37 protein-coding genes and 5 pseudogenes are annotated in these 40,953 nt (G+C 35.3%); 11 read left to right on the top strand and 31 right to left on the bottom strand.

Features of this window, described 5'->3' with window-relative positions:
* Window positions 1–338: 338 nt before the first annotated feature.
* Window positions 339–1,019 carry a TetR/AcrR family transcriptional regulator gene (locus NCCP28_RS22680; RefSeq protein ID WP_248563425.1) on the bottom strand — a complete coding sequence of 227 codons (681 nt, stop codon included), beginning with the start codon at window positions 1,017–1,019 and terminating at the stop codon, window positions 339–341.
* Between the two features lie 133 nt (window positions 1,020–1,152).
* Between NCCP28_RS22680 and NCCP28_RS22675 the strand changes: the two genes are divergently transcribed.
* The 3 genes from NCCP28_RS22675 (at window position 1,153) to NCCP28_RS22665 (ending at window position 3,555) form a co-directional block, all read left to right on the top strand.
* Window positions 1,153–2,505 (top strand): MATE family efflux transporter, encoded by a 1,353-nt coding sequence (locus NCCP28_RS22675; protein ID WP_248563424.1) that lies wholly within the window; start codon window positions 1,153–1,155, stop codon window positions 2,503–2,505.
* Window positions 2,506–2,840: 335 nt separating this feature from the next.
* Window positions 2,841–3,326: a DUF2975 domain-containing protein gene (locus tag NCCP28_RS22670; protein ID WP_248563423.1), complete on the top strand. Its 486-nt coding sequence runs from the start codon at window positions 2,841–2,843 to the stop codon at window positions 3,324–3,326.
* Window positions 3,327–3,336: 10 nt separating this feature from the next.
* Window positions 3,337–3,555, top strand: a complete 219-nt coding sequence (locus tag NCCP28_RS22665; protein ID WP_248563422.1) for a helix-turn-helix domain-containing protein — start codon at window positions 3,337–3,339, stop codon at window positions 3,553–3,555.
* 428 nt (window positions 3,556–3,983) lie between these two features.
* Here NCCP28_RS22665 and NCCP28_RS22660 read toward each other — a convergent pair whose 3' ends face one another.
* From NCCP28_RS22660 to NCCP28_RS22610, 11 genes and pseudogenes are all read right to left on the bottom strand, one after another.
* Entirely contained in the window at window positions 3,984–4,739 is a 756-nt protein-coding gene (locus NCCP28_RS22660) for an ABC transporter permease (RefSeq protein WP_248563421.1), read from the bottom strand.
* Entirely contained in the window at window positions 4,739–5,482 is a 744-nt protein-coding gene (locus NCCP28_RS22655; RefSeq protein WP_375709445.1) for an ABC transporter ATP-binding protein, read from the bottom strand. The genes NCCP28_RS22660 and NCCP28_RS22655 overlap by 1 nt, the downstream gene beginning before the upstream one ends.
* A 339-nt stretch (window positions 5,483–5,821) precedes the next feature.
* A complete protein-coding gene (locus NCCP28_RS22650; protein WP_248563420.1) occupies window positions 5,822–6,736 on the bottom strand; it encodes an iron-hydroxamate ABC transporter substrate-binding protein in 915 nt (304 codons plus the stop codon).
* Window positions 6,737–6,758: 22 nt separating this feature from the next.
* A complete protein-coding gene (locus NCCP28_RS22645; RefSeq protein WP_248563419.1) occupies window positions 6,759–7,775 on the bottom strand; it encodes a FecCD family ABC transporter permease in 1,017 nt (338 codons plus the stop codon).
* Window positions 7,776–8,717 (bottom strand): FecCD family ABC transporter permease, encoded by a 942-nt coding sequence (locus tag NCCP28_RS22640; protein ID WP_248563429.1) that lies wholly within the window; start codon window positions 8,715–8,717, stop codon window positions 7,776–7,778.
* A 365-nt stretch (window positions 8,718–9,082) separates the two neighbouring features.
* Window positions 9,083–10,714 (bottom strand): helix-turn-helix domain-containing protein, encoded by a 1,632-nt coding sequence (locus tag NCCP28_RS22635; RefSeq protein WP_248563418.1) that lies wholly within the window; start codon window positions 10,712–10,714, stop codon window positions 9,083–9,085.
* A gap of 111 nt (window positions 10,715–10,825) precedes the next feature.
* Window positions 10,826–11,080, bottom strand: a complete 255-nt coding sequence (locus NCCP28_RS22630; RefSeq protein ID WP_248563428.1) for a DUF4867 family protein — start codon at window positions 11,078–11,080, stop codon at window positions 10,826–10,828.
* Complete coding sequence (locus NCCP28_RS22625) at window positions 11,080–11,271, bottom strand: hypothetical protein (protein WP_248563417.1); 192 nt, start codon at window positions 11,269–11,271, stop codon at window positions 11,080–11,082. The genes NCCP28_RS22630 and NCCP28_RS22625 overlap by 1 nt, the downstream gene beginning before the upstream one ends.
* Window positions 11,272–11,501: 230 nt before the next feature.
* Entirely contained in the window at window positions 11,502–12,458 is a 957-nt protein-coding gene (locus NCCP28_RS22620) for a tRNA dihydrouridine synthase (RefSeq protein WP_248563416.1), read from the bottom strand.
* Between the two features lie 645 nt (window positions 12,459–13,103).
* Entirely contained in the window at window positions 13,104–14,402 is a 1,299-nt protein-coding gene (locus NCCP28_RS22615) for an MFS transporter (RefSeq protein ID WP_248563427.1), read from the bottom strand.
* A gap of 95 nt (window positions 14,403–14,497) precedes the next feature.
* Window positions 14,498–15,550: pseudogene (locus NCCP28_RS22610) on the bottom strand (aminotransferase-like domain-containing protein); the annotation flags it as partial.
* On the opposite strand from NCCP28_RS22610, the pseudogene NCCP28_RS22605 reads away from it, so the two are divergent.
* Window positions 15,543–15,734, top strand: a pseudogene (locus tag NCCP28_RS22605) (EamA family transporter); the annotation flags it as partial. The pseudogenes NCCP28_RS22610 and NCCP28_RS22605 overlap by 8 nt on opposite strands.
* 270 nt (window positions 15,735–16,004) lie before the next feature.
* Here the strand turns inward: NCCP28_RS22605 and NCCP28_RS22600 are convergent.
* On the bottom strand, window positions 16,005–16,925 hold the full coding sequence (locus NCCP28_RS22600; protein ID WP_248563415.1) for a LysR family transcriptional regulator: 921 nt from the start codon (window positions 16,923–16,925) through the stop codon (window positions 16,005–16,007).
* A 144-nt stretch (window positions 16,926–17,069) separates the two neighbouring features.
* Between NCCP28_RS22600 and NCCP28_RS22595 the strand changes: the two are divergent.
* Window positions 17,070–17,581 (top strand): annotated as a pseudogene (locus NCCP28_RS22595) (N-acetyltransferase family protein).
* Between the two features lie 10 nt (window positions 17,582–17,591).
* Window positions 17,592–18,392, top strand: coding sequence for an EamA family transporter RarD (gene rarD, locus NCCP28_RS22590; RefSeq protein ID WP_248563414.1), 801 nt, complete (start codon window positions 17,592–17,594; stop codon window positions 18,390–18,392).
* Window positions 18,393–18,690: 298 nt separating this feature from the next.
* Here the strand turns inward: rarD and NCCP28_RS22585 are convergent, their stop codons facing one another.
* From NCCP28_RS22585 to NCCP28_RS22555, 8 genes are all read right to left on the bottom strand, one after another.
* Window positions 18,691–20,148: a GMC oxidoreductase gene (locus NCCP28_RS22585; RefSeq protein WP_248563413.1), complete on the bottom strand. Its 1,458-nt coding sequence runs from the start codon at window positions 20,146–20,148 to the stop codon at window positions 18,691–18,693.
* 268 nt (window positions 20,149–20,416) lie between these two features.
* Complete coding sequence (locus NCCP28_RS23695; protein WP_282579602.1) at window positions 20,417–20,542, bottom strand: hypothetical protein; 126 nt, start codon at window positions 20,540–20,542, stop codon at window positions 20,417–20,419.
* Between the two features lie 37 nt (window positions 20,543–20,579).
* On the bottom strand, window positions 20,580–20,774 hold the full coding sequence (locus tag NCCP28_RS23935; protein ID WP_375709446.1) for an Abi family protein: 195 nt from the start codon (window positions 20,772–20,774) through the stop codon (window positions 20,580–20,582).
* A gap of 73 nt (window positions 20,775–20,847) precedes the next feature.
* A complete protein-coding gene (locus NCCP28_RS22580; RefSeq protein WP_248563412.1) occupies window positions 20,848–22,359 on the bottom strand; it encodes a DHA2 family efflux MFS transporter permease subunit in 1,512 nt (503 codons plus the stop codon).
* A 187-nt stretch (window positions 22,360–22,546) separates the two neighbouring features.
* Complete coding sequence (locus NCCP28_RS22575; protein ID WP_248563411.1) at window positions 22,547–23,170, bottom strand: TetR/AcrR family transcriptional regulator; 624 nt, start codon at window positions 23,168–23,170, stop codon at window positions 22,547–22,549.
* Between the two features lie 287 nt (window positions 23,171–23,457).
* Window positions 23,458–25,101, bottom strand: a complete 1,644-nt coding sequence (locus NCCP28_RS22570; protein WP_248563410.1) for an FAD-dependent oxidoreductase — start codon at window positions 25,099–25,101, stop codon at window positions 23,458–23,460.
* Window positions 25,102–25,161: 60 nt separating this feature from the next.
* A complete protein-coding gene (locus NCCP28_RS22565; protein WP_248563409.1) occupies window positions 25,162–26,460 on the bottom strand; it encodes an arsenic transporter in 1,299 nt (432 codons plus the stop codon).
* A 487-nt stretch (window positions 26,461–26,947) separates the two neighbouring features.
* Window positions 26,948–27,286 (bottom strand): ArsR/SmtB family transcription factor, encoded by a 339-nt coding sequence (locus NCCP28_RS22555; protein WP_248563408.1) that lies wholly within the window; start codon window positions 27,284–27,286, stop codon window positions 26,948–26,950.
* 104 nt (window positions 27,287–27,390) lie between these two features.
* Here NCCP28_RS22555 and NCCP28_RS22550 point away from each other — a divergent pair.
* A pseudogene (locus NCCP28_RS22550) lies at window positions 27,391–27,738 on the top strand (helix-turn-helix domain-containing protein); the annotation flags it as partial.
* A 435-nt stretch (window positions 27,739–28,173) separates the two neighbouring features.
* On the opposite strand, the gene paiA reads toward NCCP28_RS22550, so the two are convergent.
* Window positions 28,174–28,692, bottom strand: a complete 519-nt coding sequence (gene paiA / locus NCCP28_RS22545; protein ID WP_248563426.1) for a spermidine/spermine N(1)-acetyltransferase — start codon at window positions 28,690–28,692, stop codon at window positions 28,174–28,176.
* A gap of 20 nt (window positions 28,693–28,712) precedes the next feature.
* Window positions 28,713–29,101, bottom strand: a pseudogene (locus NCCP28_RS22540) (MarR family transcriptional regulator).
* A 131-nt stretch (window positions 29,102–29,232) separates the two neighbouring features.
* Between NCCP28_RS22540 and NCCP28_RS22535 the strand changes: the two are divergent.
* Window positions 29,233–29,877 carry a YczE/YyaS/YitT family protein gene (locus NCCP28_RS22535; protein ID WP_248563407.1) on the top strand — a complete coding sequence of 215 codons (645 nt, stop codon included), beginning with the start codon at window positions 29,233–29,235 and terminating at the stop codon, window positions 29,875–29,877.
* Between the two features lie 156 nt (window positions 29,878–30,033).
* Here the strand turns inward: NCCP28_RS22535 and NCCP28_RS22530 are convergent, their stop codons facing one another.
* Entirely contained in the window at window positions 30,034–31,419 is a 1,386-nt protein-coding gene (locus NCCP28_RS22530) for an aminotransferase-like domain-containing protein (RefSeq protein ID WP_248563406.1), read from the bottom strand.
* A gap of 112 nt (window positions 31,420–31,531) precedes the next feature.
* On the opposite strand from NCCP28_RS22530, the gene NCCP28_RS22525 reads away from it, so the two are divergent.
* Entirely contained in the window at window positions 31,532–32,320 is a 789-nt protein-coding gene (locus NCCP28_RS22525) for a PhzF family phenazine biosynthesis protein (RefSeq protein WP_248563405.1), read from the top strand.
* A gap of 425 nt (window positions 32,321–32,745) precedes the next feature.
* Here the strand turns inward: NCCP28_RS22525 and NCCP28_RS22520 are convergent, their stop codons facing one another.
* Genes NCCP28_RS22520 through NCCP28_RS22500 form a run of 5 tightly spaced genes read right to left on the bottom strand, consistent with a single transcriptional unit; the run spans window position 32,746 to window position 36,702 of the window.
* On the bottom strand, window positions 32,746–33,780 hold the full coding sequence (locus NCCP28_RS22520; protein WP_248563404.1) for a galactitol-1-phosphate 5-dehydrogenase: 1,035 nt from the start codon (window positions 33,778–33,780) through the stop codon (window positions 32,746–32,748).
* Window positions 33,755–35,137, bottom strand: coding sequence for a PTS galactitol transporter subunit IIC (locus NCCP28_RS22515; RefSeq protein ID WP_248563403.1), 1,383 nt, complete (start codon window positions 35,135–35,137; stop codon window positions 33,755–33,757). Before NCCP28_RS22515 ends, NCCP28_RS22520 begins: the two co-directional genes overlap by 26 nt.
* A 32-nt stretch (window positions 35,138–35,169) precedes the next feature.
* Window positions 35,170–35,445 (bottom strand): PTS galactitol transporter subunit IIB, encoded by a 276-nt coding sequence (gene gatB / locus NCCP28_RS22510; RefSeq protein WP_248563402.1) that lies wholly within the window; start codon window positions 35,443–35,445, stop codon window positions 35,170–35,172.
* Complete coding sequence (locus NCCP28_RS22505; RefSeq protein ID WP_248563401.1) at window positions 35,442–35,924, bottom strand: PTS sugar transporter subunit IIA; 483 nt, start codon at window positions 35,922–35,924, stop codon at window positions 35,442–35,444. Before NCCP28_RS22505 ends, gatB begins: the two co-directional genes overlap by 4 nt.
* A complete protein-coding gene (locus tag NCCP28_RS22500; RefSeq protein WP_248563400.1) occupies window positions 35,917–36,702 on the bottom strand; it encodes a DeoR/GlpR family DNA-binding transcription regulator in 786 nt (261 codons plus the stop codon). The genes NCCP28_RS22505 and NCCP28_RS22500 overlap by 8 nt, the downstream gene beginning before the upstream one ends.
* Window positions 36,703–36,879: 177 nt before the next feature.
* Between NCCP28_RS22500 and NCCP28_RS22495 the strand changes: the two genes are divergently transcribed.
* Together NCCP28_RS22495 and NCCP28_RS22490 are read left to right on the top strand one after the other, a co-directional pair.
* Window positions 36,880–37,842 carry a 1-phosphofructokinase family hexose kinase gene (locus NCCP28_RS22495; RefSeq protein ID WP_248563399.1) on the top strand — a complete coding sequence of 321 codons (963 nt, stop codon included), beginning with the start codon at window positions 36,880–36,882 and terminating at the stop codon, window positions 37,840–37,842.
* Window positions 37,823–38,815: a tagatose 1,6-diphosphate aldolase gene (locus NCCP28_RS22490; protein WP_248563398.1), complete on the top strand. Its 993-nt coding sequence runs from the start codon at window positions 37,823–37,825 to the stop codon at window positions 38,813–38,815. The genes NCCP28_RS22495 and NCCP28_RS22490 overlap by 20 nt, the downstream gene beginning before the upstream one ends.
* 99 nt (window positions 38,816–38,914) lie before the next feature.
* Here NCCP28_RS22490 and NCCP28_RS22485 read toward each other — a convergent pair whose 3' ends face one another.
* Window positions 38,915–39,697 carry a DeoR/GlpR family DNA-binding transcription regulator gene (locus tag NCCP28_RS22485; protein WP_248563397.1) on the bottom strand — a complete coding sequence of 261 codons (783 nt, stop codon included), beginning with the start codon at window positions 39,695–39,697 and terminating at the stop codon, window positions 38,915–38,917.
* Between the two features lie 610 nt (window positions 39,698–40,307).
* Window positions 40,308–40,508 carry a cold shock protein CspC gene (cspC, locus tag NCCP28_RS22480; protein ID WP_010331195.1) on the bottom strand — a complete coding sequence of 67 codons (201 nt, stop codon included), beginning with the start codon at window positions 40,506–40,508 and terminating at the stop codon, window positions 40,308–40,310.
* Window positions 40,509–40,953: the final 445 nt, after the last annotated feature.

Raw genomic sequence — 40,953 nt, 5'->3', positions numbered from 1 at the left:
AAAAAATCCAGAGATTAAATTTTCTCTGGATTTTTTATTTTTTGGCAACATTGCATTTAAAAAAACTGTGTTTAGTACTATTTGATAGTGTCAACATAGATGATTATACTTAAATTATGTCAAGGCAACAGGGTGATTAGATATGTTCATTTCAGCTAGAGAAAAACTGATTTTAGTTTAAGTGAATTAATTCACAATGCCCAACTTCTACATAAATGTATAAAGAGATTGGGCATTTTCATTAATTCCTTAAAGCGCTCGCTTGTTAACAATTTAGGGTAAATGTTAACCTCATTAAAACCTTCCATCCGATAACCGGATGAGTGGTTTTTTACATACTACTTTTCCTGCTCCTTTATTACCTGCTCAACCCCAAGCAGAATCAGTTTCAAGCCGAACTCAAACGCCCCGTCCGTCCCCATCAGCTCGAATAGCCCGTTCGTGAACATCCTCCGAAACAGTCCTGCATCCGTCTCGTTCATGGAGTCAAGAAGGCAAATCATCTCCTCACCCGGAGGCGCCCCCTGCTCCTTAAGGATAGCGGAGACATTGCGCTCATGCTGATAATCATCTAGAACGAAATAGAAGACATAGTTCACAAGCGTAGTAACCACTTGCATTTTCTGCTCTTGCTTAAGTGGTGTCGATTCCACGCAGAGCAGCATACGGTTCGTAAACCGGATAATGTCCGGTTCGTGGGGCAGCGTCATCATCATGAGCTGCGTGGAGCAGGGATATCGGCTGAGCACGCTCCGTACCGTTACCGCAAGCCCCGTCAGCTGCTCCTTCCAGTCCCCCTCGGAGTGGAAATCCGCCAGAATCATTTTTGATACCTGGTTGGCCAGACGCTGGTAGAGATTCTGTTTGCTCTTGAAGTACCAGTATAAAGAGGGAGCCTGAATCCCTAGCCTGTTGGCCAATCGTCTCATACTGAATTTTTCGATGCCCGCCTCTCCAAGAAGCTCCCACGAGGTTTCCAAAATTTTATCCTCTGAAATCTGAGGCTGCTGCTTTTTCATCGTTATCCGCCCCTAACAGTGTAAGTTTTTGCTTTACAGGTTTATAGATTCATGATATCATCTAACACTGTAAGACGCAACCTTACACCGTTAGTCTAAAAACCAAAATAAATGAAGAAAGTAGTGATCCATCATGGATGCAGAAAACCTCTATTACTTTGAAAAGGCACCAGTCTCAAAAGCCGTAGCTCACTTCGCTGTACCAATGATGCTAGGCACATCAATGAATGTCATATATTCCATCCTGAATGCCTATTTCCTTGGTACACTCCATAATACTGCCATGTTAACCGCACTCGCTCTAACCTTGCCGTTATTCGCATTCATCATGGCGCTCGGCAACTTGATTGGCATGGGTAGCGGTACATTTGTCTCCCGTTTGCTTGGAGAGAAAAAATATGATGATGTAAAGCATGTGTCTTCATTCGCCTTTTACAGCAGTTTAGTTATCGGTCTTATCGTGATGGCCGTGGGTCTCCCGTTGATCAATCCAATCGTTTATGGCCTGGGGGCAACGTCTGACTCCTTCGGATTCACGAAAGACTATGTCACGATTATGCTTATTGGTTCACCATTCGTCGTATTATTCTTTACTCTGGAGAATATTGTGCGCTCGGAGGGTGCAGCAATCACTTCGATGATCGGTATGATTCTCAGTGTTGTTGTAAATATTATTCTCGATACGTTAGTCATCTTCGTGTTCCATTGGGATGTAATCGGCGTTGCGTCTGCTACGGTCATTTCTAACTTGGTTGCGAGTGCATTCTACGCCTTCCATATGAGATATAAGAGCCAATTCTTAACTGTCTCCGTAAAATGGTTCAAGGCTACCAAGGATATTCTGAGCAATGTATTAAAAATCGGAGTTCCCGTCTTTATTATGAGTATCTTTTTAGGTGGAATGTCGCTCATCTTTAATCATTTTCTTGTCGAATATGGAGATCACGCCGTAGCGGCTTACGGAATTTCATCACGTTTATTGCAATTTCCTGAGTTTATTCTGATGGGCTTATGCGAGGGAGTCGTGCCGTTGATTGCCTTCTCTTTTACAGCGAATAAATTACGCATGAAGAATACCATTAGATTTACGATCAAAGCGATTGCGGCGTTAGCAGTCGTGTTCGGCATCATTGTCTATTTGATTTCCGACCACTTAATTGGTTTATTTACAAATGACCCGCAATTAATTGAAATGGGCAGCTACATTCTACATGTGACGTTCTTATCCTTGTTCATTACAGGAATGACCTCATTGTTTACTGGGATTTTCCAAGCAACGGCGCAAGGAACTGCCGCCTTTATTATGTCAATTATTCAAGGAATTACTCTAATTCCTTTGTTGTTTATCGCCAATCAAATGAACGGCTTCCACGGGGTGGTCTGGTCGCTAGTCATTGCGGATGCCGTCGCATTCCTTGTTGGTGCCATCATGCTTTTTATTTTGCGGAACAAATTGCAGCCAGAATTGGATAGTTTAGTACACTAGAAAACATATAACACCCAAGAAGGCAGGGTTTCGCACACCAATTCTCGAATAGAGAAATAATTATTGTACAGTGTGAATTTACCTGTCAATTATGAAAGCGAAACAAATATAGAGTTTTTAATCCCATGAAAACTCAAAATAGTGGAAATTCGCAGAAGAAACATTTGAAAGTTTTGTAGAACAAGTTGTAAATTTAACATGTTAAAGTAAGAGCATCTCTTTGTAATGAGAAATGCTTTTTATTTTTGGCAAAATTAGAAGGATATTTCAATAATAATAAAACAATAAACAATATGCTAAAATCACGTTGGCATTAAATAAGTGAGGTGTTTTAAATGAAGGTTAAACGAGGCTCAACCACTTTCTTAAAGGTAACTATTTTTCTGGCTGGAATTGCAGTACTTGCTTTATGTATATTTTTAGTGCCCCATATAGCGAATTTCGCAGCAAAAATGTATCCAAATATTTCCCCAATGAAATATCTCGTTTTCATCGTGATGTATGGAGCGGCTGTGCCTTTTTACTTTGCTCTCTATCAGGCTTTCAATCTTTTACTGTATATTGACAAGAACACAGCGTTCTCGGAATTATCTGTAAAGGCGTTAAAGAACATAAAGTACTGTGCGATTACAATCAGTGGTTTATATGTATTAAGTTTGCCACTCTTTCGTTTTATAGCGAAGAAAGTTGACCCTCCTATTGGATTAATAGGACTCATCATCATTTTTGCTTCGTTGGTTATCGCCGTTTTTGCTGCTATTCTCCAACGACTTCTACAAGAAGCGATTAACATAAAATCAGAAAATGATTTGACGGTCTGAGGTGGAGGATATGGCAATTATTATTAATATTGATGTGATGTTAGCAAAACGAAAAATGAGCGTAACGGAGCTTTCAGAGAGTGTCGGAATTACTATGGCAAATCTCTCCATTCTGAAAAATGGGAAAGCAAAAGCGGTTCGTTTTTCAACATTAGAAGCGATATGTAAGACTTTGGATTGTCAACCAGGTGATATTCTAGAGTACAAAAGGGACGAAGACACTCAATAAAAACAGACAACAAATTTATTTAATTAATGGGAGTCGTTAGAGAATTTAAGGGATAGCCATTAAGCTATCCCTTCTTTGCGTTTATTGATGTTATTTACTCAGAGAATTCCATTGAGAATTTCATTGATATTAGTGACAAAACATACGATGTGATTTGCAATGTTTGCGCCTCAAAAGGGAGCCCATTATTTAATTAGGCATCTCTTTTTTTATGCACTTAATAAATAAAGTGCATGACTCTGCATTTGTCCTTTGCAAAGCCCTGCACTTCTATTTCATTATTCTTCTATCGATTTCTCTATTTTAATGCTGAGTGAAATTAGGCTTTTTTTATTCTGGAATTTTCTTAACATGTAAATTTTCGTTTTGCTGGTAGTGTCCCCAGATAGAAAAAATAAAAATGGATAATATCCCCTTATCCATTCCCCTCATTCTATCCTCTCTTTTAACTGTTGATATTTCGTAAATAATAGGGGGTAAATTAAAGAACTAAGCATGATACAAGTCAATGTAGCGGATGTCATAGTGGTAAAAGCGATTAATAATTGAAAGCGCACAGCTTGCACAGGACTGGCTCCAGCGAGGATTTGCCCTGTCATCATTCCTGGAAGTTGTACAAGCCCAATGGTTTTTTGACTTTCTAATGTCGGAATCATACTTGCTTTCATACAAACTTTCAAGATCGAATGAACCGCTTGCTTTGGTATTCCTCCAAGAGACAGAATCAACAGAATCTCCTGTCTGTGTAGCTCCACTTCGGAGAATAACCGATTGAGAAATAAGCTAGCTAAAACCATTGAGTTTCCGATAATCATCCCACTAATTGGAATGATATACTTTGAAGTAGGAGGAATAACTTGTAGAACAAGCAAAAAACCTTGGGTTATTCCTTCTACAAGCAGCAGTGTAACAAATACTCGCCAGAATAGTCCCTTTTGCTTCTTCCTCCGTTTAACAATGTTCTGTGATGCAATCAGCAACATAAACAAAAGCATAAGAATGGTAAAAAAAGGAGAATTAAAATTAAAAATGAAAGTCAGTAAATAGCCAATAAAAAATAATTGGATACTTGCTCTTAGCGTAGCGATTATAATGTCTTTTTCAATCCCTACCTTAAATGATTTCGATAAAAATAAAGCAATAAAGACAAACAGGATAGTGAATAAGAGTGCTATAAAATCCATTATTCCCCTCCCATTAAGAACTGTTTAGTTATATCTTTTTGAGGAGATAAAAAAAAGTCTTGAACTGAAGCACTTTCTACTATACTTCCATTTTTAATAAGCCAAACCCAATCCGCAACCCTTTTAGCTTGTGCTAAGTCATGAGTCACCCAAACAATAGTTTTGTTTTCTTCTTTATTTAGTCGTAAGATTAATTCCTCAATTTCATGAGTTGAAATTGGGTCAAGGGCAGATGTAATCTCATCTAACAGAAGAATTGAACTATTGTTAGAGAGCGTCCTAGCTAATGATAATTTTTGCTTTTGCCCCCCAGATAAACTTCGAGCATGGTGTTGCAAGAGATCTTGAGAGAGTCCTGTAAGTGATGTAAGCTGTTCGGGGCTATAAGTATTTTGATTATGCATCTTATATGTAAGCAATAGATTATCCTGTACAGTTCCCTCTATGACAGGAGCAGTTTGAAAAGCAATTCCCACCTTCCTTCTCAATTCATTAACATTCCACTCTCGAACCTCTTTGCCTTCTATTATTATTTTGCCGGTATCAGAAGTGATAAGCATATTGCAAAGAGAAAGCAATGTACTTTTTCCGGACCCAGATGGTCCAACAAACACTACAATGGAGTTTCTCTCAATTTCACCAGTAATATCACGTAGTACGGGCTGAACCTTTCCATTTTGCACGAAACTTTTACTCACTGATCTAAACTCAATGACAGGTTGATTAACGAACTCCATACTCATCTAAACCTACCCCCTTCTATTCTTTTTAATTATTTTTATCTATTGTAAAGTACAAAATTTTATTCTATCAACCTTTAAAACTACTAATTCTATAGAATATTGCAAATAATGTTGCTTATTCCTACATATTCATATAGCAGTATGCTCACTAGATAAATACCTATTAAATAGTAAACAAGTGATAAATAAAGATTTGAACAGCTTTGATTAAAGATAACCTTATCCCCACATTTTGGTATGGATGATTTTTCACATAAACTAAATATGCCAATCCATAACAAAAACCACCCATTATGCATCAACCTATAAGGGTGGTCTTATGTATGTGTATCCTACAAATTATTTTGAAAATATTTCTTCTGCATTATCCATTGCCATTTTATTTCCTAATGCTGAATAGTCAAGCCACGGCTGATCAGGAATCACATAAACATGTTTTCCTTTAACAGCTTTCAACCCTTTCCAAATAGGTGTGCCTTCTAACTCCTTAAAAGCTGTTTGAGATTCATCATCTCTATTGACAATAACAAAGATAGCATCTGCATCAAAATCTGGAAGTACTTCTTGAGAAATGACCTCATAAGGTTGAGATTTATCAATATCTTCTACACCATTAGCAGGATTTAAGCCTAAATCTTGGAATAAAATTGGACCCATTGGGCGTTTCGTCCCAAATACTCGTAATTCTTTTGCTGCAACCCTTATGGCCATTACTTTACTGTCTTCGCCAATTTCATTTTTTATTAAACCTTGCACGCGCTTTGTTTGTTCTTCATAATCAGCGATAAACTTTTCTGCTTGCTTCTCTCGATCAACTAGTTTTCCAATGGTTTTTAAGTGGTCTCTCCACGTTCCATCGTCCAAATTAAATACATGAGTTGGTGCAATTTTTTCATATTTTGAAACATCTTTCCCTGAAAATTCCTCATCAAGATAAATCACAGAAGGATTCAAACTAAGTAATGCCTCCATATCTGGATCTTTTACAGGACCAAGTTTTTTTGTATCTTTTAATTGATCCTTCACATGAGGAAGAAAATCCTTTAAATCCCCTCCAATAACAGAACCTATAGGAGTAATGCCTAATGCAAGCAAATCATTTGTTAAATGAATAGACAAGGAGGCAATTTTAAGTTCATCCTTTTCCTTTTTCTCCTTATTTTTCGGATTATCACCATTTGAAGAAGTTTGTCCACATGCGGATAAAATCAGAATAAAAACGATACAAAATAACATAATAAGTTTCTTTTTCATATTAATCTCCTTAATAAATAATTTATTTTACCTTTAAAAGTAAATAAAGAAAATAGGGGGCCCCTATAGCAGCGACTACTATTCCTGCTGGAATAGAATTTGGTTGGAATAAGGAACGGCCAACTGTATCAGCAAGCAATAGAATAATTAACCCAATGAGTCCCGAAATAGGAAGAGAATGCTCATACTTTGGTCCCGCTAAGCGCCTTGCAAGATGCGGTGCCACTAATCCAATAAAACCAATTCCTCCAGTCATTGCTACACTTCCACAAGATAACCCGACAGCAACTGCCAACATTACTAAACGATTTTTTTGCACAGAGACACCAAGTCCGGCTGCTACCTCATCACCGAGTGATAAAATATTTAATGTATGAGATTTAAACCAAGCATAAGGAGCCAAAATGACAATCCATGGTAATAGTGTCCAAACATGAACCCAATCTCTTCCCCAAACATTCCCAACTAGCCACCTAGAAGCAAAAGTATACATCTCTTCATTTAGACGAAGAGATAAAAAAAGAGTAATAGCACTAAAGCCAGCTGAAACTGCAATCCCAACTAAAATAAGACGTATCGGGAGTGTGCCTTCATAGCGATCATACGCTAATAATATAATAAGTAATGCTGCTAGAATTCCGCCTGTAAACGTAAATAACGGAATAAAAATGGATGCCTGTTTATCCAATGAGTGAAAGTAAGTAACAAAAATAATAAGACCAAAGGCAGCTCCTGAATGTAACCCTAAAATTCCAGGGTCAGCTAAAGGATTTCGAGATAATCCTTGTAAAATCGCACCAGAAACACCCAGACCAACCCCTGCCAGCATCGTAATTAAAATTCTTGGCAGCCGGTAATCAAACAATACTGTAGAGCTGTTGAAGTCCCCGTAGCCAAAAAAAGTTTGAATTACCTTTACTGGAGAAAGCTGCATTGTCCCTGTATTTAAGCTTACAAAGATAGAAGCGACGCTTATTAAAATTAAAATACTAGTGACGATATAATTTTTGTTGCTATTTTTGTTAAGAGTATATTTCATCTATAAATCCCTCCCCTTGCGAGCAATATAGAGGAAAAAAGGAACCCCAATAAGCGCTACTATTATGCCGATAGCCAATTCTCGAGGCGGATTTATCGTTCTGGCACCTAAATCAGCCAAAACTAATAAAATCGCCCCCAATAATGCTGACATCGGAATAATGAGCTGATAATTTCTTCCCACAAGTTTTCTTGAGATATGAGGAATGACAAGACCAACAAATCCGATAGAGCCCACCGCAGAGACAGAAACACCTGCCAGAAGAACTGCTGCTGCTATTCCTATTAGTCTTACACGAGTTGTTCGTATTCCTAGATTAGCTGCAATCTCCTCTCCCAATGAAAGAATGGAAACAGAACGCCCTAACAGCATTGTCAATATAATCGTTATAAGAATAACTGGTACTAATACTTTCAAATGACTCCATTTTACCCCTGCCACTCCACCTGCATACCAAAATGCTAAGTCTTGACTCAAGTCGTAATAAATGGCTATCCCTGAACTAAGTGAATGTAAGAGAGCTGCCATCACAGCTCCTGAGATAGTTAACCTTATAGGCGTTAGCCCTCCTGGAGCAGCTGAACCAATCATAAAGATAAGTAATGTACTTAATACAGCTCCAATAAATGAAAAAACCATTAAAAGCGAATAGGGTATACTTGGGAAAAAGGCAAAACTTATTGTTACAACAAACATTGCTCCTGCATTAATTCCAAGAATTCCTGCGTCAGCTAAAGGATTTCGTGTTATTCCCTGCATTAAAGATCCTGCAACTGCAAAAGCCGCTCCAACTACTGCGGCTCCAATTACACGTGGAAATCGTAGTGTATGGATAATCTGTTGTTCAGTCAATTTAGAATTATAATGAAAGATTGCCTCCCATACCGTATTGATATTAATTTCTTTTGCTCCAAATGTTACAGCAAAAAATATAGATACCATTACCCCAAAAATCGTCAAAATAAAGAGACTTATAACTAGATAGATATTAAGACGATTTTTCAATTTTTTTTGCCGGGAGTTATGTAACATTGTAAAATTCATCCTTTATTCTTCCTAATAATAAATATTATTAATATTTGACTTATTATTTTATTAATCTACTTCGCCATGATCACCTAACTTTGCAATATATTACTATAAAAACAAACAAATAATTCTTCGTAAGTTAATATATATTTACTTCAGCTAATATTTTTTTATCAATATTTTGCTGAATATTATCATTTATTATAAATTGCCTTTTTACAAACGTACATGTCATTATTTAAGATTTTATATACTGGATTATTACCATATTAATAACTCTATAATTTGGAAAATAGAGAAACTGCTTGGTCTAATTGCCTATTGATAGAAATTGGAGCATAAACCATCCAATCTTCCCATTTTAAAAAATAGTATCTTTTTTGCTTAATGGCAGAGAATCTAAGTAGAGACGGATTGGTGTCAAACAATTCTCTGACCGCTCTTTCTTCATCTAGTGATTTAACGACAACAAAAAGAAAATCTGAATCGTACTGAATTAATTGATTAGTTGGTATCATCATCCAATTAAACGTTTTATTTACATTTTTTTTATCAATCTCCATTTGCAGGCGCTCTGAAGGAGAGAATTGTAAAGAACGGTAAAAGACATGACCTATATTCCGAGTTCCGTAAATACGAAATCCATTTTGAACAAATTGACAAACAGTTACAGTAGCCTCAGATATTCTACTTTTTATAGTTTTATAAGCGTCTTCTACTTTTTTTTCATGAAGATCAATCCAATTTTTTGCAGTAGAGTTTTTATCAACAATTTCAGCAATTTCTTTCAAATGTCCTATCATATCTTTATGTGTCCAACTAATTGGAATGATAGGAGCAATGTCTCCAATATTTTCTCTGGCTTGCTTAACTACATTTTCTTTACATAAAATTAAGTCAGGTTTTGATTCAACAAAAACCTGCCTTTTGATTCCCCATGGATCAGCACCATGATATGGCAAAGACAATGGATTTGGCATATTAGGCAATGAAGGATGAATTTGGCCAGCTACAGGCACAATATCTAACGCAAATAAGTGTTCAGTATATGGAAATGAAAGAGAAATAATATTTTGGACTTTTTTTCTTTTTTTATATAAAGTAGGTGCATATCCACTATTTTTTTTAAACCGACGGCTAAAATAAAATTCATCTTGATATCCAACCTGGTGAGCAATTTCACGTACTGTTTGATTTGAATTAATTAATAGCTCTTTTGCCTTATTCATTCTCACTTGATTTAAGAAATCTATAGGACTTTTATTCATTTTTGATTTAAAAAGCTGGGAAAAATATGTCGGATGTAATCCCGAAATTGCTGCTAGCTTTTCTAATTTAATATTGTTTTTATGAAAATTATTTTGTATATAACTACTGATAAACGAAAAAATATCTTCGGGGGTTCCTTGAACTGGCATGCTACATTCATAGAGCACATTTTCTAATAACTCACGGAGATAACTCTCGTACTGATACTTTTTCTTACTTTCATCTTTTTGATATTCCAAAATAAGAAGCTTAAATAAACGTTGCGAACGTTGATTAAAATAGTTAATAAGCCCACTAATAGGAAACGATAAATCTTTTTCAAATAATCGATGAGATAGAGACTGTTCTTTTATTCGAAAAATATTAAACTCGAGACAATAAATCTGCATTGGATAATTTGTTGAATTTTTGATATTGAACTTCATCCCTGGAGTTAACAAAAATATAGAAGTTCGAGTTAAATGAAAAGATTTTTCATTAATTATTACATCAGCTTTTCCCTTAGTAAAATAAAATAAAGTGTGGTTATTTACGATATGGGGATTAGGATAGTAGTTTATAGAATTTGAAAGTTCTTTTATTTCTAGTATTTCTAGTAGAGTATCTTTTAAAAAACATTCAAAGTTATCTGAGTTGTTCAATTAACGTGCCTCCTAATCAAGATAAATAAAGAGTAAACCATATATAATAGATGCCTTTTTATCTATATAATTTATATAATATCTATGGAACAATAATGATAATCATTATCATTATTGTTCCATAGATATTATATCGAGGCTTTTGTTAAATAACAATATGATTAATGATTTTTTATCTATTGACATCCTCGCTATATTAACCTTAATATTTTCTCCTTTTATACCTGGATGTGCACCTTTATTAATTAATTGCTCTCTTTCAGGATGAGCAATTAACCATTTATTCTTCATAAACAATAACGCATCTTCTTTAGTTCTTTTTTGAAGGTCAGATAATAGCGGTTTATTTGTTCCTTCAGGTAAAATTACAATTGTTTTAAATAATCTCGTTCTTCTTCTACACTGTTAAAATGAGTTTTCTTTCTCTTCATTGGATTAGGGATTCCTTTTCTGCCCCGACCATTCTTTCCTTTATTTGTTGAATAGACCGTGCCATTCTCTTTGTACCATTTCACCCAATTTTTACTCTTTAAACCATATTGTTTAGTTAGTGTCACATAACTTCCTTCTCCATCTAGATAACTTCGCACGGCTTGTAATGTTAACTCATCGGAATAACTATTATTTTTCTAGACATAATAAAACCCCCTATAAGTAGTAGTGTACCATCTACAATTTCCTGTAGCCTTTTTACACTGTCTACTTATAGGGGATAATATCAATATGATTCATTTTTTCTCTAACTTTTTAGGCGTTACCTTATTTCACTGCCCCGTTCCCATCAACATTATTTTCCAAAGTTATCAAGCAATGCACGCGCTTCATCTGTTGATTTCGTGTTCATTAATTGATTTCTTAATTCACCAGCTCCATGGAACCCTTTGACATAAATTTTGAAAAAGCGATGAAGCCCTGTGATTGAACGTGGCAGTGCTTCCGCATATTGATCTTGAAGATCAAGCTGCAGTCTTAAAAGATCAAGGTATTCTTTACTGCTATGCTCTTTTGGCTCTTTTTCAAAAGCAAAAGGATTTTTAAAAATGCCTCGCCCGATCATAACACCATCAATACCATATTGTTCAGCAAGCTGCAGCCCAGTTTGACGGTCAGGAATGTCTCCATTGATTGTTAGCAGCGTATTTGGTGCGATACGGTCACGTAATTTTTTGATTTCCGGAATTAGCTCCCAATGCGCATCGACTTGGCTCATTTCCTCTCTTGTACGTAAATGAATAGAAAGGTTCGCAATATCCTGTTTTAGAATATGCTTTAGCCACTCCTTCCACTCCTCAACCTCCTTATAGCCAAGTCGAGTTTTCACGCTGACAGGCAGTCCGCCCGCTTTTGCTGCTTGAATAAGTTTTGCCGCCACGTCTGGACGCAGAATAAGGCCACTACCTTTCCCTCTCGATGCCACATTTGGTACAGGGCAGCCCATATTAATATCGATGCCTTTAAATCCTAACTCTGCCATGCCAATACTCATTTGACGGAAATATTCAGGATTATCTCCCCAAATATGTGCCACCATTGGCTGTTCATCTTCTGTAAAAATCAAACGGCCACGCACACTTTTCATGCCCTCTGGATGACAATAGCTATCCGAGTTTGTAAACTCTGTAAAAAATACATCCGGTCGACCGGCTTCACTTACTACGTGACGAAAAACAACATCTGTTACATCTTCCATTGGGGCAAGTACAAAAAATGGTCGTGGTAAATCACGCCAAAAATTATCTATCATTTCAAACTCAAATCCTTTCACTATGGATACAACTTCAAACTTTCAGTCAAAAAATATAAAGCCAAATGTTCCACTTCTTTTACACTTAACTTATATCATGCTTAATAACTTATTATCAAACACAAGTACATTTGGACATTTATAATTTGTAAAAAACTATTATGACAATCTGCAATATTTATTTTAACGAAAATCAGTCCTAAATAGTACTTTTATAAACAAAAAAATAGATAGTTTAAATTGGATGCGTAAAATTAAAATATCCTTTCTTATTTTCTTAATCATTAAACCGCTTTTTTATAACAATATAATAAATGGTTAGTTCTCCAAGTAAATATTTCATATATTTTCAAGTTTCTAACCAATTATAAAAGAGTACAGATTTAATAGAAAATAACAAGCTATTGTTTTTTCATCATATTATTCTAAAGAAAGTTAAATTTCACCATTAATAGATTTATTTTAATAAAATGAAACCATAACGCTCTATAATGAAAGAAGAACTCCCCAAATTGGAACCAATAGATTTATTAGGGGAGAGAGACCTTTATATAGCTCCTTTATCACAGGAACGCTACCCCTATAGTAAAAAAACGGCTGCTTCTACTGAACAATCTTTATTCCAATAAAAGAAATACGAACTGTTTATTTTTTACCTCCACGAACCCATATCACCACAGGAATTAATAGTAAGGACATAATTCCTCCTACTAATGATAAAGTTGGATAACTAGAACCAGCTACAACCATTCCAGACAAGGCTCCGCCAGCAGCTCCTGACAGGGCAATTAGAACATCAACCGTACCTTGAGTTTTTGCCCGTGTGGAAGTTTCTGTTGAATCTACAATAAGGGCTGTCCCACTTATTAAACCAAAATTCCAGCCTAATCCAAGTAAACAAAGCGCAATTATTAGAAGAACCATCGAATCTCCTGGTGCAAAGGCTGATATTAAACCTGCTAAAAGCAATGTAATTCCAGAAGCAATTCCCATCACAGCGCGCCCTAATTTATCCACAAGGATACCTGTAAGGAGGGAGGGTAGATACATAGCGCCTATATGGAAACCGATAACTAGTCCCACAGCACCCAAGCCATGACCATGATGTCTCATGTGAACAGGTGTCATGGTCATAATGGCTACCATAACAATTTGAGTAAGTACCATGATGGTTGCTCCAACAATTACCCCTCTTTTATTTTCTCTATTTTCTGTTGTTGCTAATTCATGTTTATCTTTAGATTTTTGATTGGCAGCTTCGATGCTTCTTGCCATAACTAATGGATCTGGACGAAGCATTACGAAAAGGGCAGCACCTGCTAAAATATAGGCTGCTGCAGCTAAAATAAATGGACCTGCAAGGGAAGGTACACCAATTGAAACAGCGAAGTCACCCATCACATTTACTAAATTTGGTCCTGCAACTGCACCAAAAGTGGTAAAAACCATTGTAATACTAATTGCTTTCGCCCGCTGTTTATTATTTGCTAAGTCCGTTCCAGCATACCGGGCTTGTAGATTTGTTGCTGACCCCGCACCATAAATGAGTAGAGAGATAAATAATAAGACAATACTATTTATAATTGCTGATATGATAACCCCTATTGCTCCAAGTCCACCAATGATAAAACCAGCTGCCAAACCTGTACGACGTCCATAACGTTGGGAAAGTCTTCCTACAAATAAAGCTGCGCCTGCTGACCCTAACGTAAATAAAGCGGAAGGTAATCCTGCAAAAGCATCTGTACCAAGCATTTGCTGTGCAAGAAGCGCCCCCACAGTAACTCCTGCAGCTAGACCTGCACCACCAAAAATTTGTGAAATGCTTACAATAAATAAAGTGCGCTTGTATAATGCTTTTTGTTTTTCTGAAGAATTTATGTAGCTTTGTAAGCGATCTGATTGAACGTCTAACACGTTATCTAACCTGCCTTTCTTTAAAATGTTCCATGCTACCTAATAAATCGTCAACTAGATTTTAAGCCATCATAACACGCACAAAAAAACCATACAATAATATAATTGTATGGCGAACAATATTAAGTAAGGGTGTCTAGCAAATGTTTAAGGCTTATTAATCCCCTCTCTAGTTCTTCTAGTGTTTTCGGCGCACATACAGAAATTCTTACTGCTCTTTCTGGACAGCTATTTCCAACCACAAAACGTTCAGCAGCATACACTTGTACCCCCTGCTGTGCAGCTAACGTTTCAAATTCAGCACCTGTAATCTCGCCTGGTAATAGCAACCAACGAAAGATTCCCGTCTCATCACCTAAGCAAGTATAGCCTGACAAATATTTATCTGCGATTTGATTTCTTCGCATGTTTTGTTTCCGGTGACTCTCAATTAATTCTTCAAATTGATTAGAAAAAATCAATCGTGCTGTCAGTTCTGCCAATAGCGGAGAAACTGTTATATTTATATTATAAAGCGCCTTGAAAATTTGCTCCTTAAATTGGATCGGGACTGCGACATATGCTAGTCGCAGTCCTGGAGCTAATGATTTTGATAAACTCGCAATATAGATTACCTGCTCTGGTGCAAAGGATGCTACCGCTGGAAGTGACTTTTTGTTGAGTAGATGATATGATGCATCCTCAATAACGAACTGGTTATACTTTTTGGCGATTGCTGCAATCTTTTTTCGATTCTCAACAGACATAAATGAAGCCGTTGGATTATGATAATCCGGGATTAAGTAAATGCCTTTAATATTATCATTTTTACATGCATCTACAAAGGCTGTTGGGCTCATTTGATCGTTCTCTGATTTTATCGGTACTATTTGCACACTAAGCATTGATGCGACCGTTTTCAAGCCTGGATATGTATGATGATCTACACCTATGCGATCTCCAGGCTTACAAAGACTCGCCAATGTAGCGGCAATTGCATTTTGACCCCCATTTGCAAATAAGATGTGATCAACTGTTGTTTCTAACCCACCTCTTCTGATTAGCTTTATAGCAGCATCTTTTTGCCAAAGGCTCTCTCCTGCTCTACCATAACCAAACCATTTTTCGTAATCTGTTTCTTGCAGCATACTCTTAAGTTGGAGAAGCAGTGGTTCGAAAGAATTATTATCTGGTATGGAAAAATTAAAAGGTCAGAGCATAGCTATGTTGAGTTATGTTGACCCATTTGTAGCTATTTTAATCTCTGGGTTACTTTTACAAGAGCAATTCACATTATTACAAATCATAGGTGGAATTCTTTTATTAGGCTCTACCTTTGTTAGTGAAATGAGGTTCCGCAAAATACGTGGAAAGAAATAAAAAGGACTTTCTCTATTGTACTATTTAAGAGAAAGAAAAAGGATAATACCTTCATTTCGGTATTGTCCTTTTTCTTGTAGATTTTAAACTTATTATTATAACTATTTGTTCAAATAACCTACTGAAGTAGAACTTCCTTGTCATTCCTTCTTAAGTTAACCTACTATGTTTGTCACATAATGAATAAGTGCTTTTGTTAGCTAGATCAATAGATTATTTAACCTTGTTCTCCCTTATTATTTTGGACATAGAGGAAACAAGATTCTTTCTTTATTTTTCATTAGGTATAGATTTCCCTAACGATATTTGCAAAAAATCAACATATACTAGAAGCTCTTCTGGCAAAATCACATCATTCCGTTTCACCAAACCTACTTGAATCATATTGCCTCCTACCAACGGAATCGAGATGATATTGGAGTCCATGTAATTATTCACGATACAGCCTGTTCCTAAATTATAGCTATTTGTATTGGACAGGAGGTTATTCATGGCCCCTCTATCTTTGAGATAGACTACTTTTGCGATATTATCTACATTGAGGGCTTCCTCTGCAAAATGCAGCAACATATCGTCTTGCTGGTAGGTCAGATAAGGATAGTCCCTTAACTGCTCCAAGGTAATGCATTCAAGATGAGCCAATGGATGCTCTTTTCGTAGAAAGACATGCTGCTTTAATGAAGCAAGAGGAGCAAACGTTAGTAACTTTGAGGTGAAATAACGCTCAAAAAAATGTTTATTTAAATCAGTCAGAGATAAAATTCCAAGGATACTTCTGCTTGCATACACATCATCAATTACATCCATTGTCTTCCCTTCCCGAATAGCCAGCTCATATTTTCGCTCGGCAAAATGATCCATTACATTTGCAACAGCCTCTATAGCAAAGCCGTAATGTTGAGATGAAATAGAAAACTTTGTTATTTCTGTTGTTTTCTCTTTATTAAAATGATGGACAACAGACTCCATTTGTTCTAATAGCATTTTTGCGTAAAATAATAATTCCGTGCCATCTTTTGTGAAGACTACCCCTTTGTTCGTTCTATCTAGAATCGTAATTCCTAACTCAGCTTCCAGATCACGCACTGCTTTGCTTATACTAGGCTGTGTCACGTAAAGTGCAGCTGCAGCTTTACTGATAGAGTTATGCTTGGCAATTTCCACAATATATCGAAATTGTTGGAGCGTCATATCCGCACCATCCCTTATATTTACTTCTTGTTTTTTGCTATAACTTTAGTCTATAGCACAGGGATAAAAAGTTCAATTTCATGTTTTGTAGGAAGAGTTCTAAAATATAAAGGAATACAAATTTATTTTGAAAGGGAGAAAAACATGATAAGAGAAGCAACTCCAAAAGACTTAAAGGATATTTTAAAAATCTATAATGATGCCATTCTTTATACTACTGCTGTATATACTTATAAACCCCAGACCCTTGAAAGCAGACACATCTGGTATGAGCAAAAGATGAGTGAAGGTTACCCAATATTGGTTTGTGAACTAGATAATAAAGTAGTTGGATTCGCAACGTTCGGTCCTTTTAGAGCATGGCCAGCTTATAAATATTCCATTGAACATTCTGTTTATGTAGATAAGGAATACAGAAAAAAGGAATTGCGACTTCTTTAATGAAAAATTTAATCGCCATTGCCAAAGAAAGAGAGTATATGACTTTAATTGCTGGGATTGATGCTGCAAATGATAAAAGCATTGCCATGCATAAAAACTTTGGCTTTGTTCATGCAGGCACAATAAAAAAAGCAGGCTTTAAGTTCAATAGATGGCTTGATTTAGCTTTTTATCAACTAGAACTTGTCGGTCCTAAAAATCCAAAAGAAGAATAAAAGAAAGTATATGACTAAATGGAATCAAGAGAAAATAGGTTATCTCTATACTTCCTCTTCCTACTTACTTTGGGGATTTCTAACTTTATACTGGAACGCATTAAATACAGTCTCCTCCATGGAAATATTGGCACACCGCATTTTATGGGGATATATCTTTGTTTCTATTCTTATGTTTTGTCAAAGTAAAAAGCGACTTGCTTTCTTTTCGCTGTTAAATGAATTTAAAATAAATTTCTTACAAATTTTTTATATCTTTCTTGCCGCCCTTGCAATAAGTTTAAATTGGCTCCTATTTATATGGGCGGTTAACTTCCATCATATTATCGAGGCAAGTTTAGGTCTCTATATTACGCCTATCGTTAGTATGATACTGAGTGTCCTTGTGCTTAAAGAAAGTGTAAGGAAAGGTACTCTTATAGCAATGATAATGTCCTTTTTAGGAGTGCTGGTTATTACTTGTGACTACGGAAAAATACCTTGGATTGCTATTTCATTAGCTGTTACTTCCAGTATTTATGGATTGCTGAAAAAGTATATCAGAGTTGATGCACTAGTCGGAATGTGTATGGAAACATTGATGGTCGCACCTTTTGCATTCGTTTTTTTATTGTTTTTACAACGGAGTAACAAAATATATTTTGGTTCAGACATTCATGTTACATTATTATTGATTGGTTCAGGTATTCTTACTGTTTTACCTCTGCTCTGGTTCACAGAAGGTTCTAAAAGAATTTCTTTAACCATAAATAGGATTTTTTCAGTATATTACCCCAACCATCCTCTTTCTTCGTGGGATATTTATGTTTGAAAATACTATTAGCTGGATTAATTGGATCTCCTTTAGTTTCATTTGGATATCCATTATTATTTTTTCTTATTCAACATACAAAGCTAAAATAAATAATAACGAATTACACGAAATTATTCTCTCCAAGTAACTAAAGCAAAAAAGCGATCTATTTTTAAATAAAAGATTGCTTTTTTGCTTTAGTGTTTTAGTGTCTTTCAATAAAAAATATAATTATACTAATAAAATTTAATGGTGGGCATATAAATTGGCAACAACCACCACTCATCTCCTTTACCTTGTTAATTTTAGGATACCTTTATCCTAGTTGTTGAAGAATGTAATCAGCTGTACGAATAGCCAAGGAAATAGTAGTGAGAGTGGGATTGGCTGCGCCAATGGAAGGTAGTACGCTATTGTCAGCTACATATAGACCTGGAATGCCATGAATTTGACCAAAACGGTTGGTTGCAGAGGTTAAAGGATCATCTCCCATACGACAGGTTCCGGACTCGTGATAATCATTTCCAGGAGGCATTAAAGAGATTGGAGGACTGTCTCCCTGCGAAATCAAGGATAATTTCATAGCCAAGGCAGCTTGAACCTTCGCTTGTGCCATTTGCTGGATGATCATATTGTCTGTTTCACTGTAGGAAAAGTTGACTTGAATCTTTGGTATACCATATTCATCACGCTCTGAAAAGTCTAGGTAAACACTATTTTCAAACCTGGACTCTACTTTACCGAAAGTGTTTATTGCAATTCTCAGTTCCTCTAAAAATGGTTTTTCTTCGAATTGCTGATAAGCATAGTGTTTTTCCGGTCCAAATATTTGAATTTGAAAAGGGGAATGTTTTGTTTGCGGGATATTTATAACTAAATTCCCCAATACTTCCTCTGAAAAATTTTTACGGCTTATTTTCCCTGTAGCTCGAAGAAGAGAATGATTCGTCAAATAATGGCCAATCGCTGGTCCTTGAATTCCCGAGTAAAGCAGAATTCGAGGTGTTTCTAATGCACTTGCTGATAATACGACTGTCTTTCCCCTAATAAAACAGGACTTTTTATCTGGAGAAATCACGTGGACTCCGGCCGCTTTTCCTTTATCGATTACTACTTGAACGACACGAGAATTGACAGCTAAATCAAAAGGCCTCCAATTCAAGGCGTAAGCTAAAAAATGGATGGAGCTGAAAAAAGCGTCGGAATTAATTTGTCCATATTGTATTCCTTTAAGATTAACGGCCATTGGTAAGTCTATTGCTTCCAGAAATCCATTTTTCTTAAGACGCTCTAGCATAGTGTTTTGCATAGATGATCCTTGGGCGAAAAATGGAGTGACATTCATTATTTTTTCTGCAATATTATAATAGAAGTTCATCTCCTTTGCTGTCACAGGCCACTTTTTCATTTCAAAAACAGGTATTCGAGGAGATGCCGCACTCCAGAACAAGGTTCTGCCTCCAAGAGCAAAAACCAGTGTTGCGTCTGGATATTCGGGCAACCGCCTCCCGAGATGTGTGGAGACTTTAGGGAAATACTCATTTAGTAAGCGATCAACATTCATTGTTGAGAGGTTTTGCCCATGCGTAGGCAACATTAGGTCCCCGGCTTCCAGAAGACCAATTCGTTTATCATTATTTTTCCACTGTTCACATAATCTCCATAGAGCCGCCCCACCTCCTGCCCCGCTGCCAACAATCAAAACATCATATTCTTTATTAGTCATTTGCTCTAACGGTGTAATCGGAATCCATTCGTTCTGATGTGATTGCATGGTCTCACTTCCCTTAGAATTTTTACATACTTATACATTTATATTATCTCTATCTTTTATTTATCCAGTGTTAAACATTTTTTTCCATAATAACCTTGGCTCTCAGATAGTTAATACAATTTTTATTCTTACTGACCCGCCCATTTTATTACATAAAATAACAAACTGTCTAATGACAATTTATCAGAGTGTAGACAAACCTCTTTTTCAAAAAGATTTTTGTAGAAAAAGGAGTTTTCTCCCATCTCAAACACCAGATATTGATTAGTTAAGAAGAATAAAAAATGGCTATTTCATTTAGCCGCTTATTTTGATTATTTATTTTTATTAATAGTTTGCTCCAATTAGTTGGAGAACCAATATGAGTGAATTCTATGCTATCTTCATATTCCAAAATAAGAGCTTCTAAAGCTGTAATAAATCTATTTCCTTCAATATTGATTGATAATCTTTGAATAATATATATTACGAATATTAGATAATGTTTGTAACCAGCTTTCCAGGTAAAGATAAGGGGCGTTATAATGTGTCTTAGCTATCTGTTTTTTTACGTCCTTATTTAAATTTCTATAAAACTTAGATGGAAATTCAACGGAACAAAAACTATATTTTAATAAAAGAGACATGTACTTTTCCCGAATATAAAAAAAGGAATGAATCGGACCTCCTGCCGCCTTCATTCCTTTTTAGCATCATTTATTAATTTGTTGTAGGTTTTCTTTGTGCACTTCCCTGCTTTTCAAGCTGGGTTACAGCCTCTTTGCTTGTATCGACACGTTTCACAAAAAATGCAAGAACGAGTGCGATAATATTAATCGCAAGTGCAATATAAAAGGAATATTGAATTCCTGCAAGCAAAGCTTTCTGTGACAATAATGCGGCAGACGATTGTGTCATCGTTGCAGGATCCACACCAGCCATTAGGCTTTCTGCCTGTGATTTTGTTACGGAATTCATGATTGTAACAAGAATAGCTGTACCGATTGAACCAGACACCTGCTGAGCTGTATTATTGACAGCTGTGCCATGTGGATTTAAGCGGGTTGGCAATTGGTTTAAGCCATTTGTCATAATCGGCATCATAACCATTGACATCCCAAACATACGTAGCGTATATATAAGAATGATATACGTATGAGTAGAATCAAGTTGTAGATGTGCCAGCATGTATGTGGACACAGCTGTGATTGCAAGCCCAATAATGGCGAGAACACGTGGACCGAACTTATCAAACAGCCTGCCGGTAATCGGCGACATAATTCCCATGATGATGGCTCCAGGAAGCATCATCAAGCCTGAATCAAGGGGTGAGATGCCTCGTACGTTTTGCACATATGCAGGTGTCAAAATCATTCCAGAGAACATTGCCACTGCATTTACGATAGCTATGACAGAGCCTAATGCAAACATTGGATATTTGTAAACACGCAGATCCAACAATGGCTCATCCATTTTTAATTGGCGGATGATAAATGCTGCCAATGCGATAGTACCAGCAATCAATGTGGTCAAGACGATTGGATCAGTCCAGCCATCTGAGCTTGCAGAACTGAATCCATAGAGCAATCCACCAAAACCGATGGAAGATAACACGACAGAGAAATAATCAAGTGTTGCATTTTTATTTTGCTTCATCACATTCTCAAGCTTCCAAATAGCCAACAGCAAGCTGATGGCAGCCAGTGGCAAAATCATTTCGAAAAGCAAACGCCAGTCATAATACTCGACGATATAGCCAGATAATGTCGGGCCGATTGCAGGTGCCGTAATCATGACCAGCCCGAAAATCCCCATTGCTGCACCACGCTTTTCACGGGAAAAGCTTACTAGCATGATGTTCATTAATAAAGGTCCCATCACAGAAGATCCTGCAGCCTGTATCATACGTCCTGCAAGCAATACGCCAAAGTTAGGGGCAAATGCAGCTAAAGCAGTACCTATCGTAAAAATAGCCATAGATACAATAAATAAGTTTCGGTTGGAAAAACGAGTCAATAAAAAGGCTGAGGCAGGAATCAATATACCACTAACAAGCATATAGCCTGTAGACAGCCACTGTACGGTTGAATAATCGTCAATTTTCAAATCCACCATGATTGATGGCAATGCTACATTCAAAAGCGAGTTATTCAAAAAGGAGACAAATGCTCCGACAAATAAAATCACAATCATCAAATATGGCGGTTTATTTTGTTTTAATGCTGAATCCATCTATTTTTATCTCCTTATATAGCATTTAATCTTTTTATTCTTTTAAAGGGTTATTTGCACAATTTTTTCTAATTGTGTTTCAGCAACTGGGGTCGCGTGCATATTTTTGCATTTATGTTTTGTTCTTGAAGCCTTTCGACAATTTTTTTTAAATGGATATTTACCTGTTTAATGGGCTTGAATTTATTCATTGGATTTCTTCCTTATAAAATCCTCTTTTAAGGAGATCCATTTGTTCGAGATAGTTTTTTAACGCTTCTTCACAGGAGAGGTCCTTCACAAACATTTGCACGAGGTTTTGAAAGGTAACTGCCGTTATAATTTTGATCATGTGATGCACTTCACTATCATCTTTTAGATTCAAGTTGCTCCTGTTTATCAATTTGACTGCGTTTTGGTAGTTACTCTTTTGTTTTTCCTCGAATACATTGCTTCCTAATGTATTCTCTAATTTATAGTTCATATTTAAAAATGCGTTCTTAAAGAAACTTTCATGCTTTCGATCTTTATGAATTTTCACCATAAACTGAAAGGACTCAATGAATGTCTCGAATAAATCTCCTTCTTTCTCCTTCATTATGGAAATGAACCTTTCATTATTTTTTTTCGAAAGTTCACTCAACAAATAAAAATATAAGTCCTCTTTGTCCTCAAAGTATTGATAAAAGCTCCCCCTTGGTATGCCCGCACTCTTGATGATATTTGCAATGGATGCCTCATGCAGAGGAACTCTGGAAAACTCTTCTTTAGCAGCTAGTATTAGTGTGTCTTGCTTATCTTGGGTTAAGTGAAAAAAAGTTTGTTTTGGCATAATTACACTCCTATTTTTACAAATGACACTGTGTCATATTCAGTTACAAAACTAATTATAAATGACACCGTGTCATAAGTCAACATCAACAAATGACACATTGTCATCTTTTGTTTATATGGTGCTCCAATTATTTCACCATCTTTATAATACTTTCAAACTATTTGTAGTAAATGGGATCCAGACAGCATTTCGGCAAAATTGTACGTTAAGGATATAAATGTTGATATAACTTGTAAAAAACAAATACTAGCCTTTTCCCGTAAAGACTAGTATTTGTATCTATATTATTTTGATTTTAAATGGTTTTGGTAATTTTTATTTCCGCCTGAAAGATTATATATGTCGGAAAAGCTCAGATTACGTAATATATTTTGGGCTGCATTCCCCGTTACTCCACCATTACAATACGTAACAGTTGGCAGTTTAGGATTTAACTCTTTAGCCTTCGTTCTTATATCCCCCAATGGAATATTGATAGCACCTTCTACTTTAGAAAAATTATATTGTTTTGGAGATCGAGTATCAATAACTTGAATAGCCTCTCCTTTTACAAGGCGTTCCTCTAACTCTTGTGGTGTGATTAATTTATTTTTCTTTTCTATTGCATTCTGCAAGGCCATCCCTGTATACATAACGGGGTCTTTCGTGGTACTAAATGGAGGTGCATAAGCAAGATCTAAATGAAATAAGTCCTCTACTTTCGCTTTAAAAGTTATGGCTGTTACAAAAACATCTATACGCTTATCTATTCCTTCTTCTCCAACAATCTGCACCCCTAAAAGTCTCCCTGATTCTTTATCTGCAATAGCTTTTATTACTATGTCTTTCCCGCCAAGGTATTCTGCTCTTGAAGGTTTAACATTATGTAGTACTTCTATATTATATCCTTCTTCTATTGCTTCCTTTTCATTTAATCCTGTTTGACCAACAGCCAAGTCAAAAACTCTTACTATACCAGTTCCCAAAATACCTCGATGTTCTAATGAGCCACCAGTTATCACATCACCAGCAATTCTTCCCATCTTGTTAGCTGTAGAACCTAATGGACGATATATTGGTTTACCTGTTATAGCCGAATAACTTTCTGCAACATCTCCAACTGCATATATATCAGTCAAGTTTGTTTGCATTTTATGATTGACTGCAATTGCTCCTGTTTCCCCAATAGTTATGCCGATTTCCTTAGCTAGTGGTGCATTAGGGCGAACTCCTGTAGATAAAATCACCATATCGGATGCTATTACTTTTCCAGACTTTGTTTGTACTTCCTCCTTGCTTATTATCGTTACTTCTTCATTTAATAAAAGAGTTACTCCTTTTTTAACCAAATGTTCTTCTACACGGAAAGCCATATCTTTATCAAAATGAGGCATGACATGATTGCTGCGCTGAACTATTGTAACATCCAATCCTCTATGGGTAAGCTGTTCTGCCATTTCTAATCCAATAGAGCCAGCACCTATAATCGTTGCCTTTTTAGGCTGGTTCTCTTTTATAAACTGATCAATCGCTGCAGTATTTTGTATGGTTCTTACTTGAAAAACATGTTCTTCATCAACACCAGAAATATTTGGCTTTATGGGAGTAGCTCCTGTTGCAAATACAAGTATGTCATACATGTCTTCTTTTACTTCATTTGTATCTAGATTTTTCACTATAACTCGTTTTTGTTTTGTATCGATTTGACTTACTTCATGACGCGTAAAAATATCCACATTATAACGTTTTTTAAACCAAGCTGCACTTCTTGGAGTTAGTGTTTCTAATGCCTCTACTTCTCCTCCAAGAAAGTATGGAATACCACAAATCGAATAAGATATATCAGAATCTGCGTTATAAAGTGTAATTTCTGCCTTTTCATCGTTCCTACGTGCTTTTGCTGCTACGGATGTTCCTGCTGCTACAGATCCTATTATAATTACTTTCATTATTTTATCCTCCAAAATTAATATCATATTGCACTGTATATTTAACAATTTCACTTTCTTTTATGAAAGAATCGAAAGCCATAAATATAAACCGATTAAAGTAATCAAAAGAGTTGGAATAGTTAAGATGATACCCGTTTTGAAATAAGTACCCCATGATATTTTTACACCTTTTTGGGATAAAACATGGAGCCATAACAAAGTAGCTAATGAACCAATCGGTGTAATCTTAGGACCTAAATCAGCTCCAATAACATTTGCATAAATTAACCCTTCTTTTATTATCCCGGTAGCATTTGTATCTGCAATTGCTAAAGCATCAATAAGTACAGTTGGCATATTGTTCATAATGGAAGAAATAATAGCAGCGATGAATCCCATTCCTAGGGTTGCAACAAATAATCCTTGATCTGCAGATGCTTGGATAACATTTGAAAGCAGGTCTGTCAAACCAACGTTACGTAATCCATAAATTACGACATACATTCCAATAGAGAAAAATACAATTGTCCATGGAGCACCCTTTATTATTTTCTTAATAGATACAACAGAGCTTCTTCGTGCAAATACTAAAAAAATAATCGCGATTACACCAGCGATGAGTGAGACTGGAATAGAAAGAAATTCGCTCACGAAATAACCCGCAAGTAATACAGTCAAAATCACCCAAGATAAACGAAACATTTTCAAATCTTTGATTGCATCTTGTGGCATTTTTAATTGGTTTAAATCATATACCTTTGGAATTCTCTTACGGAAATATAGGTACAACACCAGGATACTTGCCAATAAAGAGAAAATATTTGGTACGATCATTCGGGAAGCATATTCTAAAAATCCGATATCAAAGAAATCAGCCGAGACAATGTTAACTAAATTACTTACAACTAAAGGTAAAGATGTAGTATCAGCAATAAAACCACTTGCTATGATAAATGGAAAAACCATTTTCTCTTCTAAATTCAATGCTCTAACCATTGCTAGAACGATTGGTGTTAAAATTAGTGCCGCCCCATCGTTTGCAAAAAGAGCTGCCACAATAGCACCTAGTAAGGAAATATAAACAAACATTTTCATTCCATTACCACCAGCGACTCTGGCCATATGTAGAGCTGCCCATTCAAAAAATCCAACTTCATCTAATATTAGTGAAATAATAATAATTGCGACGAATGCTAGTGTAGCATTCCAAACAATCCCTGTTACGTCAACGACATCATTGAAATCAACTATACCTACAAGAAGTGCTAATATTGCTCCGCCACATGCTGACCAACCAATTGAAAGATTTTTAGGCTGCCAAATTACTAATGATAACGTTAATAAAAAAATAATTATTGCTAATACCGTTTGCAACAAAACAAATAACCTCCATTAATTACATGAAATGCTTACTCCTTTTTCTTGAGAAAAATACTCACTTTTTTGATTAAGAGAATTAACAACCCATGCTTTCTTCACAACTCCAGTGTCTCTCATTTTACGTAGATGCTGGCTAATAGGCAGTTAAAGATTTCAACAAATTCACAAGCACAACAATCCTGATCAAATAATAAATTTATCATGGACAATCTTGTTTTATCCCCTAGCAGTTTAGGTATATTAGCTGTTTCTGCTAAAGAAAACTCTCTTGCCATTTACCTTATCTACACAATCTATTTAATAGATAGATATATAATTATATACTTATATAAAGAGCGAAATATCGACTAACTATAAGCACTATTCTCCTAAAAAATCTGTATTATACATGTTTTAATAACCATGTAAACGATTTTATTTTATTAATCATATAATTATATACTAGCTAGTACAAAAAGTAATGTCAAACCATTAAATTTCGAATCTAATCACAGGATATTCTTAATCCTTTTTCTTCTAACCAGATGAACTTGTCTTCTTGCTTCGGTACATATTTTAAGACCTCTTTAACCATTGGAAAATGTTTATTATCCTGATCCAGTGAATAGATAATCCATTGGCCTCTTCTTTGTTCTTTAACCAATCCAGCATCTTTTAATTTTCTCAAATGTTGGCTGATTGCAGGTTGAGACATGTGGAAAACATCTACAAATTCACAAACACAGCATTCATTTATTAATAACATTCCTATCATGGATAGTCTTGTTTTATCACCTAATAATTTTAATATATTTGCGGTTGCTTCTAATTGTTCATTAGACATATAAACCATCCATTTCCTTAACGTAGTTATTTACTTCATATATATAATAAGGTGGATATCGATTTCATGCAAGAGGATAAAAAATAAGGACTATTTGAACTTTTATTCTCTATCGGACACTCCAAGGTCGACACGGCATGGCACTTGAACAAATTATTAAAAACTATGATAGGCCTTTTCGAGTAGAGGATCTTGCAGAGATTTCAAATATGAGCGTTTCTTCCCTTCACAGGCACTTCAAAGATGTTACCGCGATAAGCCCGATTCAGTTTCAAAAACAGCTAAGATTGCAAGAAGCTCGTCGCTTATTATTATCTGAGTCAACGGACGCTTCAAATATCGCTTTTCAAGTAGGTTGCGAAAGTCCATCACAATTTAGTCGGGAGTATTCTCGAATCTTTGGTTTCCCACCAATAGAAGATATAAAGCGGCTTCGAGCAATAAAAGGATGAAATAAAAGATTCTCGATTTATCCGCCCATTCAGCATTCAGTGCCTTTATAAATAGTACTTAAGATTAAACTTGTAGTAGGTACATACAAAAAAACTAGCTATCTTTTGGTAGCTAGTTTTTCTTTGGAAAATCATCTAGTTGTTTTGGATTTATTTTTTAGCGCTTCAATTTTAGTCAAACATATCCCTTTTTAGCATTATATTTTTCATCTATTCGTAATATCCAGTACAGCAGAATAAAAGATATAATCCCCCTATTTTTAACATACGGAGATTTGCTCTCAGACGAAATGAAATTCTTTTTAGCGTATAATCATTTTCTTTTAGAAGTCTCTAGTAAAATCTCATTATCACCAAAAAATCAAGTTTTCCTCCCGTTATCCCTTTCTCTATTAAATTCTCACATTCACATAATAATTGAGATTTTATGAAAAATTATATAAGTGTTTTGATCATAATAAAGTCTATTTGTTCCTCATCACCCATATAAAAAGAATGGGCTCCCGTTTGAACAAACCCCTGTTTCTTATAAAAGGCAATAGCATTTTCATTTTTCTCCCATACGCCTAGCCAAATTTTCTTTTTATTACTTTCTAGCGCAATTTCCAGCGCTTTATTTAGCAAATACTTCCCAAGTCCGTGTTTTTGGAATTTAGTCTTTATATAAATCCTCTCGATTTCAAGTGATTCATCACCCATTTTTTCAGACTGAGCATCATTAATATTGACCTTTAAATATCCAGCGATTTCCTTATTAAAATAAACAAAAAAGAATTGCGAAGAAACATGGGATAATTCCTTTTCTAATTGTTTTAAGGCAAATGCCCTTTCTAAATAAGCATTCATATTTTCGGGTGAATTCTGATGCTTAAATGTCTCATTAAATGTTTCACAACTAATTTCTTGAAGTTTGCGTGAATCTTCCAGAGTACACTTTTTTATTGTCATTTTAATTTTGTCGCTCCTTTATATAATCAATAATTTCTTTTGTTTCCCTTTTTTACAAATTTCCAGTGTTTTTCTATACCTTTTCTTACTCTTTAAACAATATTTATTGAAAATGGTTTCTGCCTCTCTTTCAAAAAATCCCTCTAATGAAACAATATTGAATAATCATTTTCTCTTTTTATAAAAGATAAATATTTTTCCTTTCTCTATGGGAAAGAGTTTTATAATTTTTTGTTATGTTTATCTTCTTTCTTTTCAATAAAGCCATTCATTTCAAGTTTTTTGTAGCACGAGCTGCTGTTGTTCGTTCTACTTTTATCATCTCAGCTAACTGCTTTTGAATGATTCCTGGTTTTCCATAGATCCGTACAAGGTACAAATATTGCCCTTTTGTAAAGTCATATTCCAACTTCACGAAGAAATTCCTTTATGATTAACTTCTTAACACGCATTTTTGTTGTAAATACAACAAAAATGATATATATTAAATCTAACTTAGTTTTATTGTATTTGCAACAAAAAATACTGATAAAGAGGACGATTAGAGTGAAATATGTTTTTTATGTATTAGGAATTTTGATATTAACCCTTGGTATTTCTTTCACTATACAATCAGACCTTGGAACTTCACCTTTTGACGCACTTTTGGTAGGACTATCCATAAATGTGGGGCTTACTGTGGGAAGTTGGGAAATAATAATAGCTTTAATATTGATATGTTGTAATTCTCTTTTAAAAAAACAAAGACCAGAAGTTTTGGGATTGTTAACAGCATTTATCACAGGTATTAGTATTGATATGTGGCTTTTTTTATTGCACCATTTGATAACACCTGAACTTTGGTACAGCAAAGTTGTTTGTTTTGGAATCGGCTTAGTTGTTATAGGATTAGGAACGGCAACATATTTACACACAAATTTTGCTCCGATTCCAGTTGATCGATTAACATTAATCTTACAAGAATTAACTAGAACAAATATATTTTTTTCCAGAACATTTATTTACCTCCTATTCTTGATAATGGCTATTATTTCAAATGGACCAATTGGCGTTGGAACTTTATTAACCGTTTGTTTAGGTGGTCTAATACTGAATTACTTTATGCCATTTACCGAAAAAGTATTAGACCCCATATTAACACCCTCTAGTACACCACCAACCTATGATAAAGATAAAAAACATTCCATATAGAATACGTTTTATTTTTCTTGTTCAACTGCCCCGTTACGTTAGTGGAGTAATAAAAAAGACGATGCCTTTTAAAGCATCGTTCCCCCTTTTTTCAGGATATCCAAAATTAACATTTCTCTTCAATAAAATCCGATTTAGCAGGCATCAATCTACTTATCATAAATCTTTCACAACAGCTTCTTTTAATATTTTTAACCCCATTTCTAATTCCTCTGTATTTTTGACTGACGTAAGAGAAATGCGAATATATGCTTGGCTGTCTTCTTTTTTTACCGAAAATCGATCAGAATGATATACATGGACCCCCTTTTCTATTGCATTCTTTTCAAAATAAAAAGAATCATACTTTTTTTCTATTGGCAGCCAACGAAAAAAACTTAAAGGATTTTCATTTTTATTTACCTCGAAGTAATTTTTATAAATAGCATTCCTTTCTTCTGCTATTTGTTTCTTTTTTCGTATAATATCAAATGCTGAACCAGAATTGATTAACTCCGTAATAATTTCAGCATTAAGTGAGGAAGTTTTTATATTGATATTATAGATACCGTGTTTAATTTTTTCTGCAAATCTCTCTGCATAAGCAATGAATCCGACTCTTAATCCCGAACTAAGTGATTTAGAAATGCTGAGGCTATAAACATAATGATCAGGAACATAATGAGAAACGGGTAAATAATGCTCAGGGGCTAAAAAGGAAAAAATATCATCCTCTACCAAAATTAAGTTATAGGAGTTTATTACATATGCTATTTGTTCTCTACGCTCCATGCTCATTGTTATTGCAGTTGGATTACTGCAGGAAGGCACTAGGTAAATACCTTGAATTCCGCTTGCTTTGCAAACCATCTCTAATACCTCTGCGGACATGCCAAAAATATCTGATTCGATAGGAATTAGACTAATATTTAGCATACTTGCCAATTCTATAAAATTTGGGTAGGTGTACTTATCAACTGCAATCTTGTCTCCTGGATTAAATAAAGACATTAAAATAAGAGATAAGGAATTTTGTCCACCAGAAGTAATGGAGATATTCTCAATTTTTTCATCCATATTAAAATGATTCATCCATTGCTTTGCAGCCATCCTATGATATGGCATACCTAGTGGATTACTGTAATCCAAAAGTTTCTCCAAATAATCTTTACGTACAATATTTTTTATTGTCTCAGCAACTACATCATTACAAGTGTCTAAAGGTTCAACGATCCCCATCTCTATAATGGGGCTGTTTTCATCCCTTTCTGCCTTCGTAATGGCAAATTCAGCTCCAGATGCAACGAAAGTTCCCCTTCCCGTAACTGCATAAATTAACCCTTTCATCTCACAAATCTTAAATGCTCTAGTTATAGTACTTAGGTTAACATCCAAGAAATCTGCTAATTCTCTTTGAGGTGGAAGTTTAGTGTCAGGCTTTAAATAGCCATTAATAATATCATATTCGAGAAAACTAGCAATGGAACGATAAAAGGGTGTACGGAGTTTACTTCGTTCCGGCTTCCATGACATATAATAATTTTCAAATGAATTTACAGGCATAAAAAGCTCCCCCTAAAAATTGTCTTGCATACAATTTTATCGTTGATTGCATACAATCCCCATGATAAGTTAATGTTTATAAATATTCAAATTTATTTAGGAGGTACATACAATGAAATGTTATTTCGTAGATGCCTTTGCTGAAAAAGTATTTGAAGGAAATCCAGCTGCTGTTTGTGTTTTAGAAAATTGGCCATCTGATAACTTAATGCAATTAATAGCAAAAGAAAACAACTTATCTGAAACTGCTTTTGCTGTAAGAGATGGAGATAAATATCATTTAAGATGGTTTACCCCTGGAGGAGAAATTGATCTTTGTGGACATGCCACACTGGCAACTGCTTTTGTTTTAGCGAACTTTTATACTGAATCAGAAAACCAATTTGTCTTTAAAACTCTAAGTGGAGACCTAACGGTAGTAAAAAAAGGAGATTTGTATGAGATGGATTTTCCTAGCAGGATGCCAGTTAAAATAGACATTACAGATGAGATGATAGGCGCACTTGGGGTTACTCCAGTTGAGGCATACTTAGGAAGAGATCTTATGTTTATTTTAGAAAAAGAAAGTGAAGTACTTTATGCAAATCCTAATTTTCCCGCACTAAAAGAACTAAATGAAGGTTTAGGTGTAATATTGACAGCTAAAAGCAAACAGTTTGATTTTGTTTCAAGAGCTTTTTTCCCAAAACTAAATGTCAATGAAGATCCAGTATGTGGTTCTGCACATTGCCAGCTCATCCCCTACTGGTCCGAACAATTCAACAAAAAGGAAATGGTTGCAAGACAGCTCTCAGAACGAGGGGGAACTTTGTATTGTCAGCTAGATGATGAAAGAGTCAGTATTAGTGGCTATGCTACCTTATATTCTATAGCAGAACTGCAATTAAATAGAATTTTATGATGAATATAGAAAAAAATCTTGCTAAATTAGGATACATATTACCTATCAGCTCAACTCCAAAAGTCGTGTATGTCCCGGTCAAACAAAAAGGAAATTTGCTTTTTGTTGCTGGCCAATGACCTTTTTTAGCGTTTTAAGTTGTATTGATACCTTTAATAACGCAGATATCCACTTAAGTCCCGTTTCATTGGTTTGTTTATTATACGCAAGTACTTTTGCCTCTTTTCTTGCTTATCTAGCATTAGGTTTATTATCAACTATTTCATTCATTGTTTTTTCTATTATGATTGGTATTGTTTTATACGTAATTGTTTTAAAGAGAAATAGGGACACTTAAAGCAATTGGAGTATTGAGAATATAAATAAAAAAAGAGAGTTTCCTTTGTGGGAACTCTCCTTTTTCTTTAAGAAACTTCATCTTCTAGTCAATCAATCTTGTATAAGAATTTAATTGAGTGATTCTCTGGATCTCTCATTTTTAGAAATGGTGCTTCTTTATCTTCCAATCGATACACTTCATTAATGAGCGGCTTTACATCAATGGTTCCATCTTTGATATATTGCAGTGCAGCTTTCCATTCAAATCCAGGGAATGGTGCTGAGTAAGACATCCAGGATCCTGTTATTTCAATTTCTCCTCTAAGGATTCTTTCAAATACTTTTGGAGGGAACACAACATCTTTTGTAGCAGTCCCAACATAGACCACTTTCCCCAGCTTTTCAACAATCTCAATGCTTTGAACCTGTGTCTGAGAAACACCAGCTGTTTCAATCACTACTTCTGGTTTCGGATGCTTGGTGAAGTATTCATTTAAATCTACCTGCAGTGAATTGATAGTGTAAGAGGCACCAAGTTCTTGAGCTATTTGTAATTTTTCATTATTAATATCAATAACAGTCACATCACCTGCGCCACGTGCTTTTAAAGCCAGTAAAGTCATAATGCCAATTGTTCCAGCTCCAAAAACAACTACATTTGCGCCTGCATTGAATTGGATTCTTTCAATACCATGGATTGCCACTGTAAGGGGTTCAATTAAAGCTGCTTCTTCATTACTTACTTCTTCTGGCAGAACTAGGATGTTTTTTTCGTCCACTGCTATATATTCTGCCATAGCTCCCTGCTGCCGTGAGCCGACAAAGCTGTAATGCTCACATAATGCTGGTTTTCCCCGGTCACAGTTTTCACATTTACCACAAGGTATTAATGGAGCAATTGCCACACGGTCGCCTTCTTTGACTTTTTGAACCAGATTTCCAACCTGCTCCACCACCCCTGAAAATTCGTGACCTAGTACAATAGGATAACTATGCACTTTTCCTTCAAAATATCGAGCCAGATCTGATCCGCACACACCTACATAAGATACTTTTACTAATACTTGTCGTTCAAAAATAGCTGGTTTTTGAATCTTTTTTACAGTGAAGGTTTCTTTATTGTCCAGTACGAGCGCTTTCATTTACTGTCTCCTCCATTATTGTTACTTCTTCAGCATAAATTTTATTTCGTTTGAATTGAACATACGTAAAAATTACGCTAAATACATAAATAGAACCGATAATAATTAATGGAATTAAATTCTGAGGGTGAAGCAATTCTGTTAAAATAAATGAAATTGGGCTTCCTCCCTGATCAAGAGATGTAACTTGGCCACTTTTGATTGTACCGGTTTGCCTTGCCAAATCTGTATGCACACCAATCATCATATTTGCAATCCATATGGAAATCCCCATAATAACCGCGCCTGAAATAATCGTTCTAAATAAGTTACCTTTATGCACTCCGACAGCCATTGAAACAAAGAAGCCGATGGTTGCTAAATCTCCAAATGGAAGTACTTGATTTCCAGGGATAAGTACGGCAATCAATAATGTTAATGGGACAAAAATTAAACTAGCTGCTACTACTTGTGAATTTCCTAATAATAGTGCAGGATCAAGACCAATATAATAGTTCTGTCCTTGAAAACGCTTGTCAAGCATCTCACGTGCAGCCTCTGCAATTGGCAATAGTCCTTCCATAATAAATTTTACAACATTTGGCATTAATACCATTACGGCAGACATTTGAATAGCAAGCTGTAACACGTCGGATAATGGATAGCCTGCAAGAAAACCAATTACAAGGCCAAGAAATGCTCCAATAATAACCGGCTCGCCAATTACACCAAAACGCTCTTCAATTTTTGTTGAATTAAAATTGATTTTTCGGATACCTGGAATTTTATCAAGGATTGCATCAATCACCACCGCAAACGGCGCTGACCAGGCACCTGATCCATGGGGAACAGCAATGCCTTCTAATCCAAAGTGCTTATCAACTGTTGGAGCGAACCAATCGCCCAGTTTGTAAATAAAAGCGGAATGTACCACCACACCAACAATACCCAGCCAAAAGCTACCTGTTGCCGTACTCACGATAGCACCTGTAAACGTCATATGCCAAATATTCCAAATGTCTACGTTTACAACTCTTGTCATTTTAAAAATAAGCATTAAAATGTTTACAAGAATAGCTACTGGAATGGCTACTGTTCCAACACTTGAGGCCCAAGCCATTGGAGAAGCCCCTGGCCATCCAACGTCTACAACAGAGAGCCCAAGATTAAAACGATCCGCCATATCTTGAGCAGCTGGACCCAGATTATCTGTCAGCAAGCTAATAACAAGGCCGATTCCTACAAACCCCACTCCAATAGTAATACCCGCACGGAGTGATTTTCCGATTCCTTGACGCAATAGCAAACCAATGATAAAAATAACGAGTGGAAGCATAACTGCTGGTCCAAGTCCAAGAATGTATTCTAAAATTGCCATCTCGCCAACCCCTTATAACCGAATGTTATTAATTATTTCAATACATCTAAAATTTGTTGTTTTGTTTTATCCATACCTATTCCAGAAATAAACGCTACTCCATGAATAACAGGAACCCCGTAATCACGATCTACTTTAGCTGTAGTAACAATTAAATCCGCTCCAGAAGCTTTAGATCCGAGTTCACTTACACGGCACTGAGATACATCTGCTGGAATATTTTTTTCTTTTAAAAGGTCTCGAATCTTATTCGCTGCCACCGTTGACGTTGCTACTGCTCCACCACATGCTACAAGTACTTTTTTCATTTTACTTCCTCCTCTAATTGGATAGTTAAGTTGTTGTTTAATAATTCATAGGCTGCATCTTTGCTTTCAAGTGACATAATCTTCTCGATAAAATTTGCATTCTGAATGAGTTCAATAATCTTTTGGAGTGCCTGAAGATGCTGATTGCCTTCCGAACATCCCAGTAAAAATACGATTTTGACATCGATTTCTTCTCCATCGCCACCCATAACTCCAAATTTCACTGGATTTTCAAGAACCAAGAGACCAATTTTACTTTCTTTTACAAAACTTGCATCTGTATGCGGCAAGGCAATACCCACTGTTTCAGTTGGAATACCTGTTGCAAAGTTTAATTCCCTGTCAAGCAAACCCTCTATATAGTTCGCATTTGCATAACCCTTGTCAATCATCGTTTGACCGAGTTCCTTAAAAACATCTGAATAGTGCTGTGCATTTGAATGTAGAACAATTAAATCTTTATCAAGCAAATTACTCATCAAGTTCACTTCCTTCTGTTTGAACAGTAATAACTCTTCTATTTCTCTCTCTTAATTGATTTAATATTTCTTGATCCGTATTTTCATCGGTAATTAACACATCTACTTCTTCAATAGAAGCAACCTGGTTCATCGCCACCGTATTGAATTTAGAATAATCAGCCATCAAAATAGTTTTCTGACTATGAATCATCATCAGACGGGATACCTCTGATTCACCCATATGAACATTCGTATAGCCTGCCTCAATATTTATTGCACTTATTCCAAAAAAACCTTTTTCTACATATATTCTTTCAATACTTCTGTAAGCAACTGGACCAAATAAAGATTTTTCATTCTTCCTAACATTGCCACCGATAATAATAACTTCACATTCCGAGTAATCAATTAGCTCATTGGCTATAGGCAGAGAGTTGGTGACTACGGTTAAATCCTTTTTGTCTAAAATTTCACGAACAAAAACCAAAGCAGTAGTCCCATAGTCAATGTATATTGTATCACCATCTTCTACAAATTCTGCAGCTCGCTTAGCAATACTCCTTTTTTCAGCTTCATTAGTGCTTTTACGATTGATATATTTTGTTTCTACGTTTGCTTTATTTAAAACAGCTCCACCATGAACTTTACGAACCATCCCCCTTTCTTCCAGTTCATACAAATCTTTTCGGATAGTCTCTCTTGTTACATTTAAATCCTTGCTAATATCAGAAATTTTAATTGTCCGAAACTTTTGCAGCTGTTTCATTATTTCACTTTGGCGATCATTTGGAAGCATCTTCTCACCTCCACGGCTTTTACTGTAATCGCTTACCTATGACTATAAGACATAAAACTAAAAAATGCAAACTATTTTTTTGGCTTTATTTTTAAAAAAGCAAAAAATTACTTTGCGTTTTTTTGCATATCAGATTATTATGAGAGCAGAAGTTACAGAAATGAGAGGTGATCAATCATGATTCATGTTGTGTGCCCAAATCCAGCGCTTGACCGTACCGTTTTTTTGAAAAAGTTTGAAATAAATGGTGTGAGCAGAGCACAATTTTCAAAAGATCTGCTTGGGGGGAAAGGATTTAATGTCATTCGCTCCTATCTGATAAAAGAAAAAAAATCATCGTATCTTATCCATACATTTCTTGGAGGATATACAGGCCAATTTTTGCAAACGCTTATTCAAAAAGAAAAAGTGGATAGTATTGTGACAGAAATTAACGGTACTACTCGAATTTGCTCCATTGTTGTAGATGAGCATCAAAAACATGCTCATTTAATCAATGAAAGTGGCCCGAGTATTGGTAAGTCAGAAGCAGGTCTTTTTTTGAAGCGTTTACTCACTTCAGTAAATGCTGGTGATTTTGTTTTATTTTCTGGTTCTTTACCTGAAGGATTAGACCAAAATTTTTACGCTAAAACAATTGCGATTTTAGAAGCACGAGGCGCTAAATGTGTTCTAGACAGTAGTGGTCCATCGTTAGCTATGGGTATTCAAGCAAACCCCTGGCTTATAAAAGTAAATGAGTTGGAATTTTTTGAATTAATCGGGCAGCTTCCAGAAAAAGCTGATGCTAATTCAGTTGAAAAAGCTTTAAGAGAGCTTGATAGTTCCTCTAACTTTATTGTCACTCTTGGAGGAAAAGGAACCCTTGCAAAGTTTGAAAATGCTGTTTACAAGGTAGCTCTTCCAAAAATTGAAGTAAAAAATGCAACAGCTTCAGGGGATATTTTTTTAGGCGGTCTAACGAAGAGCCTGCATAATGGCGAATCAATTGAAAAAGCTTTACAAACTGCAAGTCTCTATTCTTTATCCAACTGTCTGTATTGGTATCCAAATATAGAACTATCAGATGTCGAATATTACGAATCTCAAATAAAAGTAACCAAATTAGGAGGACTTATCAATGAAACTATCACCGGGTAAACAAAAAGGATTAGAATTAATCTCAGATGAAAATAATATTATCCTGGCTACTGCTATGGATCAGCGTGGTTCCCTTGGAAAAATGATTCAGTCGTACAATAATTCTCTTTCCTATACTGAAGGATTGAGCCAATTTAAAGAAGGTGTCAGCGAGGTTCTTGGCAACCATTCTTCTTCTCTTCTATTGGATCCCGAATATGGATGGAGTGCTGCTAAAAAACTAAATACTGATATTGGCTTAATTATGGCCTATGAAAAAACAGGGTATGATGCCTCTGAAAAAGGTCGCTTGCCAAATCTAGTAGATGACTATGCAGTTCAAGATTTAGTAAAAGAAGGAGCAAGTGCACTAAAGCTGCTTGTTTATTATGATCACAATGAAGAGGAACAATATAATAGCATCAAAAAGGCATTTATCAAGCGTGTTGGAGATGAGTGTAAACAGAACGACCTTCTTTTCATTTTAGAGCCTGTTTCTTATAGTGCTTCAGGGTTGTCTGAAAAAAGCCCAGAGTTTGCCAAAATAAAACCAGAAATTGTTGATTATTTCATGACGGAATTTTCAAAAGAAGAGTATGGTATTGATCTTTTAAAAGTCGAAGTACCTGTTTCCATTTACAATATCGAAGGATATGATCAATACAGCAACTACCAGCCAGTTTTCACTAAAGAAGAAGCCTCCCAGCATTACAAAAACTGTTCGGATAAAAGTCGCCTGCCATTCATTTATCTCAGCGGCGGAGTAACAAATGAGCAATTTATTGATACTTTGCATTTTGCCAAAAACGCAAAATCGGAGTTCTGTGGTATTTTATGTGGACGTGCAACATGGAAAGATGGTATCGAAACATTTGCTAAAGAAGGAAAAACATCTTATTATCAATGGCTTGAAACAAAAGGAATTGATAATTTAAACAAAGTAAAAGAAGCTGTTTCAGCAACCGCTACACCATGGAGTATATTTGTTAAATAAGAAAGAGAAGGTTTTTTAATGATTTACTTAAATTAGAGTAAAATAAAAATGGCCGAAATCAATTAATCATTGATTTCGGCCATTTTTTCTATATAGCTTTTATTCATTTATCTCATCTTCAGGTATAACAGTGATGACTTTCACGTTTTTTTCATTCAATTGCTCTAATAAATTCGAATCAGCTTTGTCGTCAGTAATGAGCACATCTACTTCTTCAATGGGTGCTACTTGATTCATCGATACCGTATTGAATTTAGAATAATCCGCCATAACAATATTTTTTTGGCAATGTTCCAGCATAAGTCTTGATACTTCGGACTCTCCCATATGTACATTTGTAAAACCAGCCTTAATATCAACACCACCGATTCCAAAAAAACCCTTATCTACATATAATTTTTCAATTACTCTATAAGCAATTGGCCCGAATAATGATTTTTCATTTTTTCTAACATTACCACCAATAATAATCACTTCGAAGTCTGAATAGTCAATAACCTCATTAGCAATAGGCAATGAATTAGTAATAATGGTCAAATCTTTTTTGCTTAAAATTTCACGAGTGAAAAGTAAAGCTGTTGTCCCATAGTCTATATAAAGGGTGTCTCCATTTTCTACAAACTCAGATGCTCGCTTTACAATACTTCTTTTTTCATTTTCATTCGTATTTTTACGATTAATATAGCTCGTTTCTAAATTTGCTTTATTTAAAATCGCACCACCATGGACTTTACGAACTAGTCCTTTTTCCTCCATTTCATATAAATCTTTTCGGATTGTTTCTCTTGTTACATTTAACTCTTTGCTGAGTTCTGAAATTTTAACTGTCTTAAATTCATGTAGTTGTTTCATGATCTCACTTTGTCTATCTTGCGGAAGCATTTCTCCACCTCCAGGCTTTTACTAATTCATTATTTATAATTATAGAGTAAATGGAGCAAAAAAGTGATATACAGTAAATTTTTAAAATTATTTTTAGTTTTATTCATTTGTCCTTAAAATATTAGGCCCTTTATAATAAATTATTTTCACTCTAGTTAACAAATCTATTGTTATAAGAAAGATCCCTTAAATTATAAGGACTCTTTCAATAATATTTCTTTAAAAGACTTAATTTTATCTTGTAGCAGATCATTTCCTTTAATATTTTTATGCTGAAATTTAATAACTTTAAAACTAGGTATTCTAAAAGTTATTTTTCTAGCCAATATGAAGAAAATATAGCTTTTTCATAAGTTACCACCTGAACAGTGTAACCGCCAAGGAGAATGGGCTTTATATATTAGTCAATTTATTGTAGGCATTTCTAACATCTTTATTGCTGTTTCCTTGCAAAATATTCTTGGAAATATATCTTCTAATAGTAATCGTGATTCTTATTTCAGTATGTTTATGACTATCGCCAGCGCCTCATTACTTCATATTTGTTTTGCATAATGAAAGTAAATAAAAAAACAGATTCTAATGAAAGAATCTGTTTGGTATTTTACTATTAAGCTTTTTGAACGTTAGCAGCTTGAGCGCCACGAGCACCTTGCTCAACATCAAAAGTTACTTTTTGACCTTCGTCTAATGATTTGAATCCTTCACTTTGGATAGCAGAGAAGTGTACGAATACGTCGTCTCCATTTTCACGCTCGATAAATCCGAAACCTTTTTCTGCATTAAACCATTTAACTGTACCTTGTTCCATTTTTGTTGCCTCCTAGTGCATTATACGCACAATGTATTACTATCCTTGCCCAAAAGTGATCATCAAGACGAAAAGTCAAACTTCTACTATCCTTTACACCGAACAAAAATAATTCTTCTTTATTATAACAGAAATTTAAAGGAGATACAAACTATATATTACGACAGTGCTTTAACCAATCTATCTGGCTATGTAAATCTCCCTAGCATATTAGGTCTTGGAATATAAAATTAAGATCAATGTGCTGTTTTTCTATTCCCATGAGGAATGTACAATTAAGAAGGAAACAGCTCGCCTTCCATTGCTTGAATAACAACTGCAAAAGAAATTCTACTAACGACAAACAATGCTGATAAACCTTGCATTTCTATAGATCTGGTAACTTTTACATAATAAAAAGCCCTTAGGATCAAAAAACCTAAGAACTTTTTATTGTACGGTTATA

The sequence above is a fragment of the Niallia sp. NCCP-28 genome (genome assembly GCF_023168165.1).
Classification (GTDB): domain Bacteria; phylum Bacillota; class Bacilli; order Bacillales; family Cytobacillaceae; genus Niallia.
Note: the sequence above shows the minus strand (reverse complement) of the source record. Positions and strands in the feature narration are given on the sequence as shown.

Bases quoted from the DNA above. Each gene is read 5' to 3' on its own strand.
- NCCP28_RS22680 (WP_248563425.1), bottom strand. From the start codon at position 1,019: ATGAAAAAGCAGCAGCCTCAGATTTCAGAGGATAAAATTTTGGAAACC.
- NCCP28_RS22675 (WP_248563424.1), top strand. From the start codon at position 1,153: ATGGATGCAGAAAACCTCTATTACTTTGAAAAGGCACCAGTCTCAAAA.
- NCCP28_RS22670 (WP_248563423.1), top strand. From the start codon at position 2,841: ATGAAGGTTAAACGAGGCTCAACCACTTTCTTAAAGGTAACTATTTTT.
- NCCP28_RS22665 (WP_248563422.1), top strand. From the start codon at position 3,337: ATGGCAATTATTATTAATATTGATGTGATGTTAGCAAAACGAAAAATG.
- NCCP28_RS22660 (WP_248563421.1), bottom strand. From the start codon at position 4,739: ATGGATTTTATAGCACTCTTATTCACTATCCTGTTTGTCTTTATTGCT.
- NCCP28_RS22655 (WP_375709445.1), bottom strand. From the start codon at position 5,482: ATGAGTATGGAGTTCGTTAATCAACCTGTCATTGAGTTTAGATCAGTG.
- NCCP28_RS22650 (WP_248563420.1), bottom strand. From the start codon at position 6,736: ATGAAAAAGAAACTTATTATGTTATTTTGTATCGTTTTTATTCTGATT.
- NCCP28_RS22645 (WP_248563419.1), bottom strand. From the start codon at position 7,775: ATGAAATATACTCTTAACAAAAATAGCAACAAAAATTATATCGTCACT.
- NCCP28_RS22640 (WP_248563429.1), bottom strand. From the start codon at position 8,717: ATGGTATCTATATTTTTTGCTGTAACATTTGGAGCAAAAGAAATTAAT.
- NCCP28_RS22620 (WP_248563416.1), bottom strand. From the start codon at position 12,458: ATGATAGATAATTTTTGGCGTGATTTACCACGACCATTTTTTGTACTT.
- NCCP28_RS22600 (WP_248563415.1), bottom strand. From the start codon at position 16,925: ATGACGCTCCAACAATTTCGATATATTGTGGAAATTGCCAAGCATAAC.
- rarD (WP_248563414.1), top strand. From the start codon at position 17,592: ATGACTAAATGGAATCAAGAGAAAATAGGTTATCTCTATACTTCCTCT.
- NCCP28_RS22585 (WP_248563413.1), bottom strand. From the start codon at position 20,148: ATGCAATCACATCAGAACGAATGGATTCCGATTACACCGTTAGAGCAA.
- NCCP28_RS23935 (WP_375709446.1), bottom strand. From the start codon at position 20,774: ATGTCTCTTTTATTAAAATATAGTTTTTGTTCCGTTGAATTTCCATCT.
- NCCP28_RS22580 (WP_248563412.1), bottom strand. From the start codon at position 22,359: ATGGATTCAGCATTAAAACAAAATAAACCGCCATATTTGATGATTGTG.
- NCCP28_RS22575 (WP_248563411.1), bottom strand. From the start codon at position 23,170: ATGCCAAAACAAACTTTTTTTCACTTAACCCAAGATAAGCAAGACACA.
- NCCP28_RS22570 (WP_248563410.1), bottom strand. From the start codon at position 25,101: ATGAAAGTAATTATAATAGGATCTGTAGCAGCAGGAACATCCGTAGCA.
- NCCP28_RS22555 (WP_248563408.1), bottom strand. From the start codon at position 27,286: ATGTCTAATGAACAATTAGAAGCAACCGCAAATATATTAAAATTATTA.
- NCCP28_RS22530 (WP_248563406.1), bottom strand. From the start codon at position 31,419: ATGCCTGTAAATTCATTTGAAAATTATTATATGTCATGGAAGCCGGAA.
- NCCP28_RS22525 (WP_248563405.1), top strand. From the start codon at position 31,532: ATGAAATGTTATTTCGTAGATGCCTTTGCTGAAAAAGTATTTGAAGGA.
- NCCP28_RS22520 (WP_248563404.1), bottom strand. From the start codon at position 33,780: ATGAAAGCGCTCGTACTGGACAATAAAGAAACCTTCACTGTAAAAAAG.
- NCCP28_RS22515 (WP_248563403.1), bottom strand. From the start codon at position 35,137: ATGGCAATTTTAGAATACATTCTTGGACTTGGACCAGCAGTTATGCTT.
- gatB (WP_248563402.1), bottom strand. From the start codon at position 35,445: ATGAAAAAAGTACTTGTAGCATGTGGTGGAGCAGTAGCAACGTCAACG.
- NCCP28_RS22505 (WP_248563401.1), bottom strand. From the start codon at position 35,924: ATGAGTAATTTGCTTGATAAAGATTTAATTGTTCTACATTCAAATGCA.
- NCCP28_RS22500 (WP_248563400.1), bottom strand. From the start codon at position 36,702: ATGCTTCCAAATGATCGCCAAAGTGAAATAATGAAACAGCTGCAAAAG.
- NCCP28_RS22495 (WP_248563399.1), top strand. From the start codon at position 36,880: ATGATTCATGTTGTGTGCCCAAATCCAGCGCTTGACCGTACCGTTTTT.
- NCCP28_RS22490 (WP_248563398.1), top strand. From the start codon at position 37,823: ATGAAACTATCACCGGGTAAACAAAAAGGATTAGAATTAATCTCAGAT.
- NCCP28_RS22485 (WP_248563397.1), bottom strand. From the start codon at position 39,697: ATGCTTCCGCAAGATAGACAAAGTGAGATCATGAAACAACTACATGAA.
- cspC (WP_010331195.1), bottom strand. From the start codon at position 40,508: ATGGAACAAGGTACAGTTAAATGGTTTAATGCAGAAAAAGGTTTCGGA.